Source organism: Cytobacillus sp. FSL H8-0458 (genome assembly GCF_038002165.1).
Lineage (GTDB): Bacteria > Bacillota > Bacilli > Bacillales > Cytobacillaceae > Cytobacillus.
On the sequence record NZ_JBBOBR010000001.1, the window covers coordinates 2,534,431 to 2,592,101 of the forward strand.

A 57,671-nucleotide genomic window follows, 5' to 3' on the forward strand; every position below is an offset into this window, starting at 1 on the left:
CATCTTAAACTGGCTTTCACCAGGTAAAATTTCAGCAATGCTGATTGGTCTTCTCAGCATTGGGTCATAGCCCTCTGAGATTTTCAAATGGACAAATTGCCCGGGTTCTTTCATTTCATGAACAAGCTCACCTTGAAGGGTGAGCTCGTAAATGTTTTCGGCCAGTTTAATTTGTGATATTACTTTACATTGTTCCTGTCTGATCAAGATAAAACCGCCTCCCGGACTTCTTCTGGCTTATCCATCGGGTCTGCTGAAAAATTCATTGATTCGATAACTTGAAGAATTGCTTCTGCCGTATCAAGTGAGGTTAGGCATGGCACACCATTTTCCACAGATTCGCGGCGGATGCGGAAGCCATCTCTGGCAGGCTGTTTTCCTTTTGTTAGAGTATTAATAACAAATTGGGCTTCGCCATTTTTTATGACATCCAGAAGGTTTGGCCCTTCTGACCCGATTTTCCCAGTCACTTTTACAGGAATGCCTTCAGTTTGCAGGAATAAAGCCGTTCCGCTTGTCGCCATTAGCCTGTAGCCGATGGATACGAATCTTTTTGCCAGCTGCAGAGCTTCTTCCTTATCCTTGTCGGCGACAGTCATTAGTACAGTTCCAAAAGGCTGGATTTTCATGCCGGAAGCAACAAGGCCTTTATAAAGGGCTTTTTCAAGCGTGGAATCTTTCCCCATAACTTCACCGGTTGACTTCATTTCAGGCCCTAAAGTGATGTCTACTCTTCTTAATTTCGCGAAAGAGAACACCGGCACTTTTACGAACACGCCTTTTCTCTCCGGAACAAGGCCGGATCCAAAGCCCTGCTGTGCAAGAGTTTGGCCCATGATAACCTTTGTGGCGATTTTAGCCATTGGCACATTTGTAATCTTGCTCAAGAACGGAACGGTCCGGCTTGAACGCGGGTTGACTTCCAGTACATATACTTCCCCTTTAGCCACTACATACTGGATATTTAGCAGACCTATAATACCAAGGCCCTTAGCCATCTTCTCCGTATACTCAACAAGCTTGTCTTTAATTGCTTCTGAAACATTTTGTGGAGGATAGACCGCAATGGAATCACCTGAGTGTACTCCAGCTCTTTCAATATGCTCCATGATGCCCGGGATGAGCACATTTTCCCCATCCGAAATGGCGTCTACTTCAATCTCCTTCCCAGTCAGATACCGGTCGATTAATACTGGATGCTCCGGATTCACTTTTACAGCGTTTTCCATATAATGCAGAAGCTCTGCTTCTTTATAAACTATCTCCATGGCTCTTCCGCCAAGTACATATGATGGACGGACAACCACTGGATAACCGATTTCACCGGCAATCGCTACTGCCTGCTCCACAGATAGGGCAGTCTTTCCTTTTGGCATCGGAATGCCCAGCTCTGCAAGGGCATTCTCAAATTTATCACGGTCTTCTGCCCGGTCTAAGTTTTCAAGAGAAGTTCCGAGAATTTTCACTCCTCTTTTTACCAGATCTGCTGCAAGATTAATAGCCGTTTGTCCGCCAAATTGCACTACTACACCTTCCGGCTTCTCAAGATCGATAATGTGCATGACATCTTCAATTGTTAGCGGCTCAAAATAGAGCTTATCGGAGATGCTAAAGTCAGTAGAGACTGTTTCAGGATTATTATTAATAATGATTGCTTCATATCCTGCTTCCTTGATTGCCCATACTGCGTGGACAGTTGAGTAGTCAAACTCTACTCCCTGGCCAATCCGGATTGGACCTGAACCCAGAACAACCACACTTTTACGGCCAGTTACAACCGATTCGTTCTCATCTTCGTATGTTCCATAGAAATACGGTGTTTCAGATTCAAATTCTGCTGCACATGTATCAACCATTTTATAAACCGGTACAATTGCATGTTCTTTTCTCCAGCTGTATACTTCCATTTCATTTGAATCCCACAGCCTGGCAATTACCAGATCGGCAAAGCCCATTTCCTTTGCAGCTTTCCCTGTTTCAGGGTCAAAAGGATTGTCTGTTAATACACTCTCAAAATCTACGATTTTCTTAATCTTATGAAGGAAGAATAAATCAATCCTGCTCCATTCATGGATCGTCTCGATGGTGACTCCCCTTCTGATGGCTTCTCCGATATAAAACAAACGTTCATCCCCTGCTTTACGGATCCGCTTTTCGATCAATTCATTAGAAATTTGGTCCGCGTCCTTCAGCTCAAGATGATAAACGTTTGCTTCAAGTGAACGGACTGCTTTCAGCAAAGATTCTTCAAATGTGCGCCCTATCGCCATTACTTCACCTGTAGCCTTCATTTGGGTTCCAAGCGAACGGTTCGCCGATTCGAATTTATCAAACGGCCAGCGCGGAATTTTTGAGACAATATAATCCAATGCCGGTTCAAAGCAGGCATATGTTTTCCCTGTCACTGGATTCATCATTTCATCAAGTGTCAGCCCCACCGCTATTTTGGCTGCCAATTTGGCAATCGGATAACCTGTTGCCTTTGATGCCAGCGCAGATGAACGGCTTACACGCGGGTTAACTTCGATGATGTAATAATTGAAGCTATCCGGATCAAGCGCCAGCTGCACATTGCATCCCCCTTCAATTTCGAGAGCGCGGATAATTTTTAATGAAGTGTTTCTCAGCAGCTGATACTCACGATCACTCAAAGTTTGGCTGGGGGCTACAACGATTGAATCTCCGGTATGGACCCCTACAGGATCAAAATTTTCCATATTGCAGACAACAATCGCATTGTCATTGGAGTCCCGCATCACTTCATACTCGATTTCCTTAAAGCCTGCAATGCTCTTTTCAAGCAAACACTGTGTAACAGGGCTATTCTTTAAGCCGCCCGTCACAATTTCAATTAACTCTTCTTCATCGTGGCAGATTCCCCCGCCTGTTCCCCCTAATGTAAAAGCAGGGCGTACAATAACCGGATATCCAATCCTATTTACAAACTCATATGCTTCATCCAGGTTATGAATAATTTCACTTTCAGGCACCGGCTCGCCAAGCTCATTCATCAAGTTTCTGAAAAGATCCCGGTCTTCCGCTTTTTGGATAGCTGATAATTTTGTACCGAGGATTTCAACCCCGCATTCTTCCAAGACACCTGATTCCGCAAGCTCTACTGCCAGGTTTAATCCCGTCTGTCCCCCCAGAGTTGGAACTAGCGCATCAGGGCGTTCTTTTCGGATAATGCGGCTGACGAATTCCAGCGTAAGCGGCTCTATATATACCGCGTCAGCAATCTCAGTATCTGTCATAATGGTAGCAGGATTTGAGTTTACAAGAATTACGCGGTAGCCTTCCTCTTTCAATGCAATGCAGGCCTGTGTGCCGGCATAATCAAACTCTGCTGCCTGCCCGATGACAATTGGCCCTGATCCGATAACTAAAATACTTTTTATATCTGTACGCTTTGGCATGCTGCAGCACCTTCCTCTTTATGTGATTCAATCAATTGCAAGAATTGTTCAAATAATCCGTTTGCATCCTCAGGTCCCGGTGAAGCTTCAGGATGATATTGCACGGTGAATGCAGGGACTTCTTTATGCTTTAAGCCTTCAATTGTTCCATCGTTTAAGGCGATATGTGTTACTTCAAGTGGAGTACCTGTAATTGAATTTTCTTCTACTGAATATCCATGGTTTTGAGATGTTAAAGCGACTTTTCCGGTTTGCAGATCTTTTACCGGATGGTTTGAACCGCGATGGCCGAATTTCAATTTTTCTGTATTGGCACCGCAAGCAAGGGCAAAAAGCTGATGTCCCAGGCAAATTCCGAAAATCGGTACTTTTCCCAACAGACCTTTAATCATTGTGATGGCTTCCGGGACATCTTTCGGGTCTCCAGGGCCATTGGAAAGCATAACTCCATCCGGGCTCATGCTGAGTATTTCTTCAGCTGCTGTATTATAAGGCACAACAATCACATCACAATCCCGTTTGTTCAATTCTCTTAAGATCCCGTGTTTCATGCCGAAATCCACAAGGACTACCCTTCTGCCGCGGCCAGGGCTTGGATATGGTCTCTTAGTCGACACTTGCTTTACCTGATCGTTGCGAAGCTTTGTTGCCCGCAGCTTTTCAACTATTAATTCCGGGCTTTCACTCATGCTGCAGATAGCACCTTTCAAAGTTCCATGCTGTCTGATAATTCTTGTTAATTTCCTGGTATCAATTCCGGATATTCCAGGGATATTTTTCATCTTAAAATATTCATCAATGGATTGTTCATTTCTCCAGTTTGAAGGAAACTCGCAAGCTTCTTTGACAATGAAGCCGGAGATTGCCGGGGAGATCGATTCAAAATCATCTCTGTTTATCCCATAATTTCCGATTAAAGGGTATGTCAAGGTTACAATCTGTCCGCAGTAGGAAGGGTCAGACAGGATTTCCTGATAACCCGTCATTCCTGTATTGAATACTACTTCTCCTATCGAATTCGTATCACTGCCGAATCCCTTTCCAATAAAAATTGTTCCGTCTTCCAGAATCAGCTGTTTTTTCATGCTTTTACACTCCCTCTGTTCCAAACAATTTTTCCGCCTGCTATTGTCACTACCGGCCAGCCTTTACAATCCCAGCCTGCAAATGGTGTGTTTTTCCCTTTTGATAAGAACTGAGCAGGATCAATCTTCTCCTGACGGTTTAGGTCAAGCAGGACTAGATCTGCTATTTCACCAGCTTCCAATTTTCCTGATTGAATGCCGAATGCCTCTGCTGGCTTGATTGTTAAGTAATCAATCAGCTGCTTTAGTGTGAATATCCCCTTCTCGACGAAGTGTGTGTAAAGGAGAGGAAAGGCTGTTTCAAGTCCAACAATTCCAAATGGCGCCAGCCCCATCCCCTCTTCTTTTTCTGCTGCTGTATGTGGTGCATGATCGGTGGCAATAAAGTCTATTGTGCCATCCAGCAATCCTTCGATTAAGGCATCTCTGTCATCTGCTCCTCTTAGTGGAGGATTCATTTTAAAGTTAGCGTCCAGCCCCGGGATATCCTCTTCACTTAGCAGAAGGTGATGAGGTGTCACCTCGGCCGTTACTTTGATGCCTGCACGCTTTGCATCTCTTACCACCCTGACAGACTCTTTCGTGCTGATATGGCAGACATGATAGTGGCAGCCAGCAGCTTCGGCAAGAAGAACATCCCTTGCGATTTGCACTGATTCACAGACAGAAGGAATACCATTTAAACCGTTCTCTTTAGCAAAAACTCCATCATGTACGGAGCCTTTGTTAATGAGGGTATTTTCTTCGCAGTGGGCAACAATCGGCATGCTGATTTCTGCAGCTATCCTCATTGCCTGCAGCATCATGGATGCTGATTGCACTCCAACTCCATCATCTGTAAAAGCAAACGCTCCAGCTTCCTTCAGTGCTTTAAAATCGGTTAATTCCTGGCCAAGTTCACGAATTGTAATCGATGCATAAGGCAGAACCTTAACTGCCGCAGTCTCTTCAATTCGGCTGTTCAATTTTTCAAGCTGTTCTTTTGTATCAGGTACCGGCCGGGTATTTGGCATCGCAGCAACTGTTGTGAACCCGCCTTTAGCTGCTGCCTTTGTGCCGGTTTCAATGGTTTCTTTCTTTTCACCGCCAGGTTCACGCAAGTGTACATGCAGGTCTATAAAACCGGGTGCAACCAGCAATCCTTCTGCATCAATCACTTCCTGTGCCTCTCTCCCCACGCCTGCTCCTATCTCAGTGATTTTACCTGACTTTATGTAAATGTCAGTTTTTTCAAAGTTCCCCTCTTTAGTAAGCAACTGGCCATTTTTTATCAATGTTGACATGTTTAGCTCCCCCTTCAATATGTTCAATTGATCGTTTTAATACAGCCATTCGGATGTACACACCATTTTGCATTTGCTTGAAAATTCTTGAGCGCCCGCATTCTACTAAACAATCTGCTATTTCAACACCCCGATTTACAGGCGCAGGATGCATAATAATGCTGTTTGGCTTCATAGTTCTTTCACGCTCTTCTGTAAGGCCGTATGCCAGGTGGTATTCTTCAGCCGTTTGGTCAGCTTTCGATTCATGCCGCTCATGCTGGATTCTCAGCAGCATGACAACATCAGAAGTTTCTATAGCTGTGTCAACATCTTCATACATTCCATTCTCAAGCAATTCTTCATTGAACCATTCTTTTGGACCTGAAAAAACAACCTTCGCACCGAGCCGGACAAGTGCATCTGCATTGGATCTTGCGACACGGCTATGTGCGATATCACCAATGATGGCTACTTTTAATCCTTCAAAGGATCCGAATTCCTGTTTAATCGTCAGCAGATCCAGCAGTGATTGTGTTGGATGGTGCCCGCAGCCATCCCCTGCATTCAGGATGGACACACCGCTTTTATCTGCCAATTCGTCAAAGTAGCGGTCCTCGCTATGGCGGATGACGACTGCATGCACACCGATCGCTTCCAGTGTTTTGACTGTGTCGTATAATGACTCACCCTTTGATACACTTGATGTGCTGACTTCAAAAGGAATTATGTCCAGTCCAAGCCGCCTTTCCGCCACTTCAAAGCTGCATTTAGTTCTTGTGCTATTCTCAAAGAAGAGGTTAGCGACAAAAACCTTTTGTTCGGGAGTCCATGTTCCGCCGTTTAAAAAGTATTGCGCATCTTCAAGAATTTTATTGATTTCTTTAATTTCCAACTCTGAGGTAGTGAGCAAATGTTTCATTTTTTATCCTCCTCTTCAAAAAAAGCACCCTGCCGATTTGGTCAGGGTGCTGCAAAGTTGAGGCAGCCGGATATACGGATACACTGATACCGTATAGCCAGGTTTGCCGCCAACACCCTTTTAAGCCTCTCGGGACTTAGTTAAAAAGCATTAAGCTACATTATTTTTTTTTTCGTATTCTGTTTCAAACATATCTTCCTTAGCCTCTTCCCTGCCAGGGAGAATCAGGTTCAGGAGAACACCGCTGATTGCTGCCAGTGCCATTCCTTCCAGTTTGAATGCCCAAATCTCGATATGAGCTCCCCCAATTCCCAGGACAAGGATGACTGATGCGATAACCAGATTGCGGTTGTTTCCAAAATCCACTTTGCTGTCAACCAGCATTCTTAATCCTGATGAAGCGATGATCCCGAACAGCAGGATCGATACGCCGCCCATTACTGGAGTAGGGATCGAGCTGATCAGTGCTGTCACCTTGCCAATGAATCCGAAGATGATGGCAATGACTGCAGCACCCGCAAGTACATAAACACTGTAAATTTTCGTGATGGCGAGTACACCAATGTTTTCACCGTAAGTTGTCTTTGGCGGACCCCCGATTAATGCCGAGATCATTGTTCCTGTTCCATCAGCAAGGATGGAACGGTGAAGACCCGGTTCTTTAATGTAATCTTTTCCAACTACTTTTCCAAGGACAAGCTGATGGCCGATATGTTCAGAGATTGTCACAACAGCTACTGGAATCATTAGAAGCGCAAGATCCAGGGTTATCCTCACTTCATAATCTGCGAACGGGAATAAGAATTCCGGCATCTCGAACCAGGCTGCCTGCTGTACAAGCGAGAAGTCGATTAGGCCCACAGCCAGTGAGTAAACATAGCCGATGATGATTCCTGCCAGAATCGGCACCATACTGAGCATGCCTTTTGCATAGATGGAAAAGATGATTGTTGCACCTAAAGTGATAAGCGCTGCTGAGAAATGCAGCATGCTGTATTCCCCGGTTTCAGGGTTATTCATAGCCATACCGACTGCTGTACCAGCCAGAGCCAATCCGATTACAATAATCACAGGTCCTACCACAATTGGCGGAAGCAAATTCATAATCCAGCGGTATCCTGATTTTTTGATGATCAGGGCTACAGCCCCATACACAAGTCCAGCCATGAAGCTGCCGATCATGGCAGCACCCGGACCACCGGCTGCTTTGGCAGCTATGATCGGGGCAATGAATGCGAAAGATGAACCAAGGTATGCCGGCACCTGCCATTTTGTAATGATTAGAAAGGCTATCGTTGCCAGTCCGCTTGAGATTAGCGCAATGGCAGGATTTAATCCTACTAAGTATGGTACAAGTATAGTAGCCCCGAACATTGCGAATAAATGCTGTAAACTTAATGTCAGCCAATGGGCTGGTTTTGGAACATCCTTTATATCTAAAATAGGTTTATTCATTACGATCTCTCCTCTGCATTTTATTAAAAAACCCTCTTTGCAGGAGTGCAAAGAGGGTGCAAGAGCACAGCAAAAGACAGACCGATTCTGCTGTGTTCCCCTTTGCCAGCCTCTCAGGACTGCATTTAAAAGGGCTATTTAATTTTCAAATATACTTACCTGGTCGTTTTCATCCACTTCCTTCAGCTCGACCACAATTTTTTCCGAACTGGAGGTTGGAATGTTCTTTCCTACATAATCAGCTCTTATCGGAAGCTCCCTATGGCCGCGGTCCACAAGGACTGCAAGCTGAATCTGAGATGGCCTCCCAATATCGATCAGCGCATCAAGGGCAGCTCTAACTGTTCTTCCTGTATAAAGAACATCATCGATCAGGATCACCTTCTGATCGTTAATATCTTTTGGAACATCGGAGCCTTTGACAAGCGGCTCCTGATTTTCAGTCTTTTTCGTAAGATCATCTCTATAGAGAGTGATATCAAGTTCGCCTACATCAATTTTGGCTCCCTCGATTTGTTCAATTCTTTCCGCCAGGCGGTTCGCCAGGTAAATCCCCCTGGTCCTGATGCCAATCAGAATGCAATTTTCAATTCCTTTATTTTTCTCTATGATTTCATGAGCAATCCTTGTCAGCGCTCTCCTGATTGCCTGGTCATCCAAAACAATTGCTTTTTGCTGCTGCATCATGATCACCCCTATTATCAGATTTTATATGCAAAAAACCCTCTCACCGATCAGGTGAGAGGGTAAACGACTTCTTTCTGCAGAATAAGGACACAATTCTCCTTATTCAATCCGTTTCCTTCCCAGCCTCACGGGACTGTTTTAAAGGACTTATTCAACTATAGACATCATATAGCACAATTGGACAATTGTCAACGATTATTTGCCAGGTTCTCTAATAGTTCCTTAAAATAAGCAGGTGCAGATGCTTCAAATTCAAGGTACTCGCCAGAACGTGGATGTTCAAAGCCAAGAACGCCTGCATGAAGTGCCTGTCCTCCGATATCAAGTGTCTTTCTGGGACCGTATTTAGGATCTCCTGCCAGAGGATAGCCAATGTATTTCATATGAACCCGGATTTGATGTGTTCTCCCCGTTTCCAGCTGGCATTCCACCAGTGTGAAATCCCTGAAACGCTCAATGACCTGAAAATGCGTAACTGCATGTTTTCCATTGTCCACAACGCTCATACTTTGACGATCTTTGGGATCACGGGCGATTGGCGCATCAATAGTACCGTAGTCGTGTGGAATAACTCCATGGACAATGGCCCGGTACTTACGTGTAACAGTTTTGTTCATCAGCTGGTTCACAAGACTCTCATGTGCCATATCATTCTTTGCAACCATGAGAAGTCCCGACGTATCTTTATCTATTCTATGAACTATTCCGGGCCTCATGACCCCATTAATTCCTGATAAGTCTTTGCAATGAGCCATAAGACCATTTACAAGTGTTCCTGTTCCATGCCCGGCTGCAGGATGGACAACCATTCCTTTCGGTTTATTTACAACGAGGACATCCTGGTCTTCATAATAAATATCCAAATCCATTTCTTCAGGCACTACATCCAGTTCTTCTGGTTCAGGTATAGATATTTCAATTTTATCGTTTGCGGAACATTTGTAATTGGTTTTAGGATTTTGGCCATTCACTAAAACATTGCCATCCTTGATCCATTGCTGTACCTGAGTTCTTGACCAATCCGCATTCAATGTGGATAACACTTTATCTATTCTTTCTCCTGCCTGTTCATCAGGAATGAGGTGTTCCATTTTCTCCATAAGATTTCTCCTTTTTCTTTGCTTCTCTCTCTTCAAGCAGCATCTGAATCATCAATAGTCCTACACCAATGACCAGCGCCGAGTCAGCAATATTGAAAACGGGAAAGTCATAGCCAAAAATATAAGTGTTTACGAAATCCACCACTTCTTTTCGAAATACCCTGTCAATAAAGTTTCCAATTGCTCCGCCCAGCATCAGGCCCAAAGAGACTCCAAGAAGCAATTTGCCTTTGGCTGCTTTTTGAATGTAATAAATGATACCAATTATGACAATAACGGTTATAACGTAGAAAAACCACATTTGCCCCTGCAGGATGCCCCAGGCAGCGCCACGGTTGCGGTGCGATGTAATATAAAGAAAGTCTTCAATAACTTTAACACTTTCCCCTAATTCAAAGTTCTTTACAATCAGCCACTTCGTAAACTGATCAAGTGCAATAACGAACAATGCAATTATGTAATAAAACACAAAGGCAACCCCCATATCTCATATCATTACCTTTGCATTTTAGCACAATCTGAATAAAAAACACAGCACACGCTTATACTCAGTGGAAAATAGATTTTCTGTAGAAATTCCCCAGCCTGCTGCAATCCTCCATTGTTTTTAAAGTAGGAATCACCTGAAGCAAATCTTCCGGCAGCAGCTCACCTGAAATTTCACACTTACCAAATTTTCCTGATTCAATTTTGGCGAGTGTTTGTTCAATATCATGCAGCTCTTCCAATAAAATAGGTTTTATCAACGGGGAACTGTTGCCTTCCATAAGCTTTTCCAAAATTTCCTGTCTTGTATTACGGAGTTCTGTATATAGCCCTTCTGCTTTTGCATCCATGCTTTTTCCTCCGTTCTGAGATGTTTACTTTATTATTTTCTCTGAAGGGATTTCAGACACGGACAAACTTTTAGCAAAGGGCACAACATTTAGTGAAGGTGGAATTATTTATAAAAAGGATTTGAAGAAATTCAATTAAAAACAGTCCCCCAATATTTGAGGGACTGCCGGTATTTAAGCCAAGTGGCTGTAATTATTTTTTACAACATCAGCACAGCGAGGGCAAAGCGTGTCATATCCTTCTGTTTTGCCAACTTCTGGAGTGACTGTCCAGCAGCGGTCGCATGTTTCGCCTTCTGCTTTGGAAACAACAATAGCAGTGTTTTCAAATTTCACGGCATTTTCAGGAGCATCTGAAAGACTGCCTGCTACTTCAAATCCAGATACGATAAAGAGCTGCTGAAGATTTTCCTGAATTGAATCCAGAAGGCTCTTGGCTTGATCATTTACATAAAGTGTTACTTTAGCAGTAAGGGATTTGCCGATCACTTTCTCATTACGTGCTTCTTCCAATGCCTTAAGGACATCATTGCGAAGCTTCATGAATGCAGACCACTTTTCTTCCAGCTGTTTAGCGTTCGTAAGCTCTGTATATTCAGGCATATCTGTTAATTGAACACTTTCTTCTTTCACATTCGGAATAAAGCTCCAAACTTCATCAGATGTATGGGAAAGAATAGGTGCAACAAGCTTCGTAAGAGCAATCAGGCTCTCATAAAGAACAGTTTGGATTGCACGGCGTTCTGCATTATCTTTTGCTTCAATATAAAGGACATCTTTTGCAAAATCAAGGTAAAATGCACTAAGGTCCAATGTACAGAAATTGTTTACAGCATGGTAGATGCTGGCAAATTCATAGCGATCATAGGAATCGCGAACGCTCTTGATTAGCTTGTTCAGCTTCACTAGCATAAACTGATCCACTTCACGCAGGTTCTCAAAGGAGACCAAGTCTGCTGATGGATTAAAATCATCCAGATTTCCAAGCAAGAAGCGGAAAGTATTGCGGATCTTTCTATACACTTCTGCAACCTGCTTCAGAATAGCATCAGATACCCGGACATCAGCCTGATAATCAACTGAAGCCACCCATAAACGCAAAATGTCCGCACCAAGCTGGTTCATAACTTTTGCCGGAACAACTACATTTCCGATGGATTTACTCATTTTCCTTCCTTCACCATCAAGTGTGAAACCATGGCTCAGCACTCCTTTGTAAGGCGCTTTCCCTGTTACTGCTACCGCAGTTGAAAGTGAAGAGTTAAACCAGCCTCGGTATTGGTCAGAACCTTCAAGGTATAAATCTGCTGGACGCTGTAAATCGTCACGCTCTAAAAGAACTGCCTGGTGGGAAGAACCTGAATCGAACCAAACATCCATAATATCCGTTTCTTTTGTAAACTGGCCATTCGGACTTCCAGGATGTGTAAATCCTTCAGGCAGCAATTCTTTCGCTTCTTTCTCGAACCAGATGTTTGAACCGTGTTGACGGAAAAGATTTGATACATGTTCAATCGTCTCATCTGTGATAATTTCTTCGCCATTTTCCGCATAAAAGACCGGAATAGGCACTCCCCATACACGCTGGCGGGAGATGCACCAGTCTCCGCGATCCCGGACCATATTAAATAGTCTGGTCTCACCCCATGCAGGATACCAATTTGTTTCCTTAACAGCTTCCAAAAGTTCATTGCGGAAATCTTTAATGGATGCAAACCATTGTGCAGTAGCACGGAAAATAACAGGCTTCTTCGTTCTCCAGTCATGCGGATAAGAGTGAGTAATAAAAGTCAGTTTTAATAAAGCTCCTGCTTCCTCAAGTTTCTCAGTAATCGGCTTATTGGCTGCATCATAGAATAACCCTTCAAAGCCGGGAGCTTCATTTGTCATGTTTCCTTTATCATCTACCGGGCATAATACGTCAAGACCGTACTTCATGCCGACTTGGAAATCATCTTCCCCATGTCCGGGAGCAGTGTGAACACATCCGGTACCTGCATCAGTTGTAACATGTTCACCCAGCATGACAAGAGAATCACGGCCATAAAGCGGATGTTCAGCAACCACATTCTCAAGGTCAGTCCCCTTAACCGTCTGAACAACTTGATAACCTTCCCATTCGAACTCTTTAGCCACAGCTGCCAATAAGTCTTCTGCAACCATAAACTTTTTGCCGTTTGCCTCAACTACAGTATAAGAAAGGTCAGGATGAACTGAAATTCCAAGGTTTGCCGGAATGGTCCATGGAGTTGTAGTCCAAATAACGATATGAGTATCTTGATCCAATACTTCCTTGCCATCTTTTACTTTAAATGCAACATAAATAGATGGCGAACGTTTGTCTTTATATTCAATTTCCGCTTCTGCCAAAGCAGATTCAGATGATGGAGACCAATAAACAGGCTTTTTGCCTTTATAGATATAGCCTTTTTTGGCCATATCCCCAAAAACTTTAATTTGCTGGGCTTCATACTCCGGCTTAAGTGTGATGTATGGGTTCTCCCAATCACCGCGGACACCTAAGCGCTTAAATTGTCCGCGCTGGCTGTCGATCTGCTCATATGCGTATTCCTCGCATAGCTCGCGGAACTCAGCAACACTCATTTCTTTACGCTTTACACCTTTGTTTGTCAGAGCCTGCTCAATTGGCAGACCATGTGTATCCCAGCCAGGAACATATGGAGCATTATAGCCAGTCATCGACTTAGAGCGTACGATGAAATCCTTTAAGATCTTGTTCAAAGCATGGCCGATGTGGATGTCGCCATTTGCATATGGAGGACCATCATGCAGAACAAACATCGGACGGCCTTTTGTCCGTTCCTGGACCTTTTCATAAATGTTCATCTCTTCCCATTTCGCCTGAATTTCAGGTTCGCGCTTTGGAAGATTGCCGCGCATTGGGAATTCAGTTTTTGGCATTAATAAACTATCTTTGTAATCCATTCCTTTTCCTCCTGTTTGTAACTCATTAAATACCATGATAGCCAATGAAAGCTTAGAAAAACCTCGGGAAAATACAAAAAACCCTCTCATCCCAAAAAGGGACGAGAAGGTTTTATTCTCCCGCGGTACCACCCTTGTAGATGAAATATAATGAAATTTCATCCGCTCAAAGCATTCTTAACGTGAATGATCCGCCTTGGCCTACTGATTTTTGTACGTTCGGCAAGGAACTAAAGGGTGATTTTCCAGCTTTTGCTTATACCCGGGCTTCCACCATCCCCGGCTCGCTTTCAGAGTGAGTATGCCCCTCTGATCATAAGCTTTTTGAAAAGACTGTACTGTCCCTCTCATTGTTGATAAACATTGTATTTACTTTGTTTTAAAATTATATGCGATATTTCCAGCTTTCGTCAAGCCAGTGATTCTTCTTCTTCTCTTAATGATTTCAGTTCAGTGGAATCCAGCTTATATTCCATTAAGTGATCCCAATCATCGTTATTCAGCATATCAAGCTGTGCTTCAACAAGCATTTTGAAGCGTGTCCGGAATACTTTGGACTGTTTCTTTAAATCTTCAATGTCCAGAGCGATTTTTCTCGCTTTGGATAGGGATTCATTCACAATCCTGTCAGCATTTTTTTCAGCTTCTTTGATGATAAGCTTTGCTTCTTTGTGGGCATTGCGTTTTACTTCTTCTGCAGCTTCCTGTGCAACCACAATAGATTTATTAAGTGTTTCTTCAATTGTGGTAAAGTGGCCAATGCGGTCATTCGTTTCGTTGAGCTTTTCTTCTAGCTCTTTTTTTTCCCTGATCAGGATTTCATAGTCCTTTATGATTTGGTCGAGGAATTCGTTCACTTCATCTTCGTCATAACCTCGGAATCCTTTGCTGAATTCCTTGTTATGAATATCCAACGGTGTTAATGGCATGAGTGCCACCTCCCAGGTCTGTTGATCTTATGTAAATTGGTTTGAGCCTGCTGGTTCTATTTAATTATAGCAGACTCCATAGTCTTTTGATTATTTATTCGACAGGTTGTTTCAAAATCCTTCAATTTTATAAAAAATAAATAGCTATCTCTGTCTCCCGGCAATAATCCTCCATTTGTCCTTTTTTGTTTTCCCATCTATTTCTATGATTTTGGAACGGCCTTGTCCCCTGACTGAGATGATGTCGCTTTGCCGGCATTCAAATGAGGGGTTTTCTATTTGTGTCCAATTGACTTTAACGAGTCCCTGTTGGATATAGAGCTGGGATTTCTGTCTTGAGATGTTGTATACGGCTGAGATGACTGTGTCCAATCTCAGGGATGAAGAGGTGATGGAGCTTTCTCTCCACACTTCTGATGATTGGATCGCCTGAGAAAAGGGCTGTTTTTTCAAAGATACTGTCGCTCTGCCAATTGACTGCAGCTGCAGGCTGATATACTCTTCAATTTCTTGCGCTGCAAAAAATTGGATTCTGTCATCTTCAAATAGGATATCACCAAATTTTCCTCTTTTTAACCCCAGTGACATCAGGCTGCCGAGGACTTGCGGGTGTTCAATGGTAACAAACTTCTTTGGATATTCCAATTCAAAAAGCTGAATTTTAAAATCATCTTCATCGCTTTCATAATAATCCGGAAATATCAGTGCTCTCTTTCTCTCAGCACCTGTCGTTCCGCCAAATAAAGCAAATAAAATTCCCGAATCCTGTCCTATGACGCTTTTTAGGATTTGCTGCTCCCTTGGATCAAGAAAGTCAGTAAGCTTCGGTGCATATGTATTTTCCACAAGATTCTTCCAGTTAAGAACCTGGTCAATAAATTCTTTTTCTTCCGGTCGGAAGTGCTGATAAATGGTCAAATTTAGCGGGCCTCCTTTTACACAAATAAAAAAGGGCCATTTTGATAGCCCTGTTTTGTCAGTCTTATGAAATCCAATAAAAAAGCTGCTGCAAACCTCCAGTGGCAAACCGCAAAACTAAGATAGCCACGATCGGAGAAATATCAATCATTCCGAGCGGCGGAATGATTTTGCGGAAAGGCTCAAGGTACGGTTCACAAATTCTTGCCAAAAACTGGCCAAAAGCCGATTCCCTTGCATTAGGGAACCAGGACAGCAGAATATAAATAATCAGTGCCCATGAGTAATAATAAATTGCAGATGACAATATTCCAAATACTAATTCCATTAAGTGCTACCACCTCGTATTTTCTAATTCTTGTTCTTTCATCAGCTGAGAGATGTTCCCTGATACTTCAACATTGTCAGGTGTACACAGGAAAATATCAGTACCAATCTTCTGAATGTCTCCGCCGATGGCATAAACAGTTCCGCTTAGGAAGTCAACAATGCGCTTTGCCTGATCTTTTTCTATTCTCTGCAGATTGACTACAACAGCTCTTCTGTTTTTCAGCTGATCCGCAATATCCTGTGCTTCTGCATATACCCGCGGTTCAACAAGAACTACTTTAGAAGATTTCTGCACACTTTGAAGGCTGACAATGTTCTGTTTTTGAACTGGCTGCTGCTGTTTCTGCACCTGCTTCACCGGCTCTCTTTCTTCTTCGATGATTTCCTCTTCCTTATAGTCATATTCATCATCCAGGAAGAAAAATGTTTTAAATTTTGATTTTATACTCATTTTATTAAACCTCCTGACCCTCTTGGCCTACTAAAGCTGTCCCAATCCTAACCATTGTGGCACCTTCTTCAATTGCCAGAGAAAAATCATTGGACATGCCCATTGAAAGCTCAGTACAAGGAGCAAAATCAAATTCCAGATTTTTAACCTGTTTTTGAAGGTCCTTAAGCTTCCGGAAACAGGAACGCAGCAAATCCTTGTCTGCTGTATGTGGCGCCATTGTCATCAGACCAATGATATTAAGATTTTTATAATCAGCCAGGCTTGAAATAAAGTCAGCTGCCTCTTCAGGATTTATTCCCTGTTTTGACGCTTCGCCTGAGACATTGACCTGTACAAAGCAATTTATCTTTCGATCCGCCCGCTTGTCGATTTCTTTCGCAAGGGATAGCCTGTCCAGTGAATGAATATAGTCAACTTTATCAATAATATTTTTCACTTTGCGCGTTTGCAGTGTTCCGATAAAATGCCAGGTTGGCCTGTCCTTTAAAACTTCCCATTTAGCAAGAAGTCCTTCATCCCTGTTTTCACCTAAATGATGAATGCCTGCTTCAAAGGCTTCTTGTGCCCTTTCTGCTGAAACGTACTTAGTAACAGCAATTACGGTAATTTCTTCCGGCTTGCGGTTCGCCTTTATGCACGCTTCGTGGATGGCTGTCTCTATTTGCTTAAAATTTTCCTCTACTCTCATTTAGCTTCCTGCTTCCTCCTTCCAGCCAATAAAACTCATCATCCTGCCGGTATTTCCCCTATCTCTTCGGTGGGAGAAAAAATAGTCTGCATGACAGCTTGTGCAAAAAGCAGTAATCATGATATTTTCATGTGGAATCCCTGCGTTTACAAGGATTTTCCTATTTAGTTCTTTTAGGTCAAGCTGGAATTGATTGTCACTAATTTGATTATATGGCTTTATATCGACATCTTCTAGTATTTTTTGCACTTTTGAAATAACACGAGCATCAACAATATAACAGTTTGCGCAAATGGAAGGCCCGATCACGGCTTGAATCTCACTTAATTCTATGCCTTCATCTGCAAACAGGTCAGCCATATTCCTGCCAATCCCCCCAACAGTACCTTTCCAGCCTGCATGGGCAATGCCTATGGATCCTGTCTTTTCATGCAGGAAATAAAGGGGGACACAATCAGCGTAACACAGGGTCATCATGACACCTTTAGAATATGTGAAAAAGCCGTCGGTATCCGAAAAGGAATCCTCGTAAACAAGAGCACCTTTCCCTCTATCATTTCCGGTAACTTTTTTTATGTTAACTCCGTGAGTTTGTTCAGCGCCAACCCATTTTTCAAGAGAAAACCCAAGCAAGTCAGCCGCATGCTGCCGATTTTGACTGACTGCTTCGTAGCTGTCATTCACATGCAATCCTACATTTAGCGTTTCATATTCATTACCGCTGAAGCCGCCATTTTTAGTTGTAAAACCAGCCATTATATTAGGAAAACGATCCGCCCACTCTTTTATGACAAAATACTCTTCCGTTTTTAAAGAAAATGGTTCCATGCAATTAACTCCATTTTATTTTTCTATAGTTTACCACAAGGAGGGCAGTGATGACACCATTAACAACTCTTATGCTTCATCCTCTATATATTTCGGCTCAACCGCATCCTGATAGCGGACAAGTATGACATCTTCACCGATTTTAATAATATTTTTCCATGGAATGACAATATCCGCATCTCTGCCAAAGAATCCCAGGACTCTCCCCGCTCCTCCGATAATTACCGCTTCAATTTTCCCTGTATTTATATTAATATCTATATCCCCAATGTTTCCAAGCTTTTTGCCGTCAGCTACATTTACAACATCCTTCATTTGAAATTCAGATATTTTCACCATCGACACTTCACTCCCAATTTATGTTCTTATTCAATATATGTTTGCATCTATAAGAAAAATGTTCGGTAAATATAAAAAGCAGCCAAATTGGCTGCTAGCTTTGAATATTTTTATTCATTTGTTTGATAGCCGCTTTTTCAAGCCTTGAAACTTGTGCCTGGGAAATGCCGATTTCCTCTGCCACTTCCATTTGAGTTTTGCCCTGGAAGAAGCGTTTTCTGAGAATCAGCTTTTCCCGTTCATTCAGTCTCCTCATTCCCTCTTTGAGCGCTATTTCTTCAATCCATTGAATATCTTTGTTTCGTTCATCGCTAAGCTGATCCATCACATAAATTGGATCCCCGCCATCATTATAAATCGGCTCAAATAAGGAAACAGGATCCTGGATGGCATCCAATGCAAAAACGATTTCTTCATGAGTCACATCCAGCTCTTTAGCTATTTCTTCGGCTGTAGGCTCTCTGGATGTTTTACTCATGAGGCGTTCCCTTACTTGCAGAGCTTTATAAGCAATGTCCCTTAAAGAACGAGAAACACGGATCGGATTATTATCACGCAGATACCTGCGTATTTCCCCAATAATCATCGGAACGGCATAGGTGGAAAACTTAACGTTTTGACTTAGATCAAAATTATCAATAGATTTCATCAGACCGATACAGCCGACCTGGAAAAGGTCATCAACAAATTCGCCTCTGTTGTTAAAACGCTGAATCACACTCAATACGAGGCGCAAATTGCCGTTGACGAGTTTTTCCCGTGCGGTTATATCCCCCTTATGCATTTGCTTGAAGAGCTCTCTCATTTCTTCGTTTTTTAAAACTGGAAGCTTTGAAGTATCAACACCGCAAATTTCTACTTTATTTCGAGTCAATCCATTTCCCTCCTCACAGGAGCTGCTGTACAAAAAACAGTATCTCCTTGGAAAGGAAAAATATGCACCGGCTAATCAGGCTTCCGGATGGGAAAATGGTCAAAGTATCATTAACACTAGGTTTTCACCTTGCAAAATTTTGTAAAAAATAATCCCGGCTTAAAATTTCTAAACCATCTTATTAAATTCTTTTTTAAGTCTTTTTATTATTCTTTTTTCCAGACGTGAAATATAGGACTGGGAAATTCCTAGCATATCTGCCACATCCTTTTGAGTTTTTTCTTCGCCTGATCCGAGGCCGAATCTAAGCTCCATTATCTGTTTTTCACGATCTGAAAGCTGATGTAATGCCTTTAACAGCAGCTTTTTATCAACATTTGCTTCGAGATCTTTCGTAATGATGTCATCTTCAGTGCCCAGAACATCAGATAGAAGAAGTTCATTGCCATCCCAATCAATATTTAGGGGTTCATCAAAGGAAACTTCAGAACGGATTTTATTGTTCCTTCTTAAATACATGAGAATTTCATTCTCAATACAGCGGGATGCATATGTAGCCAGTTTGATTTTTTTCTCCGGGTTAAATGTATTTACTGCTTTAATAAGCCCAATTGTTCCAATACTGATTAAGTCCTCTATATTAATGCCTGTATTTTCAAACTTCCTGGCAATATACACAACAAGGCGAAGATTTCTTTCAATTAAAATGGACCTTGCCGCTTTATCTCCTTTTGGAAGCTTAATCAGGAGCATTTCTTCTTCTTCCTTACTGAGTGGAGGAGGTAATGCTTCGCTGCCGCCTATATAATATACTTCATCTGTTTTGATCCCCAGCTTAATCAACAATTTATACCAATAGTAGGATAAGCGAAGTTTTAACTTTTTCATGAATTGTCCTCCTTCTAAATTAAGTTCGTGCAGAGTATAGTATATTAACTTACTTTTGTATCCGGCTTCATTGTACTTTTACCTGTAAGCATCTTGGGGTGTACGATGCACTGAAACGCATCGTCTGCTGAAAGCTGCTGCATGGAAAATGATATTAATCCGCGCTCTGCTTCGATTATTTCATTCTCTTTTTCAAGGAGAATCCGGTCAGGCTTGAACCCTATGATTAATTGGTGTTCTTGTCCTACAACCTTACATGGAATGACCCTCAATTTGTGCTCCCAATCCACTCCAATTGACTCGCTGCCCATAATGACATCCGTCGGGTTTCCTGCCATCTTACTAATTTCAGGCGGAAACTCATCTAGCCTGTCTTTTATGGATATGAACATAACAGGCATTTTCGAAATGGGATCGTATAACTGGTTGCCGCTGTCAATCAGACCTTTGAAACAATATTCTGTTTCATTGATCACAACACGCACCAGGATTAAAGAGTCATACTGAATTTTTGTCATCTCAATCCCCTCAACATTTCTCTTTGAAAAATGCCAGGCAAGGGGAAACCCAAGAACCACGAACAGCCAGCTGATTGGATCACCGAAGCCTTTAATACTGGCCATCATGACAGATGAAGAAAGCTTAAAATCAAAATTGATAAAATAATGAATTCCTATTAAAGAGCCTCCAACTAAAAAAGTAGCAAAATAAAAAGTCATGAGAGCTTTTACAAAATAACGCAAACGCTTAAAGCCGAAAACAGCCAGTACCATTACAATCGAGAATAGCAGCTTAGTGAACGGATGACTTGAATATTCATTAAAAGGTGTAAATGCTAATAAAATAATGATGGATCCTATGAAGCCGCCCGCAAAAATTCTCCATAGTCTGGTTTCCCTTTTTAGAATTATGGCTGTTAAATAAAGGAGAAGGCTATCAAACATAAAATTCAATGCCCAGATAACATCCAAATAGACCGTCAATTATCTTCCTCCTTTATAAAGTGAAACTTCAATCAGTGGGGTTTTCTTTATCCCCCGCTGATTGTTAGTTGAACCAATCGGGCCTTTACGGGCAGTTTGCCCCCCCACTTTTCCTCCGTTGATTCCGCTTAGTCTTGAAGTAGGGGTCTTACTGCCCGTTAGACTGCGATAAAATCAGAATCTGATAGATTGACGTGAGGTTCCAATTCTCTCATATAGTTAAAGTGCTATGATTCTGTTAGAAAAAAGTATAGCGCATTTCAGTAAAGAAAGTGTGTCGCTTTCTGTATGCAAAAGAATAGAAATTTTCCCTATTCCCAACGGATTTTGTCATTATTTTTCTATTCATTGCCCTTCCTATTTTCACTGGGTGTGATTTATATCACATTTTTTGTTTTCATTATCAACTATAATGACAGTGAAAATAATAAAAAGGAGTTTTGCTGATATGCTAGACACAAAAACAATTGAAATTATTAAAAGCACTGTACCTGTACTTGAAAAACATGGTGAAGATATTACGAAAACCTTCTATAAACTAATGTTTACAAATCACCCTGAACTGCTAAACATTTTCAATCACGCTAATCAAAAACAGGGCCGTCAGCAAAAAGCACTTGCAAACTCAGTATATGCTGCGGCTAAATATATTGATAACCTCGAAGCTATTATTCCGGTTGTCACACAAATCGCACATAAACACAGATCATTAGGAATTAAACCTGAACATTATCCAATTGTGGGAGAACACTTAATTCTTGCAATTAAGGAAGTTCTGCAAGAGGGTGCAACTGAAGAAATTATTAATGCATGGGTTAAAGCATACGGTGTGATTGCTGATGCATTCATCGGATTAGAAAAGGGTCTTTATGAGGATGCAGCACATAAGCCAGGAGGCTGGGATGATTTCAGAACTTTCACTGTGGCAAAAAAAGTGAAAGAGAGTGATGTGATTACATCCTTCTACTTCACACCGGCTGATGGAGGTAATATTTCCGGCTATCTTCCGGGTCAATATATTAGTGTGAAATTAACGATTCCAGGGGAAGAATACACACATATTCGCCAATACAGCCTGTCTGATTCCCCGGAAAAATCTTATTACCGAATTTCTGTAAAGAAAGAAGAAGGCAACTCCGTAAAGCCGGACGGAAAGGTTTCCAGCTATCTTCACAATAACCTTAACGAAGGCGATCGTATAGAGATTAGTGCCCCTGCTGGAGAATTTTTTCTGGAGAATCTGGATAAACCTGTGGTTTTGCTTAGCGGCGGGGTAGGCATTACACCAATGCACAGCATGCTGCGTCATCTTGATGCAACTGGAGTAAATCATGAAACTATTTTTGTTCATGCTGCAATCAATGGAAATGTACAGGCATTTACCGACGAAGTTCAGGAGATTGCAAAGAATAATCCATTTGTTAAACCATATTTCTGCTATGAAAATCCAACAGAAAAAGATAAAACGGAAAAAGTCTACAGCAAAGAAGGCTATATTACTTCTGAGTGGTTAAAAACAATCGTGCAAGATAAAGAAAGTATGGTTTATATGTGCGGTCCAGTTCCTTTCATGCAGGCAATGTATGAAGCATTGCTTGATGCAGGCTTTAAAAAGGAGAATATCCGCTATGAATTCTTCGGGCCATCAATGCAATTAAAAGAAACGCAATCAATTTAAGTTTAATAAGCATGGCTCATATTTTTGGGCCATGCTTTAATTTTCATGTCAATTGTAAAAAACACCTGGAATCGAGCTGATTCCAGGTGTTTTTAATTAATATATTATCTTCTGCGGTTACGATTGCGCAGGAACGTCGGGATATCCAACGTTTCTTCAGGCTGATGAGATTGGCTGCTTCTTACAGTTTCCTGTGGAGCTTCCTCTCTCTTTGGCTCACGCTTCATAGCCGTTCCCATGTTTGGGGCAGATTTTGGCTGTCCAAAAGCTGGCCTCATAGGCTTTGGCTGGATCACTTCTTCATTAAATCCCGTTGCAATGACCGTCACAACGATCTCATCTTTAAGATTTTCATTAATAACGGAACCGAAAATCATATTTACGTCCTGATCTGATGCCGAAGCAACAATGTCAGCAGCTTCCTGTACTTCATACAGGCTTAGATTCGACCCGCCGGTAATATTCATTAAGACGCCTTGTGCGCCATCAATGGATGTCTCAAGTAAAGGAGATGAAATCGCCTTTTTCGCGGCTTCTGCTGCACGGTTTTCACCTGCAGCCACACCAATTCCCATTAGGGCTGAACCTTTATTGGACATGATTGTCTTCACATCTGCAAAGTCAAGGTTAATTAATCCTGGGACAGCGATTAAATCGGAAATACCCTGAACACCCTGGCGAAGAACATTATCTGCTTCGCGGAATGCTTCAAGCATTGGAGTGCTTTTATCAACGATTTCTAATAGCCTGTCATTTGGAATGACGATCAGGGTATCAACCGCTTCCTTCATAGCAGCAATTCCGCCGGCTGCCTGAGTGGAACGCTTTCGGCCTTCAAAGGTGAATGGACGCGTAACGACACCGACAGTAAGAGCTCCTAAATCGCGTGCGATCTGGGCAATGACTGGAGCCGCTCCTGTTCCAGTTCCTCCTCCCATACCAGCAGTAACGAATACCATATCCGCACCTTTAAGTGCTTCTTCTACCTGCTCTTTGCTTTCTTCTGCTGCTTTTTTGCCTACCTCAGGATTGGCACCAGCCCCAAGTCCCCTTGTAAGCTTGCCTCCGATTTGCATTTTCACTTCTGCTTTTGATAAATTCAGCGCCTGTGCATCCGTGTTAACTGCAATAAACTCGACACCTTGAACACCATGCTCAATCATTCTGTTTACAGCATTGTTACCGCCGCCTCCAACGCCGATGACTTTTATAGTTGCTAATGAATCCAAATTTGTATCAAATTCCAACATGACTTATCCTCCTAATTCGTCGACATTCCTAAGAACACCTTTATTTGATTCGCTTTTTAACGCACTCCCATAATGGGGCTGCAGTGCTTTTTCTATCCGCCGTATGGCTTTCGATTCCGTTTCCCTAACCCTTGCGAATCAAATCAAGTTATTCGAAAAAGTATCCGAGGAACTTTTTAACTCTTGATGTGATCTTTTCTTCCGGCTGTTTTTCCGGCTTTGTTTTCGGTTGCGGTTGCGGTTTTTGCACTCGGTTTTCTTTTGCTTCAGGGACAGTCACTGGCTGCTCCATTTTTCTGCCCTGTATTTTAGCATTCTTATATGCGAACTTAATCAATCCAACAGCAGTTGTGTACTGCGGTTCCCTCACTCCAATATAATCCGGAATTGCAATGCGGACTCTGTTTTGGAAAACATCCTGTGCCAGTTCAAGGATCCCCTGAGTGTTCGCCACTCCCCCAGATAGTACATAGCCGCCAGGAAGATCTTTAGCACCCAGACGTTTCACTTCGTGCTGAATAAGATCAAAAATCTCTTCCATTCGCGCTTCTATAATATCTGAAATTTCCAGCTGATTAAATTGCTGATGCTGATCACTTCCGATGATGGGCACACTGAATACCTCATCTTCAGATGCATGATCATAGAACGCATAGCCATACTTTGTTTTAATTTTTTCAGCATCTTCTGTAGAAGTGCGGAGTCCGATTGACAAGTCTTTTGTAATATGGTCTCCTCCTACAGGAAGGACACTTGTTGCCTTTAAATAGCCATTTTCGAATATGGCAATGGTTGTGGAGCCGCCGCCAATATCAACAAGTGCAACTCCAAGGTTTTTTTCATCCTTGGATAATGCGAATGCACCTGCTGCCAGAGGCTGGAGTGTAATATCCATGATTTCAAGGCCGGCGCGTTCCACACAGCGCAGTGTGTTATGTAAAATGGTTTTTGATCCAGTAATAATGGTGCCTTCCATTTCAAGACGCACACCAATCATTCCTCGAGGATCACTGATCTCGTCCAATCCATCGACAATAAACTGTTTTGGAATGACATCAATGATATCCCTTTCCGGCGGGATCGATACAACTTGTGCCGCATCTATAACTCTAGCAACATCTTCATCTGTTATTTCCCTATTTTCACTCGAGACCGCGACAACGCCATGGGATGGCTGAAGCATAACATGATTGCCTGTTATTCCCACAATCACATTTTTTATTTCCATTCCTATCATTCTCTCAGCCTGTTCGATTGCCTTTTTAATAGAATGAACTGTTTCGTCTATATCAACAATAGAGCCCTTGCGCAGCCCCTCTGAATGCACATTGCCTACACCAATAATATTTAAAGTGTCATTGACCATTTCACCAATGATTACTTTCACACTGGATGTACCGATGTCAAGACTAACATATATTTCATTGCTGTTCATTCTCTGGCACCTCCTTTTTTTTGCTATTCCGAATATTGAACAACAATCATTTTTTGCTGTTGTTTGTTTTAATAAGTTAGTTTATCTATAAAATTATTCGTCAAAACTAATATTTTCCCTTTTTTAAATATCATTTTTTTCTGTTTTTTCTCTGTTTTGAGACCATTTTGCAATTAATATTCTTCTGATGACCGCAATATTCTGGAATAGCCTGACCCCAAAAGCAAATACTGCTGCTAAATACAAGTCTACACCAAGATGCACACCCAGAAAAGCTAAACTTGCTGCCAGCAGGATGTTAAAAAAGAAACCGGAAACGAAAACTTTTTCATCATAAATGTTTTGAAGCTGTGCCCGAATCCCGCCGAATAGAGTATCCAATGCAGCAAGAACAGCAATGGACAGATAATTCGAGTATTCATCCGGCACTTTTATATCTGTCATAAGTCCAAGTATCACACCTATGATCAATCCTAAAACGGGAAGCCACATTATGATTTGCCTCCTTCATCAGGTTTCACAGGCTCCATATATCTGATTCTCAATGCCTCGTCATATGCAGGAACCGTAATTAGCTCTGCAGACTTTTCTACCTTTACCCGAAGATTGTCAATGAAGAATTCTTCTGCAGATTTTGATACCTGCATACGGTTAAAAAGCTTCTCGGCAGATTGAACATTCTCAGTGATTACTTTCACTTCAATAGGCAGGGATTTTAAGGCATAGCCGTCTATCATGGTCTCCCTGTTTATGTCCCTTATGACGGTAGTGTTGATGACCCTTCTGCCTCCAATAGAAATGTGCATGGCATCATACATATTTAACTCGTTGACCATCCGCTTGAGTAAATCAGGAGAAACAGAATCAGCCTGCTTGCCCAGGAGCAGCTCCTCATGTACCGGTTCTATGGTTAAGATTATGCCAGGTCCCGTCACTTCACTTAATCCGGCTTCCATTTTTAATTCCTCCAGCGTCTCACGAAGCACTTGTTCTTTGCTTTGTTTGCGCTTTGTTTCATATTGGGCAATCTTTTCTTCATTTGAACTGATTTCACGCAAAAGTTTTAATTGCAGTTCCTTTTCTTTAAGGATGTCAGCTCTAAGCTCCCAGGTATCTCTCGTATCCCGGACAGCCGGTTCCTTAACTGTTTGAAACTGTATGGCAATCATAAAGCCAATTACAACTGTTATAAAGGTAAAGCTGAACCTCTTTTTGCTGTCCACTTTAATTCCACCTTGCTTTCCCGAATAAATTATTATGTGGACAAATTTTATACGAATGCTGGTTTGGCTTTACGAACCCAGTAATGGTTCAATGATAATTTCGCCCTTTTCCTCTAAAGTGAATTGGATGTTTTCATCTACCAATGTATCTTTCACTCCGCCTGTCAGATTCAGAGCTGACGAAAGCACTTCGGCATCACCAATTGCAGTGACGACAAAAGGTGCAGGGTGCTGATAGCCGTCTACTTCTATTACAGGTCCATTGCATACAATATATGAACTGTGCGACAGTCTCTGCCCGTTTATGGCAACTGCGGAAGCACCGGAAATATAGAGCTCATTAATCACTTTAAAGACATGGTGTTCATGTACAATATAATTATTAACGTTATCTTCATCGGGATCGTAATCGCCATCTGCAAGAGTAACTTCAACACCTGGGCCCTTTACTTTAACTTTTCCAAGGTGCATCCTGTACTTCTCAGCATCCTCGGCAAGATTAAAATAAACCTGAGCTTCCTGTGAAAGCTCCTTTTCAATATCAAGAACGTTTTCCTGCTTTTGATTTAATTCCTTTTGAAGAGCTCTGTTTTTTTCCTCCAGTTCAACAAGCTGATTACGGAGCTCCAGGTCTCTTTCCCACTGTTTCCCGCTTAATGCCGGCTTTTCTTCTTCTCCCTGTGTAAGGTGATAGGAAAAAGCCATCATGTAACCCAGCACGAGAAAGACCAGGGAGAATATTACATGATTACCCTTCACCTTCATTTTCTTCTTCAATCTTTTCAGCTCCCTCATTTTCATAAGCTTTAAAATAAGAGCCTACTTCCAAGTCAATGATTCCCTTTTTTTCGGGATCCAGCTGGCTTATGATAGAAGGGTAGTGTGCCATTTTTTCTGAAAAACTTCTTAGTGTAGCACTGACTTCAAAACCATCATTCATATACAAAGCAATATGATTGGAATCTGTCTTTTTTGGAGAGTGATGGATTTCGGAAATTGAATTTAATACCTCTTCGGGCAGAGTTTCAAGTTCTCCGATCATCATATCAAGGATGTCACCCTCAGAAAAGCCATGCAGGATTGGTGCGTTAACAGGGATCTCTGCAGCTTTTTCATCCTTTAATATGTTCCCATTCTCCATAACTGGAAGGTAGTGCTTCTCTTTCGCTATGTAGGCAATGCGCTTTAATTCATCTACCTGAATAATGATTGTGCTTGGCAGCTGAACCTTAACAGCTGAAGATTTTATTTCAGGCAGCTCTTTAAGCTTACCCTCCATTCCCTCTTCGTCAACCTTCCAAATATTTGTTTTTTCAGTAACACCGCTGATTTGAATAATTTCTTCTTTATCATAAATTGAATTGCCGGATACTTTAATTTGTTTAATATGGCTTAAGGGCGATTGAAAGTAGATAACTAAAACAATCAGCGAGAAAAAAAGCAGCAGCAAAAAGATCAGTCTTCTGTTCGCTTTCTTTTTTCTTTGCTGTTTAAGCTTCGGGATTCGATCCTCCAGCGAGACAACCTTACTTTTCTCCACATTTATCACCCCATCAGGAAAAGCGCAAGGACAATAAATTAAAACAATCAAGTGGCTTGTCCAGCACAATTTGCAATAAAAAAATCAGGGAAGAGAACGGCATGTGAAACATGCCGTTTACACTGCATTTACTGTTATCTAATTAATCATTATATCACAATAAATGGTATCTGCGAGGTATTATTTCCCGTTACTTTCGACCGATTATTTCCACTTCTGTCTCCATTTTCACTCCGTACATATCAAAGATTGTATCCTTAATATGCTGAATAAGCGCTAGAACATCTTCCGCTTTTGCATCTCCTGCATTCACGATGAAATTCCCATGCATATTGGAAATTTGAGCACCTCCGATGGAGTGGCCTTTCAAGCCCGCTTTTTCAATGAGCTGGCCGGCATATTCAGGCAGCGGGTTACGGAAAATACTCCCTGCACAGGGAAAGTTCCAAGGCTGAGTTTCCTTCCTGTAATCCTTATTCTTCTGCATAGCGGAGGATATTTTTTCCCGGTCTCCCTCTGTAAGCTGAAAGATGGCCTCAAGAACAATTCCTGGACGCTTCTTTTGAAGAACAGAGGTTCTATAAGAAAATTCCATTTCTTCGTTCGTGAGCCAGCCCATCTTCCCATCCTCAAAAAGAACATGTGCCTTGGTCAGAATTCGGGAAATATCTGAACCGTGAGCACCAGCGTTCATATAAACTGCTCCGCCTGCCGACCCGGGAATCCCGCTGGCAAACTCAAGTCCTGACAAGCCTTTTTTACTGATTATCGTGGAGAGCGCAACCAATGAATAACCGCCGCCAGCTCTCAGCTCCGTTCCATTAAGATCCATGTGGTCCATGCCGCGGCCCAATTTAATGACCACGCCTTCTATGCCGCCATCAGATACGAGCAGATTCGAGCCTCTTCCAATCGCTCTCCAGTTCAATTGATATTGACGGATCAATTCCATCGCTTTTGCCAGGTTTTCTATGGAAGAAGGCTCAATAAACAAATCGGCGGGACCACCAATCTTCATTGTTGTATGATTAGCCATCGGTTCATTTTCTTTGATTGTTCCAATGTTTAATTCTCTAAGTTTGCTGATAAATTCGTCCATATTTACCTCCCTTTCTATTGATTTCAACCTGAATTTATTTATTCTATGCAAATTTACGATTCAGGGCTACTTCCCGCTATCTGAAACCAATTCTGCCATTAATTTGTAAAGTCTATTTGATGCATCCCGGATTCCAAGCTTTCTCGAAGCTTCCTTCATGCTATCCATTTTGTCTTTATCGAGAATAATTCGGTCAATGCTATCAATAAGTTTTTTGCCTGTTAATTCTTTTTCAAGTAATAACTCTGCAGCACCATTGTCACTAAGCGCTCTTGCATTTTTTTCCTGGTGGTTATTTGTTACATATGGGCTTGGGATTAATATGCTTGGTATGCCTAAAGAAGTTATTTCTGCCAAAGTGGTGGCCCCTGCACGTGATACGACAAGGCTGGCTCCGGTCAGCACTTCTGGCATATTGTGAATAAATGGTTTGATTATTACGTTTTCGGGATTCCCTACAAGTTCTACTTCTTTCTGTACATCATCATAGTGCACATCCCCTGTAATATAAAGAACCTGATATGGCTTTTCACCAAGCTCAGCCAGTGTTTTTAATACTGCCTCATTTATTGGCCTTGCTCCTCTGCTGCCGCCAAATATTAACACAGCAGGAACACCTGTCTTTAATCCTGCAGACAGCCTTCCCCTGATTCCATCCTGACCCAATACCTCTGATGCACGGGGATTCCCCGTCATGACGGTTTTAGTTTCCGGAAAAAAAGCCTTTGCTTCTTCAAAACAAACTGCGATTTTATCTACATATCTGCTTAAAAACTTATTGGTTAATCCAGGGACGCTGTTTTGCTCATGAATAATGGTAGGGATGCCAAGCTTGGAAGCAGCATATACAACAGGACCGCATACATATCCGCCTGTACCGATGACAACATCCGCCTTAAATTCCTTAAGCATCTTTTTACTGTCACGAACGCCCTTCAGGAACCTTAAAACAGTTTTTACATTATCCAACGAGATTTTTCTTTTAAAACCAGTTATATGTATTGATTTAAAAGGGATATTTTCACGATTCACAATCGTGTTTTCAAGCCCCTTTTCAGTTCCAATATATAAAAATTCAGCATCCTTATGTTCTTTCTGAATTTGTCTTATAAGCGCAAGTGCCGGATAAATATGACCGCCAGTTCCTCCGCCGCTAACAGCAATTTTCATTCTTTCACCTCATAAAAGAGTAATAATCTATAAAGTTTTCCTTTATTATGCCATCGATAATTATTTATGATGGCCACCAGCACGCTGGAGTGAAAACACTCCCCTCTTTTCCCTATTCTACTATATTCAAAACAAATAGATAGGAACGAACATCATAATGTTAAAGAAATGTAATAATGTGCAAAATTGCAAAGAAGTTTGATAATTCTGCGTGTCGGATCTATTATTGCTTCCAAAAAAGAAACCCTGCTTCACAGGGTTTCCTAAAAATGCATGTTATAAATGCGCTAGTACCTTGCATATCTGCTAATATTAAGCAAGACTCCTATAGCCATAAGCATCAGTGTCAGGGAAGATCCCCCGTAGCTCAGAAATGGAAGTGTGATGCCAGTAACAGGCATCAGACCTGTTACAACCCCGATGTTGATCATTACCTGAATAGCGACCATTGCTATAATCCCAACAGCCAAAAAACTCCCATATAAATCAGGGGCGCCAAGAGCTATGCGGATGCCGCGCCATAAGAGAAGCGCAAATAACAATATGACAAAAGATCCGCCAATAAACCCAAGTTCCTCAGCTAAAATAGCAAAAATAAAATCTGTCTGCGGTTCAGGAAGATAGAAAAATTTTTGTCTACTTTGTCCCAAGCCTAGGCCAAACAGCCCTCCAGGCCCTATTGCATATAAGGATTGGATAATTTGGAACCCGCTGCCCAGCGGATCCTCCCATGGGTCAAGAAAGGATGTAATCCTCTTTATCCTGTAAGGGGCTGACAGAACCAGTGCCACAAATCCGGCCAGACCTGCAGCGGCAAACCAGACAAAGTGGCTGATTCTGGCCCCTGCAATAAAAATCATGACAACACAGGTACCCACCATTACGGTTCCAGTCCCTAAATCAGGCTGCAGCATTATTAATCCAAATGCTAGAAACACCAGCCCTAAAGATGGTACAAGACCTTTTCGGAAAGAAGTTATCAGCTTTTGTTTTTCGGAGAGGAATTTTGCCATAAACACAATCATGGCAAGCTTCATAAACTCTGAAGGCTGTATGGAAAATGCACCAACGCCAATCCAGCTCCTGGAACCGTTTCTCACATTTCCTACGCCCGGAACCAGCACCAGAAGCAAAAGCACAAAACAGATGATGATTAAGACTTTTGCCCAAGTTCTCCAGGTCCAATAATCCACATTCATAATAAAAAACATCGCAATAATTCCAACTCCGGCAAAAAGCATTTGCCTTTTCGCAAAAAAGAAAGAATCGTCAAATTTATAATCTGCCCAAATTGCACTGGCACTGTATACCATAGTCAATCCTACAGCAAGCAGCGTTAAAGTGACGATCATTAATATAAAATCGGGAGTGGTTTTTTTAGCCGGCAACGAAAACACCTCGAATGCAAGTTTTAGGGCTGTCAAGGAGAACAATATGCCCTGCCGAAAATAAACTTACCCGCTTTCCGGCAGTTTTTGTTCCTTTTAAAAGCTCTAAATGCCACGCGAGGAAGATGAATGCCTTTGCTGTAAGTTTCTAAGTCCCGCAGACAAGCCCTTAACTAAGTTTATGCACCGCATCTATAAACATGTCTCCCCGAACCTCAAAAGTTTTATATTGGTCCCAGCTTGCACAGGCAGGAGAAAGCAGAATCACATCTCCCGGCTCCGAAAGCTTAAAGGCTGCAGGTACGGCTTTTTCAACATTATCGACACGCTCAATTGTTTTTATTCCCGCTTCCATTGCTGCTTTTTCAATCTTTTCAGCAGTTTGACCAAAGGTTACCAGACCCTTTACCTTTTTAAGAGATGGAATGAGTTCATCAAAGCTATTTCCGCGGTCAAGACCTCCTGCAAGAAGAAGAACAGGCTGATCAAATGCCGCGACCGCATTCTTTGTTGCAAGGATGTTCGTTGCTTTAGAATCATTATAAAATTTCCTGTTTTGATATTCTCCAACATACTGCAAGCGGTGCTTTACACCTGTAAAAGATCCCAGAACCCGGCTGATGGCTTCATTCCCCACTCCTGTTAGTTTGGCAGCAGCCACTGAAGAAAGGATATTCTCAAGGTTGTGCTCCCCTGGCAATGAAACATCCTTTCTTTCCATCACTTGTTCATCATTAAAATAAATCCAGCCATCTTTCACATATGCACCTTCAGACAGCACTTTGGAAGTAGAAAAAGGAATTATGCGTGCCTTAGACCGGGCAGCCGCTTCCATTACTTTATCCTGGTCGGCATTGACAATGAAATAATCCTGTTCAGTCTGATTTATCGTAATGTTTGCTTTGGCTGCATGGTATTCTTCTCTTGTGCCATGGTAATCCAAATGGGCATCATATAAATTTGTTAAAATGGCAATTCTCGGCCTGAAATCCTGAATACCCATCAGCTGAAACGATGAAAGCTCAATGACGATATTGTTTTCTATCACGGCATCCTGGGCAACTTGGGAAGCTACTGTACCAATATTTCCTGCAATCAGCGGCATTTTACTTCCTTCCTGAAGCATTTCAAACACAAGTGTAGTGGTTGTAGTTTTTCCGTTTGTGCCTGTAATCGCAATAAAAGGAGCTTCAGAAACCTGATAGGCAAGCTCCACTTCTGTAATAACCGGTATGCCCTTTTCAAGGGCTCCTTTTATCATTGGATTATGATAAGGTATACCGGGATTTTTTACAATCAGCTCAAACCCCTCTTCAAGAAGTTCAATAGGATGGCCACCGCAAATAACTGTAATCCCCTGCTCAAGCAGTCCTTGCGCTTCAGGATTTTCTGCAAGCGGCTTATAATCATTAACAGTCACAAATGCTCCAAGCTTATGTAAAAGGGAAGCTGCGCTCACTCCGCTTTTTGCCAGCCCCAGTACTAATATTTTTTTATGTCGATAGCGATTGACTTCTTTCACTTACACCCACACCTCAATATAAATTCCTAAGATTGCAAACAATAACCCAACCGTCCAGAACGTAACAACAACCCGCCATTCTGACCAGCCTACCAATTCATAATGATGGTGAAGCGGGCTCATGCGAAAAATCCGTCTGCCAGTGGTTTTAAAGGAGGCCACCTGTAGAATAACAGATAATGTTTCAATAACAAAAACACCGCCGATAATAATCAGGATGATTTCAAGTTTTGTCAGGATGGCTATGGTCGCAATAGCACCACCAAGAGCCAGTGAGCCTGTGTCTCCCATAAACACCTTTGCAGGATGGGCATTAAAGACAAGAAAACCCAATACCGCTCCAACTACTGCTACAGAAAAAATGGATACTTCAAATTGGGATTGATTCCAAGCCAGTACTGCAAATGCTCCAAAAGCGATTGCAGCAGTCCCGGAGACAAGTCCATCAAGTCCATCTGTCAGATTGACAGCATTCGAGAATCCGACCAGCCAGAAAATAACAAATAAAACATACCCCCAGCCCAAATCAATCGAAATATCTGTCAGCGGAATATGTACTTCTGTGGAAAAGTTATTCTGCTTATAAACAAAATAAAAAATCACTGAAATAATAATCTGTCCCAGAAGTTTCTGTTTTGAAGTCAGGCCTAAGTTACGCTTCAAAACCACTTTGATGAAATCATCCAGGAAACCGAGGAGTCCAAACCCCAAAGTAACCAGAAGCAGCAAATATGTTTCTACTGCAGGCTGTGAAAATTTACCTGTCATAAATAAAGTGGTCACCGTGACGGAAAGAAGAATCATAATCCCGCCCATTGTCGGAGTACCCGTCTTCTTCAGATGGGATTTCGGTCCTTCTTCACGGATGCTTTGCCCAAATTTCAATCTTCTCAGAAAGGGAATGAATATAGGAGACAGCAAAACTGTAATTAAAAAACCTGCCAATATTGTGAAAAAAATAACTTGCTCCATCATACTTATTCCCTCCTTTCCCGCTTGGCATTACCTGCAGCTTCCGCTAATCTTTCAGCCATTACAGCAATATCATATGTTGTTTCGTTTTCTTTAAGACTTTCTTCATCCGAAATAAGGAAATTAGTTGTGTTCATCTTTACTTCTGCTTTACTTAATTTATTTATATATAATTCCATGATATCCTTTAAGCCTTTCGTTAAGTCGTTTGTATAAAAAATAGGGAAATGATTTGGGGTGTATGCCGGCGTCTCGGCATTTTCATTCCAGATCGCAGCAACAGCCCCACTTTCAATAGCTTCCTTCAGATTTCCGTCCTCCCTGTAAGGAATATAAATTCCTTTTGGCTGCCGGTCAGAAGAGGACGATGCCACGGTATGAAATTCCAGCTCATGATCCCTTATTCCTTTTACAGCCGGAAACAATTCCGCTAAATCCTGATACGTCAAATACATTTTATCGCTCCTCTATAGCCTCTTTTGCCACCAGACGGTCATCAAAGTCAAAAACATGGCTGCCTACAATCTGATAGGTCTCATGGCCCTTTCCTGCTATTAAGATAACGTCTCCTGCACTTGCATTTTTCACCGCATAATGAATGGCTTCTTTTCGATCGACGATTATTTTATAACTTTCTTCTTTTACTCCCTCTTCCATATCCTTCAAGATTTGGATCGGGTCTTCACTTCTCGGATTGTCTGAAGTAAAGATTGGGTCTGTACTGTACTGACATGCAATTTCAGCCATAAGCGGACGTTTGGATCTGTCTCTGTCTCCTCCGCAGCCCACGATAGCGTAAATGCGGTTCAGGGCAAATTGCTTTACCGTTTCCAGAGCATTTTTCAGGCTGTCAGGTGTATGCGAATAATCAACAATCACAGAAAAATCCTGGCCTGCATCTACGGTTTCAAATCTGCCGGCTACACCTTTAACTTCTTCTGCAGATTTAATGATTTGAGAGATTGATATTCCTGCAGCGATACCTGCTCCAATACTGGCAAGGACATTATAGATGCTGAACTTTCCTATCATTTTTAAAGAAACTTTATGCTCCCCGAATGGAGAGATTAAGTCAAATTCCGTACCGGCAGCAGTCATTTGAATATTAATGGCCCGCAGATCAGCTTCCTGATCAATTCCGTAGGAAATGACATGAGCAGCCGTCGATTTTTCATATTCTGCGGAAGCAGGGTCATCTGAATTTAAAATGGCATACTTCGGTTCTCCATGATTATAGGCGCTTCCAAGCTGGGCAAACAACAGCCCTTTTGCTCTCCTGTATTCATCCATCGTTTTATGATAATCCAGGTGATCCTGTGTCAGGTTTGTAAACACGGCTATATTAAAATCACAGCCATGAACGCGGCCTTCAACAAGTGCATGAGAAGACACTTCCATTACAGCCGAATCCACACCAGCATCTGCCATTTTTCTAAATGTGCTTTGCAAAGTCAGACTTTCAGGAGTTGTATTTTTCACTTCAAAAGTTTCATCGGCAATCTTTGTATACATCGTGCCAATTAAGCCCGTTTTCCTTCCTGCATCAGCAAGGATCTTTTCAATTAAATGACTTGTTGTTGTTTTGCCATTAGTCCCTGTTATGCCGATTAAATGGAGCTGCTTGCTCGGCTGTCCATAAAATGCATCAGCCAGCACGGCCATCGCACGTTTTGTATTTTTAACTACTATAACCGGGATATCTAAGTCCAGCTCTTTTTGGGCAATTACAGCTGCTGCACCTTTCTCGGCAGCAGAAGCTGCAAAGTCATGGCCATCCACCGTATAGCCCTCAATGCAAACAAACAGACTTCCAGGTGTAACTTTCCGGTTATCGTTAACAATCGCTGTGATTTCAGGGTTTTCTCCTTTATATGTCATATAAGGCTGTAAAAATCGCAGCAGTTTATGTAATTCCATCTTTACCATTCCTCTCATGTTAAGCAGAGCAAAACTATTCCCTTTTTTAATGAAGCTGGTCAGTATAAATAAATATAATCAAAATAACATTCTAAATGATGGCGATATATATTGTACAGGATAATTGCTTTTTTAGCTATTTAATATATAGAAGCCAAACCTTGAAAGTATGTTACAGTTTCCTTACAAACAAAAAAATTCAGGCGGCGCAGAGGAAGCCGCCCTCATTCCTTTTCTTATTTGTCATCAAAATACAGGCGGATCGTAGAACCTTCTTTTAACTTAATGCCCGGCTGAGGCGTTTGCTTAACCACCGTATTTCCTGTCCCGCTTGCATCAATTTTCAGGTTAAGATATAGTTCACCAAGGTCTTTCTTTGTCAGACCTACCATATCCGGAACCTCAATCATCGGAGAATCCATCCATGTCAGCTCTTTCTCAATTTGATCTTTGCGGGGCTTCACACCCATTGCCCGCAGACTGTCCCCCATGATTTCCCCTACAATCGGAGCAGCAACAACACCCCCAAATTGAACGGTTCCTTTTGGATTATCCACAGCCACATAAACGACCAGCTGAGGGTCATCAGCAGGTGCGAACCCTATAAATGATACGATATGGTTATTTTCCAGGTACCGGCCATTTTGCGCTTTTTGCGCAGTTCCAGTTTTTCCCCCAACACGATATCCGTCAACGAACGCTTTTTTTCCTGATCCTTTTGCCACAACTGATTCAAGCGCTTCGCGGATTTCATCTGATGTTTCCTTTGAAATTACTTTTCTTTTTGCATCAGGCGATTTTTTCATCAATACTTCACCGGTAGCCGGATTTATAAGCTCTTTCGCTATATAAGGTGTATATAATGTTCCGCCATTAACCGCAGCAGAAATGGCTGCTACCTGCTGAATCGGGGTAACGGAAACACCCTGTCCAAAAGCAGTAGTTGCCTGCTCAACAGGACCAACCCGGTCGAGATTAAATAGAATCCCTTTCCCCTCGCCCTGCAGGTCGATGCCCGTCTTTTCGCCGAACCCGAAGTCACGGATATATTTAAATAGTGACTCTTTGCCTAATCTCTCACCCAGCTCTACAAAGCCGGGGTTGCAGGAATTCTGTACTACTTCAAGATAAGTCTGACTGCCATGTCCGCCCTTTTTCCAGCATCTCAGTCTGGCACCGCCCACTTCAACAGATCCCGGGTCGTGGAAATGATCCTTTTCTAAATTTACCTTTCCCTCTTCTAATGCAGCTGCCAGAGTAATGATTTTAAATGTGGAACCAGGCTCGTATGTACTCCATATCGGCAGATTGCGGTTGTAAATCTCGGGAGGAACGTTTTTAAAATTCGCAGGGTCAAAATCCGGTCTGCTGGACATGGCAAGAACCTCTCCATTATTTGGATTCATGGCAATTGCTATTATTCCATCAGGGTTATATTCCGCCTGAGCTATATCAAGCTCCCTTTCTACAATAGTCTGTATCTTTGAATCGATGGTAAGCTTTAAATCCATTCCATCAACCGGCGGCTTATAATCATCCGCCATATCGTTCATCCGCTCTCCCTTTGCATTCGCATAAAACTTAACAGATCCCTTTTTTCCTTTTAGTTTTTCATCATAATATAACTCAAGGCCCATTAGGCCCTGATTATCAATTCCTGCAAACCCCAGAACATGCGATAGATAATTACCGAAAGGATAATGGCGTTTTGAATCTTCACCGATGTAAACTCCTTCAATACCCAATGCACGGATTTCTTTCGCTTTCTCATGGGAGATCTTTCTGCCTTGTGGAATTTTCACACTTGATGCCCTTTTGGTGATAAGCTCATAGGCTTTTTCTTTTGGCATATTCAGTACTGCAGCCAATTTCTCTGCAGCATCAGCAGGATCCTTAATTTGTCTGGGTACAACATAGACAGTTGGGGCACTGACATTCGTAGCCAGCGGAACACCGTTTCGGTCAACGATTTCTCCTCTTTCCGGTTCAAAAGGGATATCTCTGCTCCAGAGCTCCTTTGCGCCATCTGTAAGCATATTCCCCAGGAAAAATTGAACATATCCCAGACGCAAATCAATAATAAAAAAAACGAGAATACCAACAAACAACGCTGCAGTCAGCCGTTTTCGAACGGTCACATTTGATACACGCATGTACGGACGAACCTCCTTAAATTATGGCTCGTTCCAATATATGCTTGTACCAAAATGAATAGAACGTACTGCCGCACATCCGGCAGTACGTTCCTCATTTAATCCAGTACTGCTTCCTCTTCTTCCTCTTGCTCTTTTGATTTGAGGTTCCCCTCATTATATTTCTCACCAGGCTGCTCCAGTTCGACGATTAAATAGTCACCTTCCCTAAGTGCAGAACCGGCTTTTAGATTTTGTTTCACCACATATCCGCTTCCAACAGTATTAAGCTTTAAGTCAGCAAGCTTTGCTACCTTCATGACGTCCCTTAGCGACCATCCATTCATATCAGGCACTGTTAATTCGCCATCCGTCTTTAAGATCACTCGTTCGCCTTCAAGCAAATTGTACATATTGCCAGGGACCTGCCTTTGCACCCTGCTGCCCTTTCCGAGCACAATAGCTTCAAATCCGGATTTTTTCAATTGTCCTTTTGCTTCCTCAACTGTTTTCCCTTCCACTTCAGGCGCTTGTTCCGACTTTGCCTTTAGTTCTTTTGCCGGTTCTATATTTAAGTATTGCAGACTGCTTTTCATTACCGGTGTAAAAATCTTAGCAACAGGTTCTGCACCATTTGTACTGAGGTCAATATCCGGCTGCTGGACCGCCACATAGATGATCAGTTCAGGATCATCTTTTGGAGCCATGCCCAAAAACGAGAAGATAAAATTTTCATGACCAGTTAAATATCCTCCGCCATTTGGATCAGGAATTTGAGCAGTCCCCGTTTTTCCGGCAACCTCGTAGCCTTCGATACTATACCTTTTATAGCCTGTTCCGTTTTCAGAAGACACAACCGTTTCCAGGATATCTCTTGCTTTCTTTGCCGTTTCTGCTGAAATGGGATTTCCTTTCACCTTCGGTTTTGTTTTTTTCACGACTTCTTTTTTATCGCTATCAACAATACTGCTGATGACATGCGGCTGCATCATTTTGCCGTCATTTGCGATGGCGGTAGCTGCCTGTATCTGCTGAATAGGCGTAATGGCTGAACCTTGGCCAAATCCCGTTGTTACCTTATCAAGCGGCCACTCATAAGCGATCTTTCCGCCCGTTTCATTCGGCAGGTCAATCCCCGTCGGATTTTCAAAGCCGAACTTTGTTATATATTCCCTGTATTTTTCATACCCGAGCTTTTCTTTCACTATCTTCGCAAAAGCCACATTCGATGAACGCTGAACACCTTCAAGGTAAGTAATCGATCCCCAGCCGCGTCCCTGATTATGGTCTCGTATAGCCGGTGAATTTTCCGTCACTTTATAGCTTCCTGATTTATACCATTCATTCGGATCAAACTCACCCTCCTCAATGGCAGCAGCCAAAGTAAAGATTTTCATAGTTGATCCGGGTTCAAATGAGTTTTCAATCACTTCATTATGCCAAGTGTCTTCGATTCCTTCCTTTGTCTTCGGATGAAATGACGGCCTCTGTCCCATTGCCAAAATTTCACCTGTTTTAGCATCAGCGACTACTGCAACCATCTTTTTCGGCTTATATTCCTCGTCTACTTTATTCATAGAATCTTCAAGGAAGGTCTGAATCTTCTTATCGATCGTTAGATACACATCTTTACCATTTTGAGCAGGCTGGATTTTTTGATCTCCATTAGGCAGCAGATAGCCCCATATATCACTTTCATAGCTGAATTTCCCATCTTTTCCTGTGAGCACATTATTTAAGCTCTGTTCAAGACCAAGCATCCCGACTGTATCGGTTTTATTTGTCTTTGATTTTTTCTTTTCAACATACCCGACTAAATGTGAGGCGAAGACTCCATTTGGATAAAACCTCTTGGAATCTGTTATGAATGTAATCCCAGGCAATTTCATATCTTCTATTTCTCTTTTTGTCTTAAGAGGAAGATCGCGGCCCTCTTTTCCAAATTCAACCTGAAATGGTTTTTCTCCATCTTTTGTTTTCTTTGTCAAAATCCTGTAAATCTCCGACTCTTCCAGGTCAATAGCTTTCGATAACGCCGCTGCTGTCTTTCCGGGGTCTTTCACATAATCAGGTTTCATGCTTTTGTCAAGGATTGCTACAAGCTTGTAGGAAATAGTATCCTCGGCAATGACTTCCCCATTACGGTCATAAATGGTCCCCCTTTTAGCCTGAATTGTCTTTTCTCGTTCATATTTCTGCTGAGCCTTAGCCGCAAGTGCGTGGCCCGCTGCTTCACCTGTTGCCTGGATGGAAACAAAGCGAAAAATTAATACAAAAAAGAGCAGGCTGAATATTAAAAATAATATCGCTGCTCCAAAATTAATATTTGGCTGTTTCTTCATTAATCTTCCACGACCTTGACATTATTTCCGCTGAATTTGAGACCCATTTCTTCAGCTTTTGCTTTAATGCGCTCGTATGTACTTAATTCGCTCACTTGCATTTTGAGATCTGTATTCACTTTGTTCTGCGTTTGGATTGCTTCTTCTGTTTGCTGAATTTCTTTGTTTACTTCGTAAATGGCCGCCTGATTTGAGACCATTTGCACTGCACCAAAACAAACTATGCCCGTGAAAGCAAGTCCCAGTATTTTTTCACCGGGGGAAAGCCAGGACTTTTTTGTTTTTAATTTTTTGGGGGCCTGTACGGGCTGGGTTTGAACATCAAATTGTTTTTCTTCCTGAATTTTTCGGGCTAAATTGCTCATAATTCCCCTCCTGTAATTTATTTTCTCTATTTCTGTATTCGATTAAAGCTTTTCTGCTATTCTCAGCTTTGCAGACCTTGCACGATTATTATGTTCCAGCTCTTCCTCTGAAGGCAGAATCGGCTTTCTGTTAATCAGCTTTAAAATCGGCTTATATTCATCTGGAATAATCGGCAGGCCGGGAGGCAGATTCGGTGTTTCGCTGGCTTTTTTAAAGGCAGCTTTGCAAATTCGATCCTCCAGTGAGTGAAACGTGATTACGCTGATTCTTCCATTTGGATTTAATATGTCAATAGCCTGGTGCAGAGAATCTTCAAATACACCCAGTTCATCATTAACAGCTATTCTAATTGCCTGAAAAACACGCTTGGCGGGATGTCCGCCTTTTCGCCTGGCAGGTGCAGGAATGGCCTCTTTAATAATCTCTACCAGCTGGCCTGTTGTTTCTATTGGAGAAACTTCCCTGGCCGCTTCAATTTTCCTCGCAATTTGCTTTGAGAATTTCTCTTCCCCATATCTGAAGAAAATTTTCACAAGTTCACCATATTCCCAGCTGTTTACCACATCATAAGCGGAAATATCAGCGCCGGTATCCATTCTCATATCAAGCGGGGCATCATTATGATAGCTGAATCCTCTTTCAGGTGTATCCAGCTGAGGTGAAGAAACGCCAAGATCATATAAAACACCATCCACTTTAGAAACACCAAGGTTTTCAAGCTCTTCCTGAAGATACTTGAAATTACTTTTGATAATCGTGATTCTGTCGCCATATTCAGCCAGTTTTTCTTTTGCGTGTGCAATTGCTGTGTCATCCTGGTCAAATGCGTATAGTTTTCCTTTTTCAGAAAGCTGGGAAAGAATTAATTTACTGTGGCCTGCTCCGCCAAGGGTACAATCCACATACACACCATCAGGATGGATGTTTAAGCCTTCTACTGTTTCTTTTAATAGTACTGTTGTATGTTCAAACATTGTTGAATGAATCCACCTTTCCAATCAGAGAAGCACAAGACGCAATTTAAGCATCCGGAGCTAAACAAGTATCTTTGTTTCATGGGAAATTATATTACTAAAACATTCCCATTATATATCAAACCCAATCATATTTTCCGCAATATCAGCAAAAGATTCCTCTGATTCCGCAAAATAATCTTCCCAAAGATTTTTGCTCCATATCTCGATCCGATTGGAAACGCCCAGCACTACACATTCTTTTTCCAATTTTGCATATTGCAGAAGCGGGGAAGCAATATTTATTCTTCCTTGCTTATCTATTTCACATTCAGTGGCACCTGAAAAGAAAAAACGGGTAAATGCACGGGCATCTTTTTTAGTAAGCGGAAGGCCTTTTAATTTCTCTTCAAGCTGCCTCCACTCATCCATGGGGTAGCCAAACAAACATTGATCAAGTCCGCGTGTCAAAACAAATGTTTCACCCAGGTTATCACGAAACTTGGATGGCACGATGAGACGGCCTTTATTATCAACGTTGTGATGGAACTCACCCATGAACATACCCACTGCACCCACTTTCTAACTCAAATGTACCACAATCCCCCACTTTCCTCCACATGTTTTTAATTATTCTACCACTACATTTAAAATCCTGCTTCCTATAAGGTATTCGCTCATTTTCCGTTCGTCTTTTTATTACATTTTCTTTAAACTCTTTACTGTTTTTACAAATGGTTTTTTAAAGGGGAAATCACAGGTGATAAAGAGGTTTCACCTTCTTTTTCATATAAAAAAGGACCTTATCCGAATAGATAAGGCCCAAAGAATAATGGCGAATATTAAATTTTTATGACTTTGTGTGTCCCATCAAAATCAAACGAGAAATGGAGTAATTCTTCAAGAAAATCTGTCCCATATTTATTAAGGTAATACAGAATATTCCACACTCTCTCCTGAGGAATGCCGCCCGGTCTCAGTGAGTTTTCAGCTTTTTCATATTTTTTAATGACCACATCATATTTTTGCTGTATGGATTTCTGTATTTTATTCTCCATGAAATCTATCTGCTTTAATAACAGCTCCTCATTTTTCTTCAACAGTGGAAGAAGGGCACTAACATCTTTTAATGTAAGCTCTTCAATAAGCTCATAATTTTGTTTTAACTGATCTTTTGTTTTACGAAACTGGTCTTCTATGCTTTCATTTTTTATACTCTTTAGATAAACTTCCTTCACTTCTTCCGTTCCTGATACGAGCACAGACTGTATATCAAGTCCTAATTCGTCCAAATCACTTTCTACAGACCGTTCTAAAAAGGTTATATTTAAACGCGGCATAATAGGAGGCATTTTCATCCCAAACCATTCAAATGCCATTTTAAGTTCAGCCCAATAAGCAATTTCGCCAGGCCCGGCTATAAAGGCAAGAACTGGAAATAAGCATTCCTGAGTGATGGGTCTTGTCACCACATTATTGCTCAGTCTTTCTGGATGATTTTCAGCAATCTCCAGAAGCTCACTCATGGTAAACTCATGGAAGCATTCCTTCCCCGTAAATACCTTTTTCTCCTGATTGAACTCCAAAAGAACCCTTTCTTTATGCTTTTCATCATAATAGAACAGGTTGGCAGCATTTTCACTTAAATCAATAGCATTTGGAAATCCCGAATTCTCCAGGTTATGCTGCTGGCTTTTCACACGGTTTGTGATTTCTTCAAAGCTTTTGATTTGTTTGCCAAAAATACTGCTTTCAAGCTTGCGGAGCCTTTGGTCACCGGAATCAACCAGAAGAAGCCCTGTTTCTTTAAATAGATGGGTGATAATGCCGGCAAAGAAATCCACATAGGTTTGGGAATGCACAATTATTTCTTCCAATATCAAAAGGAGATTTTTTGTATGTTCGGTCTCTCCGAAAGTTTCAAGGATGTCTTCCACCCATGCCCTGCACTTTTCACGGTTCAAAGGGATATTTGATACCATTTTCTTCTCTAAAACTTTTTCAGGATAAGTCATTTTTTCCATTTTATTATTCTTCTCGATGAAAATATGATTTACTTCCTGATAGTCATGATCCTCGCCCGCAATCCAGAAAACAGGTACAACAGGAATGCCCAGCTTACTTTCCTGCTGTTTTGCAAGATGTATGATTGAGATGATTTTATGTATAGTATAAAGAGGTCCCGTCAAAATCCCTGCCTGCTGCCCTCCGATAATCACTGCACTATTTTCTTGCTTCAGTTTATTTAGTGATTCATGAACTGCCGGGGAGGAAGGAAAACGATCCATAAACTCTCCAATATATTGAGAAAGCTCATTTCTCATAAACGACCGGCCTTTCAATTCAGCTAACCTTGATTTATAATCAGAATCCGAATTATAACGATAGTGAAAAAACTGCATAAGTTCTTCTGTTTGTGCAATATAATCTGTTGCAAACCGGTTTGTTGCCGGTAATGAGAGATTAAGAATCTCCATTAATGAACTTCCTTTCTCATAGCTGATCAATTTTGATTTTCATCTTATGAGTATAGCATTGTCTTAATCGAAAAGAAAAAAACTTTGCTTGCCTAAAGGCTTCATTTCTAAATGTTAAATCATTATGTCATCTAACCTGTTCATTAAGGTATGAAAACAACAGAAGTTACCCTTTGAACAAGTCCGATTATCATCAGAATGATATAAGCGGTCAAATAGAGCAGGAAATTAAATCTCCAGAATCCTTTGAATAAGACACGCATATTGATTTCCTGCTTAATTCTCCACTGAATGATAATAAAACAGACTGCTGTAATAAGCAGGGACAGGATAATCATCCATAAATACGACTTGTCCCAAATAATGATAATTAAATAGTGGACCGCCAATATAAATAAAAAAGTGCTTACATCCAAGGCAATATGTACAGATTTTTTATGTTTTTTAGTAATTTGTTTACTGATAACAAAAACAGCCAGATATCCGAGCAGCGGTATGGTCACCAGCGTTGCAATCAAGCTTGAAAACACAGTGTTCAACTTATTTCCCCCTCTCCCTGCCTTTGATCTGACAATAAAGACTTTCTGTATATGGAGCAGACATATTCTTCATTTCAGCTTCCTTGAGGATATAGCCTAAAATAGCATCTATTTCTGTTTCCCTGCCTTCTTCGATATCCTTAAGCATTGAGGATCTGTTCATCCCGGTTTCCTTACAGACACTTTCCACATGGCTTAATGCAGCTGCTTTATCTGGGATATTTAATATGGCACTTACCTCGTCAAACAGCTTCAAAAATAGCCGATAATAAAATTTATTCGAAAGCAGTTCTCCATTTCTAACACGAAGAACTGCAGTGAGAGGGTTTATCAGACTGTTTACGATTAATTTTTGAATTAGCATTTCCAGAGGATCCCCGACAAAAATAAAAGGAAAAAAACAAGATGCAGAATCGGATATTTTCTTCAGAAAATCCACATCTCCCTTTACTGCTGCCACTTTTGTGACTCCTATCCCAGTATGCAGCACAGTGTCAGACGCTGTCTTTAACGCACCATGCTCAACACTGCCCGCAAAAAGGTTATCAGCTTCCAGCATTTCTGCCCACTTCAAGTGCCCCATCCCGTTTTGCAGAAACAAAAATGACCCGGTTTTGCAAGCATCCATCTTCAATAAATCTCCCGCCAATTCAGGAATACTGTATTGCTTAACTGCAACGATTGTTAAATCCTCTTCCCCCTTCCATTCACTAAAATGGCATGCCTTGACGCGGGTATTTCTGCGAATTCCATTCCTCTCCATTGTAAGTCCATTTTCGCGCAGTTTTTGCAGCTGGCTGCTGTTTCTCACATAGACAAGCACTTCATGATTTTCATTTAAGTAATGGGCAAACAGAAGGCCGACAGAGCCTCCTCCGATAATAGCTATTCTCATAACAAACTCCACCACTTTTACTTTTTAAACATATTTTAACAAAATAAGATAAATTCATGGGTAAAAAGAAATATTTTTAACTTGAAATCTAATGGATATTTCTTAATTCCATTTTTCATCAGCTAAATCCTTTAAAAAAAATCCCTTTTTCGAAAATCGAAAAAGGGAATTTAATGACAAGGATTATACCGGATAAACCGGATGTTTGCGGACACTGAATGTCAATTCTTTAGTCTCATACAGATTAAATCGGTTAATTAAAACATTTCTTAAATCTGAAGGTGCAACAATATCGTCAACAATTAATTCAGAGGCAAGCTTGTAGATATCAATTGTTTCTTTATATTCCTGCTGTTTTTCCTGAACATATTTAATCTTTTCTTTCGGGTCTTCAATCGCATTGATCTTATTGGAATAAACAGCATTTACTGCTGCTTCAGGTCCCATTACTGCAATTTGTGCTGTTGGCAATGCTATGCAGCAATCAGGCTCAAATGCCGGACCAGCCATTGCATACAATCCGGCTCCATATGCCTTTCTGACAACAACAGAGATTTTCGGAACTGTTGCAGAACTCATCGCAGCGATAAGCTTGGCACCATGACGGATAATTCCAGCTCTTTCCACCTTCGTCCCGATCATAAAACCAGGGACATCCGCCAGGAATAACAGCGGAATATGGAAAGCATCACAAAGCTGAATAAATTTCGCTGCTTTATCCGCAGAATCCACAAATAAAACGCCGCCTTTAACCTTTGGCTGGTTGGCAATAATTCCTACAGGCCTTCCCCCTATTCGGGCAAGTCCCGTAATCAGTTCAGCAGCAAAAAGCTTCTTAATTTCAAAAAAGCTTCCTTCATCAATTAAGGAATCAATACACTCATACATGTCAAATGGGGCATTTTGATTTTTTGGGATGATTTCTTCAAGGGCGCGGCCGGATTTTGGCATGACGGCTTCAAGCCTCGCAGGTTTTTCTTTGAAGCTTGCCGGAAAGTATGCCAAATACCTTCTTGCTGACTCAATAGCCTCTTCCTCACTATAAGCAAGGACATCACCACATCCGCTGACAGAACAATGCATGCGGGCGCCGCCCATTTCTTCCAGGGTTACCTTCTCCCCGATAACCTTTTCTGCCATTCTTGGTGATCCAAGATACATAGAAGCATTTTGATCTACCATTATAACAATATCACAAAACGCAGGTATATAAGCTCCGCCGGCAGCAGATGGTCCAAAAAGGAGGCAAATCTGCGGTATCATGCCTGAAAGCTTTACCTGGTTATAAAAAATTCTTCCTGCTCCGCGTCTATTCGGAAACATCTCAAGCTGATCGGTAATTCGAGCACCGGCAGAGTCAACCAGGTATAGAATCGGAACTTTTAACTTCTCTGCTGTCTCCTGAATACGGATGATCTTTTCAACCGTCCTCGCACCCCAGGAGCCGGCTTTTACTGTTGAATCATTCGCCATAACGCAAACAGTCTGGCCGTTTATCTTTCCAACAGCAGTAACAACTCCATCTGCAGGAAGGTCATTTTCCTCGCAGTTCGCAAATTTCCCATCTTCCTCATAGAATCCGTCATCAAACAAAAGCTCAAGCCGTCTTCTGACAAATAGTTTGTTTTGCGCTTCATTCTTTTCATGATATTTTGGATGTCCGCCCGCTTCTATTACCCTGCTTCTTTCCTGGAGCGTCTCAGTTAATGTCTTTGCAGTAGTCATTCCCATCCTCCTCAAATATAAAGTGAAACTTCAATCAGGGAGGCCTTATCCCTGATTGTTAGTTGAACCAATCGGGCCTTTACGGGCAGTTTGACCCCAAATTATCCTCCTTTGATTCCTCTGAATCTTGAAGTGGGGGTCTTACTGCCCGTTAGACTGCGATAAATTTCCCATATTGCAATAACCTGCATTGCAGGTAGTAACACGGAGCAGACGGGGCTTAGCAGCAGCCCCTTGCTCGCTGAATATGCGTGTCCCTGCCTACTTATTCAAATACAATCAGCACATCGCCTTCGTTCACAAAATCTCCTATGCTGACCTTCACTTCAGCAACTTTCCCGGCAGTTTCGCTTTCTACTGGAATTTCCATTTTCATGGATTCAAGCATTAGCACTTCCTGTCCTGCATTAACCTCCTGGCCCGCTTCGACCAACACATTTAATACAGTACCTGCCATTGATGATGTAATTTCTTTCATTGTAATTTCCTCCTTTTAGTTAACGGCAAAAGCCTTCTGGGTTAGATATGATGTAGAATAATTCCCATTACGGAAATCTTCTTCTTTTAAAATCACTTTAAATAATGGGGCATTCGTTTTAATACCTTCAATTTTCAGTCCATCAAAGAATTGCAGTGCATTTTTGATTGTTTCATCCCTTGATTGGCCATAGATAATGCATTTTGCGATCATAGGATCATAAAATGGGCTGACTGCCGTATTTGAAGCATATCCGTAATCTACTCGTATCCCAGGAGAATCTGCCCATTCAAATTTTGACAATTTCCCAGGAGAAGGCATGAAGCTTACAGGATCCTCTGCATACAGCCTAAATTCAATCGAATGGCCTTGCTGCTCTATACTGTTCTGTTCAAGGGGAAGCTTTTCCCCTCTTGCTGCAAGGAGCTGCCATTCGACAAGATCAAGTCCGGTTACTTGTTCAGTTACGGGATGCTCAACCTGAAGTCTTGTATTCATTTCAAGAAAATAATAATTCTCCTGTTCATCTACAATAAACTCAATAGTACCGGCATTTTTATAATTGACTGCTCTGGCAGCAGTCAAAGCTGTATCATACATCTTTTGCTTTGTTTGCTCTGAAAGGAAAGGAGATGGTGATTCCTCAACTACCTTCTGATGTCTCCTCTGTATAGAGCAATCTCTTTCAAATAAGTGGACGATATTCCCATGATGATCACCAAACACCTGTATTTCTACATGTCTGGCATTCTCTATATACTTTTCTACAAAAACCTCATCAGAACCAAAATAAGCTTTGGCACGGGCCTTGGTTGAGGCAAAGGACTTAGCGAGCGCTTGCTCATTTTCACAGCGCACCATACCAATTCCTCCGCCTCCACCACTTGCCTTCAGCATGACTGGATAACCCATATCATCAGCAAGCCTGCATGCTTCCTCGAGGGTGGAGGTTCCCTCTCCGCTACCCGGGACAACCGGTACTCCTGCTTCCTTCATGGTTTTGCGGGATACAATTTTATCCCCCATCAATTCAATCGTTTCCGGATCCGGTCCAATAAAAGCAATCCCTGCATCAATTACGGCTCTTGCAAAGCCGGCGTTTTCCGACAAAAAACCATATCCCGGATGAATTCCATCTGCCTTTTCCCTTTTGGCAATCTCTAGAATAGCATCTGTTTTTAAATAAGATTTATTGACAGGCGGTTCACCAATATGGAAAGCATATGTAGCTTCTTTAACAAACGGCAGGTCTTTATCTGCATCAGAATATATGGCTATAGTTTCAATTTCCATTTCACGGCAGGTTTTTATGATTCTTAAAGCAATTTCTCCCCTGTTGGCAATCAGAATTTTTCGCACAATCCGGCCCCTTCCTACTTGTATTAATCCTGCAATAATATATATTTCTACAATCTTCTGCTTATTTCCTGCTATTTTTGTAAACGCTTTCTGATTTTTATAAAAAAACTAAAAATATATTAAGTTTTCCATATGTGCAGAATTTTTTGTTTACTTGTTATATAATAATAGACAAAGAAGAAACCTTTCAACTTTAAGGAAGGTATTATAAAGCGTTTACATCCGCAGAAGTCCTATACACCGATGGCTAAGGGGGAGATTTTATGAACTATAAGGTTGAAAAATTAAAGGTAAATTATAAAACTCTGGAAGAGTTTAAGAAATTTAAAGAGTATGGATTACAGGAGCTTTCCATGCTTGAAGACCTTGAAGCTAATATTATCGAAAACGACAGTGAGTCTCCATTTTATGGTATTTATTTTGGAGATAAACTTGTTGCACGCATGAGCCTTTACCAGATTGAAGCAAGATTCGACCGCTATTTCGAACCTGCACAGGATTATTTAGAGCTATGGAAGCTTGAAGTTTTACCTGACTATCAAAACAAAGGCTATGGGCAATCACTTGTAGAATTTGCAAAAGGATTTGGACTTCCTATTAAAACAAATCCGCGTGTGAAATCAAAGGCCTTCTGGGAGAAGATGGGATTTGAACCCGTTCATTATGATATGGAACGCGACCTGGGAGAGAATCCGCTTGCCTGGTTCCCGGCTGGTGTTAAAGAACAAACTCATTAAGCAGCTGTCTTCTACTATAAATGCATAAAAATGAGCGGACAAACTTCGTCCGCTTATTTTTATTTATTTACAATCATCTATTTCTCAACCTTTTCAGGCTTTATTTCGGGATTTACAGTAAAATTCAGGTTTTTATGGCGGCTGCCGTCCTTGAGCCCAACAAGCTTTCTGGCACTTTCCATAATCTCTACCAATGCTTTGTAATCCTGTTCCAGCGTATTTAATTCTTTAGTTAATTTCTCATTTTCCGCTGCCAGGTAGTACATTTGCTTCTCCAGCTCCTGAATTCGTTTCTTATCACCTGGATCTTCTGCAGGTGCAGGTTTCTGAGCATTCTCATATAAGGCTTTCAGAAAGCCGACTAATTCATCAAACTCGATTGTCCTATTAATTGCCTGAACTGTGTTTTCGCTTTTTTCAGCCTTTTCCTCAGGAACTGCACGAAGATCTTGTTCCCTTCCAGCAGCCTGCGGGTTTTTCTTCATTTCTTTTCTCTGCTTTTTTGCCAATTCAATACCTGATTTATATTGTTTTCTTACATAAGAATTCCAGCGAAATCCGCAGGCAGCCGCGGTTCTGCTTAACTGTTTGCCAACTTCTTCAAATGCCTGAAGCTGAGTTCCTCCTTCACGTATATGACGGAGCACAACTTCTGCAAGCAGTAAATCTTCATCTTGAGACCAAGCATCCTGACGGGTTGAAGACATCAGTGTATCCCTCCTAGTGTTTTTCTTTATACATATGCCAATGCTAGAAAAGATAGACTGATATCATATTATAAAATGTAACTTTATTCATTCCCGCAAAGAATACACTTATGGCTTATTCAGGAAACTGTCAACTTTGGCATGGTGTGCTTCTCCCTCCCATAAAACCGAACAGCAGCGCACTTCTTGGTCAATTCTCTCTTCTAAGCCAGCTTTCGCCCACTTATTTACAAGAAGATCTTTATAAGCTTCCAAAACCTCACTCTCAAGCCTAAGCATTCTTTCCAGAAAACTCAGACACCCATCGGCTGAATCCCCCTGAAAGACTGAATGTATGAAACCTAATTCTTTTAATTCTTCTTCAGTATATAATTTTGCTTCCATTAGCATTCTCATGGCATTGGCAGGAAGCATCTTTTCCATAATGATGGAACCGCCGCCCCAGCCGGTTGTTATAGCTAAAGTTCCTTGAATGAAACCGGCTTTTATTCCTGCTTTGGCAATCCGGTAATCACATGCAGCAGCGAGCTCACAGCCTCCGCCGACAGCTGTTCCATTCAATATGGCAATAGTTGGTTTTCGCAAGAATAGTAATTTTTTTAAAAGAGCAGCCATTCTGCTTAGCATTCCAAAGGCCTTACTTTCTGTCTTTAAATTGTGAAAGGAAGATAGATCCCCTCCTGAGCAAAAAGCCTGGTCTCCCTCACCGGTAATCGCAAGCGCCTTAACTGATTTCTTACCAGCCATATGAATTGCGGTCTCCAGACCATCCATAACCTCATAGTTTATGGCATTTCTTTTTTCAGGTCTGTTAATCCTGAAAATTAACAGGCCATTCTCATATTCTTCAAATATGTAAGGTTTCATGGCTGCCTCCTTGAATTTTGTTTAAACTATTTTTAATATTAGCAAAAATATAGCTAGGCTTGTACTAATAATGAATAAATCGATGCTTTAAAACGACAAAAGCACAAGAACTAAGTTCTTGTGCTTTGTATCTAAAGGATTAGTCGTTAACTACTTCTTTTCCTTTGTAAGTTCCGCAAGCTTTGCAAACGCGGTGAGCAAGTTTCATTTCACCACAGTTTGGGCATTCCACCATACCAGGAACCTGTAATTTAAAATGGGTACGACGTTTTCTCTTCGCAGTTTTAGATGTTCTTCTAAAAGGTACAGCCATTCTTCCCACCTCCTTAAAGAGTATTAGAGGATGTCCATAGGAATTGGACAAACCCATTAAGAAAGTTATGAAGGCCAGAGCAAGCTGGTGTCTTCAAGTGCTTCTTGTTTTTCTTCCGTTATGAATCGGAAGAAGGATCATTCTGATCAAAAAATTGAGCAAGTCCGGCAAGACGAGGATCTACTTTATCCTGTTTATCCTGCTCATGAATGACCTCCCAATCCTTACCGGATTGCGGAGCTCCCTCTTCACTGCTGTCTTCGCAGAAAACTTGCATTGGGACTTCGAGTAAAAGGATCTCATGAAGGATCGGATTTAAATCAATCACATCCCCTTTTACCTGGTGAACTTCCTCTTCAGTCTCATAATCAGGACCTTTTAAAAGGAAAGTTTCGTTTGTTTCAACATTAATTGGATAATTTACGTCAACTAAAGTACGAGAACAAGGCAGTATTAAATGACCCTTTATAGTTAAATGAAAAGTCACTTTGGCAGAATCGATATCCGCACGGCCAGTCACATGCATTGGTGATGCACCGCGTATTTCCGGATTCAATTTCATGACCTCATCAGCATTGACAGTTTCATCAATGGGAAAGTCCTTGCTTCGATATTTTTGTAACTGACTTAAAGTCCATTTCATACGAATCACCCCAAGGCAACAAAGGTAATTATAGCCTTCCTATAATTATTTGTCAATATTTTTTCTTTACACTATAATGTAGCTATTATCATACTATTGAAGGCTTCATTAGTAAAAAGTTTTTTTGCGGGATTTAGAGATTTTGTTTACTCGGCAAGGCGGTTCCGCTTCTTTTAATACTTTTTCCAATACATATCTTTTTAAACCTTTTCGAGGAGTATGTCAATATGAATGCAACAGGTGTAATTGTAGAATATAATCCTTTTCATAATGGCCATGCCTTCCATTTGGAGCAGGCCAAATATATTTCAGGTGCAGAAACCATTATTGCGGTCATGAGCGGCAACTTTCTGCAGAGAGGAGAACCTGCGTTAGTTTCAAAATGGAAACGAGCAGAAATGGCACTAAAGGCGGGTGCAGATATTGTATTTGAACTTCCCTACCAGTTTGCTGTTCAGCAGGCAGATATTTTCGCAAGCGGAGCAGTGTCCATTCTCGAAGCAGCCGGCTGCAGCAGCTTATGCTTCGGGAGTGAATCTGGCAATATGGAAAGCTTTCACCAAACGCTGTCATTTCTCGGAAAACATCATGCTGCCTACCAGGAAAGGGTCAGAGTACACCTGGATGCGGGGGTCAGTTATCCAAAAGCAACATCAATGGCATTCCTTGATTTGAACCCTGAAGATGAATTGGTTGACCTTTCAAAACCGAATAACATTCTTGGCTTTCAATATTTAAAGTCAGCCCGCAGGATAAATTCATCTATGCAGCTTTTTACAGTTGCAAGAAAAAGCGCAGGATATCATGACGAACAATTTTCTTCTGAATCTATAGCAAGTGCGACAAGCATAAGAAAAGCACTTTTTACCGGGAATGGAGAGATTGAAGCCATTCGCCAATATGTTCCGGAAACTACATATCAGGGTTTACTTCAATACAAAAAAGAGTTTGGTGCATTTCATCAATGGGAACAATACTGGCCTTTTTTAAAATTCCGCCTGGTTCATCTTCAGCCGGAAAAGTTAAGATGCATTTATGAAATGGAAGAAGGCCTGGAGCATAGATTTTTATCAGCAGCAATTCAGGCAGAAAGCTTTCAGCATTTCATGGAAAAGATTAAAACAAAGAGGTACACATGGACAAGACTTCAGCGGGCTTGTGTACATATCCTTACAAATACAGAAAAAACAGAGATGCCCAATAAACCATTAAAAGCGGAATATCTTCGTCTTTTGGGGATGTCCAAGAATGGAAGGAAGTATTTAAACCTGCATAAGTCTGACTTAAAACTTCCGCTGATATCAAGAATTTCATCACAGGCTGCACAACAGCTGCATTTGGATATTAAAGCCTCCCGGGTATATGTAATGGGCATGCAGGCTGCTGAGGACCGAAGTCTCATGCAGCAGGAATTTAACCAGCCTCCTATTATGGTTGACTAAATTCTGTACTGCAGTCTCTATTAAAGACTAATAGCTCCAGATATTAAAGAAAAGCCAGCGGCATCTCTCGATTGCCGCTGGCTTTTTGCTGCCGGCTGAAAGTTTTTTTTAATCCAGGTTTCTTAAATATTCCACAGCATCATCAAACGTATCCACCGGAACGATTTTCATATCGGTCTTAATATTCCTGGCTGTTGCAGCAGCTGCTTTGTAATTGGAGTCTTCTGCACCATTTTCATTAGGCGCAAGGAAAATATCTGCTCCCGCTTTGTCTGCTGCTACGACCTTTTGCTCGATCCCGCCTATTCTCCCGACTGTCCCTTCGGAATTGATTGTTCCGGTGCCGGCTATTTTATAGCCTCCCGTCAAATCTTCTTTTATTAGCTGATTGTAAATTTCAAGAGAAAACATCAGTCCGGCAGAAGGGCCGCCAATTTCTTCACTGTCAATATTAACAGCAGGGTCGACCTCTATTTCTTTGTCATCAACGAGAGTGATCCCCACGCCCGGCTTTCCGGTTTCCGCAAGTGTTTTTAAAGGAATCGATGTTTCCATCGTTTTATCCTGGCGTTCAAAAGTTAGTTTTATTTCGCTGCCCTCCGGCTTTTTGGAGACTGTGCTGATAAATTCATCAGAGGATTTGAACTCCCGGCCGTCTACTTTAAAGATGCGGTCACCCGCCTGGAGCTTGCCGTCAGCGGGCATATCAGGAAGCACATTAAGGACATATACGCCATTATAATGATAATGAATGGGCAGTCCGGCTTTTTTATAGGCCGTTTCAATAGCAGCCAGTTTGGAAGTTGCCATCATATGAAGCTGCCGTACATTATACTCTTCATCTGTTTCATTTTCTGCCCGTATTTCTTCCTCAGGATACAGTTCCTGATACTTGCTGAATTTAGCAGCCATATAGGCATATATATTCGCCCGGCCCATTCTTACGGTCGTCAGCATGAAGCTTCCTTGTTCTTCATAGCCGTTTTCCACCTCAATAATCGGCTCGAGTTCTTTTGCCATACCCGGCTTTGATACATAATAAGGCAGATAATAAAACGAACTGGCCACAAGGATAACTGCCAAAATCAAGAAGGAACGGGTATAAAATTTGCTTCTCATGAATCAGGATGCTCCTTCCATTTAGTTATGTAATGATTAATACTGTCAATATGCTTTTTTGCTTCCTCTTCGCCTATTTTGATGATTTCTTCAATATTTGTAAAGGCGCGGGAGCTATACATTTCCACCCTGGGCCTGATCATAAAATCAGAAGCAATTTCCCGGTGACTGACAAGCTCCATCTGCATGATATCCAGACTTTGCATGATTACGTCATAGATTGAGGTGATTTCCGCATTTGTCTTAACATGTGAAACGTCGATAGCGATGATGATATCTGCTCCCATTTCCTTAACAACTGACACAGGAACTCTGTCCACTACTCCTCCGTCCACTAAAAGCCTGCCATTTAATTTTTCCGGCACAAATATACCCGGGATGGATATACTTGCCCTAACCGCATCAGAAATGGGGCCTCTTTTAAAAACAATTTTTTCACCAGTCATCAAATCTGTGGCCACTACATTAACAGGAATATCGAGTTCCTCGAGGCTTTTTCCATGAGTAAATATACGGATCAGTTCCTTTACTCGTTTGCCTGTCACAAAACCCATTTTTGGCACTGTAAAATCTAAATAATATTTCCTTTTAAATGCTTTGGAAAGCTTATATAAACGATCAACATCCAGCCCCGCCCCATAAAAGCAGCCTACCATGGCACCCATACTGCTGCCGGCAATATAATCAATCGGTATGCCGGCTTCCTTCAAGACCTTGATCGCACCCAGGTGGGCGAATCCCCGAGCTCCTCCCGAACCAAGTGCCAAACCTATTTTCGGACGCTGCAAAAGACTCCCCCCTTATAAGCCAATGGCCGATTCGAACTTATGCTTATTCTATTCTATTTATTTCCAAAAGAAGCATACAATAAAAATTTTCAGCTGAAAATTCACATATGCCTGTACCTAATTCTATGGTCTATTTTAAACTTCTATGAGTATATTGGGTTATATGGGGACAAGACTTGACAGCACAGGCTTTATCACTGTATACCTTTGTTCCGGATTCAGGAAAAATAAATGAAAAGGCCGGAGAAAAATATAGATGCAACTGCTTCTTTATTTTACCATTGTTTAAATTCATTTCACAGTCAGTACAACTTGAGGGAGGCTTGTCCGTGTTTCGTTCCAAATTAAAAACGGTTACTCTTGCACTCTCTGTAACCTTAATGGCCATCTCATTAATTTCATTTCCCCAGGAATCTGTTGATGCATCCATCAGGGGATTGGATATGTGGTGGGAAATCGTCTTCCCTTCATTACTTCCCTTCTTCATAGTATCAGAAATGCTGATCGGCTTTGGTGTAGTTAAATTCATTGGAGTACTCCTTGAACCTTTGATGAGGCCTCTTTTCAGAGTACCTGGAGTTGGCGGGTTTGTTTGGGCAATGGGGATGGCTTCAGGCTATCCGGCCGGGGCAAAACTGACAGCAAGATTGCGGCAGGAAGGACAGCTCTCAAAAACAGAAGCAGAGCGCCTGGTTTCCTTTACTAATTGTTCAAATCCTTTGTTTATATTCGGTGCCGTATCGGTTGGTTTTTTTAATAACGCCAAGCTAGGGGTGATATTGGCCCTGGCACATTATCTCGGCAATATTACCGTCGGTTTATTAATGAGGTTCTATGGAAAGAAGTCAAAGCAGCCTGCCCATGGTGCAAGGACGTCAAAGCCATCTTTGCGGGCTGCCTTATCTGCTCTTCATCGGACAAGAATAAAGGATAATCGCCCGATTGGCAAGCTCCTTGGAGATGCAGTCATGTCATCCATCCAAACACTTCTGATGATAGGCGGATTTATCATTTTATTCTCTGTGATTAACAAACTCCTATTTCACATTGGGATCACAGCATTCCTGGCTAAAGGCTTAGAAGCCGTATTGTCAATATTCAGCCTGCCAACTGAATTAAGCATCCCGTTCATTTCAGGCTTGTTTGAAATAACACTTGGCAGCCAGATGACGAGCCAGGTTCAGCAGGCAACATTAATGCACCAGGTCATTATTGTCAGTTTCATACTCGCTTTCAGCGGATTCAGCGTGCAGGCTCAGGTGGCGAGCATCCTGGCACAGACTGATATTAATTTTAAGCCTTTCTTCTTCGCAAGAATTGTTCATGGCTTTGCGGCTGCCTTTTATGCATTCATTCTTTGGCAGCCAATTTATGAACGCTATTACAATACGGAACAGCCATCCAATGCCATTCCGGTCGGATTCTTTGAGAAATACTCGTTTCTCGGTAAATTTATGGATGGAATCGTCTCTTCCGGACCGCTTATAACTATACTTGCACTTTCTGTTTATACTTTAATGCTCGCCAGGCGTTTGGATAGGAAGTAACAGCAAAACGGGTACCTATTGGCACCCGTTTTGTTATAAACCATACAATCAGCAGGTAAGGACATCTCCGCTGATTAATTATTGAAACTTGTTTTTAAGAGCTTTTTC

Annotated in this window: 56 protein-coding genes and 1 other annotated feature (2 of these 57 only partly in view); of the genes, 4 read left to right on the plus strand and 52 right to left on the minus strand. The window is 41.6% G+C overall.

Going from position 1 to position 57,671, the window contains the following annotated elements; all coding sequences use genetic code 11:
* From NYE23_RS12285 to spoIIGA, 21 genes are all read right to left on the minus strand, one after another.
* Positions 1–204, minus strand: partial view of a dihydroorotate dehydrogenase electron transfer subunit gene (locus NYE23_RS12285; RefSeq protein ID WP_341080712.1) — the start only. It extends 573 nt beyond the left edge of the window; only the first 204 of its 777 coding nucleotides appear in the window; its start codon is at positions 202–204; its stop codon lies beyond the left edge, outside the window.
* A complete protein-coding gene (gene carB, locus NYE23_RS12290; RefSeq protein WP_341078176.1) occupies positions 204–3,416 on the minus strand; it encodes a carbamoyl-phosphate synthase large subunit in 3,213 nt (1,070 codons plus the stop codon). Before carB ends, NYE23_RS12285 begins: the two co-directional genes overlap by 1 nt.
* Positions 3,395–4,501, minus strand: coding sequence for a carbamoyl phosphate synthase small subunit (locus NYE23_RS12295; protein ID WP_341078178.1), 1,107 nt, complete (start codon positions 4,499–4,501; stop codon positions 3,395–3,397). The genes carB and NYE23_RS12295 overlap by 22 nt, the downstream gene beginning before the upstream one ends.
* On the minus strand, positions 4,498–5,784 hold the full coding sequence (locus NYE23_RS12300; RefSeq protein WP_341078179.1) for a dihydroorotase: 1,287 nt from the start codon (positions 5,782–5,784) through the stop codon (positions 4,498–4,500). The genes NYE23_RS12295 and NYE23_RS12300 overlap by 4 nt, the downstream gene beginning before the upstream one ends.
* Positions 5,747–6,685 carry an aspartate carbamoyltransferase catalytic subunit gene (locus tag NYE23_RS12305; protein WP_341078180.1) on the minus strand — a complete coding sequence of 313 codons (939 nt, stop codon included), beginning with the start codon at positions 6,683–6,685 and terminating at the stop codon, positions 5,747–5,749. Before NYE23_RS12305 ends, NYE23_RS12300 begins: the two co-directional genes overlap by 38 nt.
* 150 nt (positions 6,686–6,835) lie before the next feature.
* On the minus strand, positions 6,836–8,140 hold the full coding sequence (locus tag NYE23_RS12310) for a solute carrier family 23 protein (protein WP_341078182.1): 1,305 nt from the start codon (positions 8,138–8,140) through the stop codon (positions 6,836–6,838).
* Positions 8,141–8,278: 138 nt separating this feature from the next.
* Positions 8,279–8,827 carry a bifunctional pyr operon transcriptional regulator/uracil phosphoribosyltransferase PyrR gene (gene pyrR / locus NYE23_RS12315; protein ID WP_341078185.1) on the minus strand — a complete coding sequence of 183 codons (549 nt, stop codon included), beginning with the start codon at positions 8,825–8,827 and terminating at the stop codon, positions 8,279–8,281.
* Between the two features lie 188 nt (positions 8,828–9,015).
* The gene (locus NYE23_RS12320) at positions 9,016–9,927 is read right to left on the minus strand and encodes an RluA family pseudouridine synthase (protein ID WP_341078187.1); all 912 of its coding nucleotides are present in this window, start codon (positions 9,925–9,927) and stop codon (positions 9,016–9,018) included.
* Positions 9,899–10,396, minus strand: a complete 498-nt coding sequence (gene lspA, locus NYE23_RS12325) for a signal peptidase II (protein WP_341078188.1) — start codon at positions 10,394–10,396, stop codon at positions 9,899–9,901. The genes NYE23_RS12320 and lspA overlap by 29 nt, the downstream gene beginning before the upstream one ends.
* A gap of 79 nt (positions 10,397–10,475) precedes the next feature.
* Positions 10,476–10,763: a hypothetical protein gene (locus NYE23_RS12330; protein WP_341078191.1), complete on the minus strand. Its 288-nt coding sequence runs from the start codon at positions 10,761–10,763 to the stop codon at positions 10,476–10,478.
* Between the two features lie 174 nt (positions 10,764–10,937).
* Positions 10,938–13,709, minus strand: a complete 2,772-nt coding sequence (gene ileS / locus NYE23_RS12335) for an isoleucine--tRNA ligase (protein ID WP_341078193.1) — start codon at positions 13,707–13,709, stop codon at positions 10,938–10,940.
* Positions 13,710–13,803: 94 nt separating this feature from the next.
* Positions 13,804–14,069, minus strand: a binding site (T-box leader).
* Between the two features lie 50 nt (positions 14,070–14,119).
* Positions 14,120–14,638: a DivIVA domain-containing protein gene (locus NYE23_RS12340; protein WP_048007906.1), complete on the minus strand. Its 519-nt coding sequence runs from the start codon at positions 14,636–14,638 to the stop codon at positions 14,120–14,122.
* 144 nt (positions 14,639–14,782) lie between these two features.
* Complete coding sequence (locus tag NYE23_RS12345; protein ID WP_341078196.1) at positions 14,783–15,556, minus strand: YlmH family RNA-binding protein; 774 nt, start codon at positions 15,554–15,556, stop codon at positions 14,783–14,785.
* Between the two features lie 64 nt (positions 15,557–15,620).
* Complete coding sequence (locus tag NYE23_RS12350; protein ID WP_009330847.1) at positions 15,621–15,884, minus strand: YggT family protein; 264 nt, start codon at positions 15,882–15,884, stop codon at positions 15,621–15,623.
* A 6-nt stretch (positions 15,885–15,890) separates the two neighbouring features.
* Positions 15,891–16,337: a cell division protein SepF gene (locus NYE23_RS12355; RefSeq protein WP_048007904.1), complete on the minus strand. Its 447-nt coding sequence runs from the start codon at positions 16,335–16,337 to the stop codon at positions 15,891–15,893.
* Positions 16,338–16,341: 4 nt separating this feature from the next.
* Positions 16,342–17,028: a YggS family pyridoxal phosphate-dependent enzyme gene (locus NYE23_RS12360; RefSeq protein WP_341078200.1), complete on the minus strand. Its 687-nt coding sequence runs from the start codon at positions 17,026–17,028 to the stop codon at positions 16,342–16,344.
* The gene (gene pgeF, locus NYE23_RS12365) at positions 17,029–17,856 is read right to left on the minus strand and encodes a peptidoglycan editing factor PgeF (RefSeq protein WP_341078202.1); all 828 of its coding nucleotides are present in this window, start codon (positions 17,854–17,856) and stop codon (positions 17,029–17,031) included.
* A gap of 69 nt (positions 17,857–17,925) precedes the next feature.
* Positions 17,926–18,195: a YlmC/YmxH family sporulation protein gene (locus NYE23_RS12370; protein ID WP_341078203.1), complete on the minus strand. Its 270-nt coding sequence runs from the start codon at positions 18,193–18,195 to the stop codon at positions 17,926–17,928.
* 94 nt (positions 18,196–18,289) lie between these two features.
* A complete protein-coding gene (sigG, locus tag NYE23_RS12375; RefSeq protein ID WP_341078205.1) occupies positions 18,290–19,069 on the minus strand; it encodes an RNA polymerase sporulation sigma factor SigG in 780 nt (259 codons plus the stop codon).
* 168 nt (positions 19,070–19,237) lie between these two features.
* Positions 19,238–19,957, minus strand: a complete 720-nt coding sequence (sigE, locus tag NYE23_RS12380; protein WP_009330857.1) for an RNA polymerase sporulation sigma factor SigE — start codon at positions 19,955–19,957, stop codon at positions 19,238–19,240.
* A gap of 44 nt (positions 19,958–20,001) precedes the next feature.
* Positions 20,002–20,940 (minus strand): sigma-E processing peptidase SpoIIGA, encoded by a 939-nt coding sequence (spoIIGA, locus tag NYE23_RS12385; RefSeq protein ID WP_341078207.1) that lies wholly within the window; start codon positions 20,938–20,940, stop codon positions 20,002–20,004.
* A 448-nt stretch (positions 20,941–21,388) separates the two neighbouring features.
* On the opposite strand from spoIIGA, the gene hmpA reads away from it, so the two are divergent.
* Complete coding sequence (gene hmpA, locus NYE23_RS12390; RefSeq protein WP_341078208.1) at positions 21,389–22,618, plus strand: NO-inducible flavohemoprotein; 1,230 nt, start codon at positions 21,389–21,391, stop codon at positions 22,616–22,618.
* Positions 22,619–22,722: 104 nt separating this feature from the next.
* On the opposite strand, the gene ftsZ is transcribed toward hmpA, so the two are convergent.
* The 24 genes from ftsZ to NYE23_RS12510 all read right to left on the minus strand — a co-directional run bounded on the left by ftsZ (position 22,723) and on the right by NYE23_RS12510 (position 49,400).
* Positions 22,723–23,868: a cell division protein FtsZ gene (gene ftsZ, locus NYE23_RS12395; protein WP_341078209.1), complete on the minus strand. Its 1,146-nt coding sequence runs from the start codon at positions 23,866–23,868 to the stop codon at positions 22,723–22,725.
* Positions 23,869–24,016: 148 nt separating this feature from the next.
* On the minus strand, positions 24,017–25,303 hold the full coding sequence (ftsA, locus tag NYE23_RS12400) for a cell division protein FtsA (RefSeq protein ID WP_251169839.1): 1,287 nt from the start codon (positions 25,301–25,303) through the stop codon (positions 24,017–24,019).
* A 123-nt stretch (positions 25,304–25,426) separates the two neighbouring features.
* Entirely contained in the window at positions 25,427–25,795 is a 369-nt protein-coding gene (locus tag NYE23_RS12405; protein WP_019381715.1) for a small basic family protein, read from the minus strand.
* Positions 25,795–26,526 carry a DUF881 domain-containing protein gene (locus tag NYE23_RS12410; RefSeq protein ID WP_341078210.1) on the minus strand — a complete coding sequence of 244 codons (732 nt, stop codon included), beginning with the start codon at positions 26,524–26,526 and terminating at the stop codon, positions 25,795–25,797. Before NYE23_RS12410 ends, NYE23_RS12405 begins: the two co-directional genes overlap by 1 nt.
* A gap of 69 nt (positions 26,527–26,595) precedes the next feature.
* Positions 26,596–27,327 carry a DUF881 domain-containing protein gene (locus NYE23_RS12415; protein WP_341078212.1) on the minus strand — a complete coding sequence of 244 codons (732 nt, stop codon included), beginning with the start codon at positions 27,325–27,327 and terminating at the stop codon, positions 26,596–26,598.
* Positions 27,275–28,066, minus strand: a complete 792-nt coding sequence (locus NYE23_RS12420; protein WP_341078214.1) for a cell division protein FtsQ/DivIB — start codon at positions 28,064–28,066, stop codon at positions 27,275–27,277. The genes NYE23_RS12415 and NYE23_RS12420 overlap by 53 nt, the downstream gene beginning before the upstream one ends.
* Positions 28,067–28,256: 190 nt before the next feature.
* Entirely contained in the window at positions 28,257–29,165 is a 909-nt protein-coding gene (gene murB, locus NYE23_RS12425; protein ID WP_341078215.1) for a UDP-N-acetylmuramate dehydrogenase, read from the minus strand.
* Between the two features lie 66 nt (positions 29,166–29,231).
* The gene (gene murG, locus NYE23_RS12430; RefSeq protein WP_341078218.1) at positions 29,232–30,335 is read right to left on the minus strand and encodes an undecaprenyldiphospho-muramoylpentapeptide beta-N-acetylglucosaminyltransferase; all 1,104 of its coding nucleotides are present in this window, start codon (positions 30,333–30,335) and stop codon (positions 29,232–29,234) included.
* Between the two features lie 287 nt (positions 30,336–30,622).
* Positions 30,623–31,723, minus strand: a complete 1,101-nt coding sequence (gene spoVE / locus NYE23_RS12435) for a stage V sporulation protein E (protein WP_048007890.1) — start codon at positions 31,721–31,723, stop codon at positions 30,623–30,625.
* Positions 31,724–31,892: 169 nt separating this feature from the next.
* Positions 31,893–33,245: a UDP-N-acetylmuramoyl-L-alanine--D-glutamate ligase gene (gene murD, locus NYE23_RS12440; RefSeq protein ID WP_341078219.1), complete on the minus strand. Its 1,353-nt coding sequence runs from the start codon at positions 33,243–33,245 to the stop codon at positions 31,893–31,895.
* On the minus strand, positions 33,246–34,220 hold the full coding sequence (gene mraY / locus NYE23_RS12445; RefSeq protein ID WP_341078221.1) for a phospho-N-acetylmuramoyl-pentapeptide-transferase: 975 nt from the start codon (positions 34,218–34,220) through the stop codon (positions 33,246–33,248).
* 2 nt (positions 34,221–34,222) lie between these two features.
* Positions 34,223–34,672, minus strand: a complete 450-nt coding sequence (locus NYE23_RS12450) for a hypothetical protein (RefSeq protein ID WP_341078223.1) — start codon at positions 34,670–34,672, stop codon at positions 34,223–34,225.
* 1 nt (position 34,673) lies between these two features.
* Positions 34,674–36,134: a UDP-N-acetylmuramoyl-L-alanyl-D-glutamate--2,6-diaminopimelate ligase gene (locus NYE23_RS12455; protein ID WP_341078227.1), complete on the minus strand. Its 1,461-nt coding sequence runs from the start codon at positions 36,132–36,134 to the stop codon at positions 34,674–34,676.
* Positions 36,135–36,370: 236 nt separating this feature from the next.
* Positions 36,371–38,287, minus strand: a complete 1,917-nt coding sequence (locus tag NYE23_RS12460; RefSeq protein WP_341078229.1) for a stage V sporulation protein D — start codon at positions 38,285–38,287, stop codon at positions 36,371–36,373.
* 98 nt (positions 38,288–38,385) lie between these two features.
* Complete coding sequence (locus NYE23_RS12465; protein ID WP_341078230.1) at positions 38,386–40,608, minus strand: penicillin-binding protein; 2,223 nt, start codon at positions 40,606–40,608, stop codon at positions 38,386–38,388.
* Positions 40,608–40,973: a cell division protein FtsL gene (gene ftsL, locus NYE23_RS12470; protein WP_159344840.1), complete on the minus strand. Its 366-nt coding sequence runs from the start codon at positions 40,971–40,973 to the stop codon at positions 40,608–40,610. Before ftsL ends, NYE23_RS12465 begins: the two co-directional genes overlap by 1 nt.
* Before the next feature lie 42 nt (positions 40,974–41,015).
* On the minus strand, positions 41,016–41,948 hold the full coding sequence (gene rsmH, locus NYE23_RS12475; protein WP_341078234.1) for a 16S rRNA (cytosine(1402)-N(4))-methyltransferase RsmH: 933 nt from the start codon (positions 41,946–41,948) through the stop codon (positions 41,016–41,018).
* Positions 41,949–42,059: 111 nt separating this feature from the next.
* Positions 42,060–42,491, minus strand: coding sequence for a division/cell wall cluster transcriptional repressor MraZ (gene mraZ, locus NYE23_RS12480; RefSeq protein ID WP_009330903.1), 432 nt, complete (start codon positions 42,489–42,491; stop codon positions 42,060–42,062).
* 278 nt (positions 42,492–42,769) lie between these two features.
* Positions 42,770–44,404, minus strand: a complete 1,635-nt coding sequence (gene bshC / locus NYE23_RS12485) for a bacillithiol biosynthesis cysteine-adding enzyme BshC (RefSeq protein ID WP_341078235.1) — start codon at positions 44,402–44,404, stop codon at positions 42,770–42,772.
* 143 nt (positions 44,405–44,547) lie between these two features.
* Complete coding sequence (locus NYE23_RS12490) at positions 44,548–44,934, minus strand: DUF3397 domain-containing protein (RefSeq protein WP_341080714.1); 387 nt, start codon at positions 44,932–44,934, stop codon at positions 44,548–44,550.
* A 10-nt stretch (positions 44,935–44,944) separates the two neighbouring features.
* Positions 44,945–45,838 carry a 2-dehydropantoate 2-reductase gene (locus NYE23_RS12495; RefSeq protein ID WP_341078236.1) on the minus strand — a complete coding sequence of 298 codons (894 nt, stop codon included), beginning with the start codon at positions 45,836–45,838 and terminating at the stop codon, positions 44,945–44,947.
* A 183-nt stretch (positions 45,839–46,021) separates the two neighbouring features.
* On the minus strand, positions 46,022–47,563 hold the full coding sequence (locus NYE23_RS12500; RefSeq protein ID WP_341078237.1) for an acyl-CoA carboxylase subunit beta: 1,542 nt from the start codon (positions 47,561–47,563) through the stop codon (positions 46,022–46,024).
* A gap of 265 nt (positions 47,564–47,828) precedes the next feature.
* Positions 47,829–48,041, minus strand: coding sequence for an acetyl-CoA carboxylase biotin carboxyl carrier protein subunit (locus NYE23_RS12505; RefSeq protein ID WP_061790918.1), 213 nt, complete (start codon positions 48,039–48,041; stop codon positions 47,829–47,831).
* A 15-nt stretch (positions 48,042–48,056) separates the two neighbouring features.
* On the minus strand, positions 48,057–49,400 hold the full coding sequence (locus tag NYE23_RS12510) for an acetyl-CoA carboxylase biotin carboxylase subunit (RefSeq protein WP_341078240.1): 1,344 nt from the start codon (positions 49,398–49,400) through the stop codon (positions 48,057–48,059).
* A gap of 263 nt (positions 49,401–49,663) precedes the next feature.
* On the opposite strand from NYE23_RS12510, the gene NYE23_RS12515 reads away from it, so the two are divergent.
* Positions 49,664–50,137, plus strand: a complete 474-nt coding sequence (locus NYE23_RS12515; protein WP_035328746.1) for an N-acetyltransferase — start codon at positions 49,664–49,666, stop codon at positions 50,135–50,137.
* Between the two features lie 77 nt (positions 50,138–50,214).
* Here the strand turns inward: NYE23_RS12515 and NYE23_RS12520 are convergent, their stop codons facing one another.
* The 4 genes from NYE23_RS12520 to NYE23_RS12535 form a co-directional block, all read right to left on the minus strand.
* Positions 50,215–50,844, minus strand: coding sequence for an RsfA family transcriptional regulator (locus NYE23_RS12520; protein ID WP_341078243.1), 630 nt, complete (start codon positions 50,842–50,844; stop codon positions 50,215–50,217).
* A gap of 108 nt (positions 50,845–50,952) precedes the next feature.
* Positions 50,953–51,711 carry an enoyl-CoA hydratase/isomerase family protein gene (locus tag NYE23_RS12525; RefSeq protein WP_341078245.1) on the minus strand — a complete coding sequence of 253 codons (759 nt, stop codon included), beginning with the start codon at positions 51,709–51,711 and terminating at the stop codon, positions 50,953–50,955.
* Positions 51,712–51,850: 139 nt separating this feature from the next.
* On the minus strand, positions 51,851–52,024 hold the full coding sequence (gene rpmF, locus NYE23_RS12530) for a 50S ribosomal protein L32 (protein WP_009791160.1): 174 nt from the start codon (positions 52,022–52,024) through the stop codon (positions 51,851–51,853).
* Positions 52,025–52,142: 118 nt separating this feature from the next.
* A complete protein-coding gene (locus tag NYE23_RS12535) occupies positions 52,143–52,667 on the minus strand; it encodes a YceD family protein (protein WP_341078247.1) in 525 nt (174 codons plus the stop codon).
* A 227-nt stretch (positions 52,668–52,894) separates the two neighbouring features.
* On the opposite strand from NYE23_RS12535, the gene NYE23_RS12540 reads away from it, so the two are divergent.
* Positions 52,895–54,109: a nucleotidyltransferase gene (locus tag NYE23_RS12540; RefSeq protein WP_341078249.1), complete on the plus strand. Its 1,215-nt coding sequence runs from the start codon at positions 52,895–52,897 to the stop codon at positions 54,107–54,109.
* 108 nt (positions 54,110–54,217) lie between these two features.
* Here NYE23_RS12540 and NYE23_RS12545 read toward each other — a convergent pair whose 3' ends face one another.
* Together NYE23_RS12545 and NYE23_RS12550 are read right to left on the minus strand one after the other, a co-directional pair.
* Entirely contained in the window at positions 54,218–55,228 is a 1,011-nt protein-coding gene (locus NYE23_RS12545) for a SepM family pheromone-processing serine protease (RefSeq protein ID WP_341078251.1), read from the minus strand.
* Positions 55,225–56,016, minus strand: coding sequence for a patatin-like phospholipase family protein (locus NYE23_RS12550; RefSeq protein WP_341078253.1), 792 nt, complete (start codon positions 56,014–56,016; stop codon positions 55,225–55,227). Before NYE23_RS12550 ends, NYE23_RS12545 begins: the two co-directional genes overlap by 4 nt.
* A 329-nt stretch (positions 56,017–56,345) precedes the next feature.
* Here NYE23_RS12550 and ylbJ point away from each other — a divergent pair, with 329 nt between their 5' ends.
* On the plus strand, positions 56,346–57,563 hold the full coding sequence (gene ylbJ / locus NYE23_RS12555) for a sporulation integral membrane protein YlbJ (RefSeq protein WP_341078255.1): 1,218 nt from the start codon (positions 56,346–56,348) through the stop codon (positions 57,561–57,563).
* Positions 57,564–57,641: 78 nt separating this feature from the next.
* Here ylbJ and coaD read toward each other — a convergent pair whose 3' ends face one another.
* Positions 57,642–57,671 carry the 3' end of a pantetheine-phosphate adenylyltransferase gene (coaD, locus tag NYE23_RS12560; RefSeq protein ID WP_341078257.1) on the minus strand. Its footprint extends 450 nt past the window's final position, so the window shows 30 of its 480 coding nt (coding positions 451–480); the start codon falls outside the window, past its right edge; it ends in the stop codon at positions 57,642–57,644.

Coding starts and splice junctions, on each gene's coding strand:
- carB (WP_341078176.1), bottom strand. CDS start 3,416: ATGCCAAAGCGTACAGATATAAAAAGTATTTTAGTTATCGGATCAGGG.
- NYE23_RS12295 (WP_341078178.1), bottom strand. CDS start 4,501: ATGAAAAAACAGCTGATTCTGGAAGACGGAACAATTTTTATTGGAAAG.
- NYE23_RS12300 (WP_341078179.1), bottom strand. CDS start 5,784: ATGTCAACATTGATAAAAAATGGCCAGTTGCTTACTAAAGAGGGGAAC.
- NYE23_RS12305 (WP_341078180.1), bottom strand. CDS start 6,685: ATGAAACATTTGCTCACTACCTCAGAGTTGGAAATTAAAGAAATCAAT.
- NYE23_RS12310 (WP_341078182.1), bottom strand. CDS start 8,140: ATGAATAAACCTATTTTAGATATAAAGGATGTTCCAAAACCAGCCCAT.
- pyrR (WP_341078185.1), bottom strand. CDS start 8,827: ATGATGCAGCAGCAAAAAGCAATTGTTTTGGATGACCAGGCAATCAGG.
- NYE23_RS12320 (WP_341078187.1), bottom strand. CDS start 9,927: ATGGAGAAAATGGAACACCTCATTCCTGATGAACAGGCAGGAGAAAGA.
- NYE23_RS12330 (WP_341078191.1), bottom strand. CDS start 10,763: ATGGATGCAAAAGCAGAAGGGCTATATACAGAACTCCGTAATACAAGA.
- ileS (WP_341078193.1), bottom strand. CDS start 13,709: ATGGATTACAAAGATAGTTTATTAATGCCAAAAACTGAATTCCCAATG.
- NYE23_RS12340 (WP_048007906.1), bottom strand. CDS start 14,638: ATGCCATTAACACCGTTGGATATTCATAACAAGGAATTCAGCAAAGGA.
- NYE23_RS12350 (WP_009330847.1), bottom strand. CDS start 15,884: ATGGAATTAGTATTTGGAATATTGTCATCTGCAATTTATTATTACTCA.
- NYE23_RS12355 (WP_048007904.1), bottom strand. CDS start 16,337: ATGAGTATAAAATCAAAATTTAAAACATTTTTCTTCCTGGATGATGAA.
- NYE23_RS12360 (WP_341078200.1), bottom strand. CDS start 17,028: ATGAGAGTAGAGGAAAATTTTAAGCAAATAGAGACAGCCATCCACGAA.
- pgeF (WP_341078202.1), bottom strand. CDS start 17,856: ATGGAACCATTTTCTTTAAAAACGGAAGAGTATTTTGTCATAAAAGAG.
- NYE23_RS12370 (WP_341078203.1), bottom strand. CDS start 18,195: ATGGTGAAAATATCTGAATTTCAAATGAAGGATGTTGTAAATGTAGCT.
- sigE (WP_009330857.1), bottom strand. CDS start 19,957: ATGAAAAAGTTAAAACTTCGCTTATCCTACTATTGGTATAAATTGTTG.
- hmpA (WP_341078208.1), top strand. CDS start 21,389: ATGCTAGACACAAAAACAATTGAAATTATTAAAAGCACTGTACCTGTA.
- ftsZ (WP_341078209.1), bottom strand. CDS start 23,868: ATGTTGGAATTTGATACAAATTTGGATTCATTAGCAACTATAAAAGTC.
- ftsA (WP_251169839.1), bottom strand. CDS start 25,303: ATGAACAGCAATGAAATATATGTTAGTCTTGACATCGGTACATCCAGT.
- NYE23_RS12405 (WP_019381715.1), bottom strand. CDS start 25,795: ATGTGGCTTCCCGTTTTAGGATTGATCATAGGTGTGATACTTGGACTT.
- NYE23_RS12415 (WP_341078212.1), bottom strand. CDS start 27,327: ATGAAAATGAGGGAGCTGAAAAGATTGAAGAAGAAAATGAAGGTGAAG.
- murB (WP_341078215.1), bottom strand. CDS start 29,165: ATGGACGAATTTATCAGCAAACTTAGAGAATTAAACATTGGAACAATC.
- murG (WP_341078218.1), bottom strand. CDS start 30,335: ATGAAAATTGCTGTTAGCGGCGGAGGAACTGGCGGTCATATTTATCCG.
- mraY (WP_341078221.1), bottom strand. CDS start 34,220: ATGATGGAGCAAGTTATTTTTTTCACAATATTGGCAGGTTTTTTAATT.
- NYE23_RS12450 (WP_341078223.1), bottom strand. CDS start 34,672: ATGTATTTGACGTATCAGGATTTAGCGGAATTGTTTCCGGCTGTAAAA.
- NYE23_RS12455 (WP_341078227.1), bottom strand. CDS start 36,134: ATGGAATTACATAAACTGCTGCGATTTTTACAGCCTTATATGACATAT.
- NYE23_RS12460 (WP_341078229.1), bottom strand. CDS start 38,287: ATGCGTGTATCAAATGTGACCGTTCGAAAACGGCTGACTGCAGCGTTG.
- NYE23_RS12465 (WP_341078230.1), bottom strand. CDS start 40,608: ATGAAGAAACAGCCAAATATTAATTTTGGAGCAGCGATATTATTTTTA.
- ftsL (WP_159344840.1), bottom strand. CDS start 40,973: ATGAGCAATTTAGCCCGAAAAATTCAGGAAGAAAAACAATTTGATGTT.
- rsmH (WP_341078234.1), bottom strand. CDS start 41,948: ATGTTTGAACATACAACAGTACTATTAAAAGAAACAGTAGAAGGCTTA.
- mraZ (WP_009330903.1), bottom strand. CDS start 42,491: ATGTTCATGGGTGAGTTCCATCACAACGTTGATAATAAAGGCCGTCTC.
- bshC (WP_341078235.1), bottom strand. CDS start 44,404: ATGGAGATTCTTAATCTCTCATTACCGGCAACAAACCGGTTTGCAACA.
- NYE23_RS12495 (WP_341078236.1), bottom strand. CDS start 45,838: ATGAGAATAGCTATTATCGGAGGAGGCTCTGTCGGCCTTCTGTTTGCC.
- NYE23_RS12500 (WP_341078237.1), bottom strand. CDS start 47,563: ATGACTACTGCAAAGACATTAACTGAGACGCTCCAGGAAAGAAGCAGG.
- NYE23_RS12505 (WP_061790918.1), bottom strand. CDS start 48,041: ATGAAAGAAATTACATCATCAATGGCAGGTACTGTATTAAATGTGTTG.
- NYE23_RS12515 (WP_035328746.1), top strand. CDS start 49,664: ATGAACTATAAGGTTGAAAAATTAAAGGTAAATTATAAAACTCTGGAA.
- NYE23_RS12520 (WP_341078243.1), bottom strand. CDS start 50,844: ATGTCTTCAACCCGTCAGGATGCTTGGTCTCAAGATGAAGATTTACTG.
- NYE23_RS12525 (WP_341078245.1), bottom strand. CDS start 51,711: ATGAAACCTTACATATTTGAAGAATATGAGAATGGCCTGTTAATTTTC.
- rpmF (WP_009791160.1), bottom strand. CDS start 52,024: ATGGCTGTACCTTTTAGAAGAACATCTAAAACTGCGAAGAGAAAACGT.
- NYE23_RS12535 (WP_341078247.1), bottom strand. CDS start 52,667: ATGAAATGGACTTTAAGTCAGTTACAAAAATATCGAAGCAAGGACTTT.
- NYE23_RS12540 (WP_341078249.1), top strand. CDS start 52,895: ATGAATGCAACAGGTGTAATTGTAGAATATAATCCTTTTCATAATGGC.
- NYE23_RS12545 (WP_341078251.1), bottom strand. CDS start 55,228: ATGAGAAGCAAATTTTATACCCGTTCCTTCTTGATTTTGGCAGTTATC.